Genomic DNA, 54706 nt, shown 5'->3' on the forward strand with positions numbered 1-54706 from the left:
CGTCCCTTCCGATGGACGGCGCGGCCGAGCGCCGTCAGCAGAACGGCCGTGGCGAAGCAGGCCACGGCGAGAAGCAGCAGGTCGTTGGCGTCCCAGGGCAGGAACCGCAACGCGCCGCCATAGGTACCGAACCCAAAGTCGATGGGTCCGCCAACAGCGACCTGAATCGCGAGATATTGCTGGATCTCCTCCTCGCTCGGCCCACCCAACCCGGTGAACGGCGGCAGGGCGGCGGCCACAGCGAGCAGAGCCAGCAGCGCAGCGCCCAGCCGCGACGCCCACCGCCTGCGGCGCAGCACCACGACGGGCACCACCAGCAGCGCGGCCACGACCGCACCGACGACGACGTTCGCGGGCTTGGGCACAATGACCGCGGGTGCCAACGGCATCAGGGTCGCCAGAGCGCATAAAACAGGCACGGAGATTTTCGACGACACCAGCGACGCATGTATCGCCCGCGATGCGCTCATGTCAAACCACACCTCGGGATGGAGCGCTACTCCTGCGACGATTTCCACGTGAGGCGCCTCGGCGAAGTTTGCTCAGGGATCAGCCCCGCTGCTCGGTGAGCCAGGGTGAGGAACGAACCCTGGATCGTCGGTCGCCCTCAAGCACGTACGGCGTCCAGCCATGCAGTGGCGATCGTGAGGGCTGTATCTGTGTGGCGGCGTGGCAACCCCAGCTGGAGCGTTCGGTTGGTACAGCGCGGCAGGCGTGCGGTGCCCGGCCCGGTGTTCCGCCGCCGTTCGGGACCGGCCCGCAGGCCGCAGGCCTAGACGGAGAGCGGACAGAGGGGTCGGAGAGCGGCGGTACGCCGCGTCACCGCCTTGATGACTATGGAAACCTCTGGGCTACTCGCTTCCCGCGGCCGTGTTCTTCTGGGGTCCAACGGCTCGCAGAGAAGGATCACGATGAACAGGGATGCCCGTCGGTATACATGACCCTGACCCCGATGCTTACCTTCCTCTGGCCCGCGCGGGTGTTCCACCGGGACCGGCCGCCGCTGCGCGCCGGGGGTTTCGATCGGGATCCGTGGGCGCTATCGCAGTTGGTCGCGGCGGCGGGTCAGGTAGGCGGTCTCGGCGGTGTTGCCCGCCAGTTCGATGGCTTTGTCGTAGGCCGCGCGCGACTGCTGACTGCGGCCCAGCCGGCGCAGCAGGTCGGCGCGGGTGGCGTGGTAGGGGTGATAGCCGGCCAACCTGTGCTCGAGACGGTCAACGGCCGCCAGTGCCACCTGCGGGCCGTCGAGCTCGGCGACTGCGATGGCCCGGTTGAGAGCGATGATCGGCGAGGGGTCGAGGCGGACGAGCTGGTCGTAGAGGGCGAGGATCTGCGACCAGTCGGTGTCGCGCATGTCGCGGGCGGAGGTGTGCACGGCGTTGATCGCGGCGAGGATCTGGTAGCTGCCCGGAGCGACCCCGGCGACGGCAGCGGCCAGGCGCTCGCGCACCAGCCGGTGACCCTCGGCGATCAGCGCCGTGTCCCAGGCCCCTCGGTCCTGCTCGTCGAGGGGGACCAGTTCGCCGGCGGCTGAGACCCGGGCGGTGCGGCGGGCCTCGGTGAGCAGCATCAGCGCCAGCAGCCCGGCCACCTCACCGTCGTCCGGCAGGAGGGTACGGATCAGGCGGGTGAGCCGGATCGCCTCGGCGGTCAGGTCGTGACGTAGGGGATCGGTGCCGGGGCCGGTGGCCAGGTAGCCCTCGTTGAAGACGAGGAACAGGACGGCGAGCACACTGGAGACGCGTGCCGGGAGGTCCTCGGCGGACGGCACGCGATAGGGGATCCGGGCCGCTTTGATCTTGGCCTTCGCGCGGGTGATCCGCTGCCCCATGGCACTCTCGGCCACCAGGAAGGCGCGGGCGATCTCGGGCACGGTCAGACCGCCGACCATGCGCAGCGTCAGCGCCACGCGGGCTTCCATCGCCAGCGCCGGGTGACAGCAGGTGAAGATCAGCCGCAGGCGGTCGTCGTCGATGGCGCCGACAGGCTCGGGCGGGTCGTCGTGGTACGCCATCTGCGCCTCCCTGTGCTTGTCGTCGCGCTTGTTCTCGCGCCGGATCCGGTCGATGGCCCTGCGGTTGGCGGTGGTGGTCAGCCAGGCGCCGGGGTTGGGCGGTACGCCGTCGGCCGGCCACCGCTCGACGGCGGTCGTGAACGCCTCGGCGGCCGCCTCCTCGGCGATGTCGAGGTCACCGAAGCGCCTGGTCAGGGCGGCGACCACCCGCGCCCACTCCTCGTGGTGGGCCCGGGTGACCGCCTCCCGGAGGTCGATCACAGGAACGGCCGCACCTCGATCTTCCGATCGCAGACCTTCGACGCCTCGGCGGCGAGCTTGAGCGCCGCATCCAGATCGGGGGCCTCCCACACCCAGACGCCGGCGAGGTACTCCTTCGACTCCACGAAAGGCCCGTCGCTGAACACCGCCTGCTCGCCCCGGTTGTCGATGACCGTGGCCGCGGCGGTGTCCGCGAGTCCGCCCGCGAAAACCCAGTAGCCCTCGGCGATCAGTCGTTCGTTGAACGCGCTGATGGCGGGCTGCCTGTCCGTGCTGCCGGGATTGCTCTTGTCATCGATCACGGAAACCAGGTACTGCATCTGAAGATCATCTCCTGTGGTGTCAAGACAGCGTGGTTCGGTGGTCAGTGACTTCAGGCCGTTGCATACTGCGGGCGCCCGGCCGGCCGGTAGACCTGGGTCGTCACGCCCTTCGAGTCAACTCGCGACTCGACCAGGTCGAGCGCAAGATCCGGGCCGGTCTCCGGGAACAGTCTCGCGCCCTGGCCGACGACCACCGGGACGGTGATCAGAGTCATCTCGTCGACCAGATCGTTCTCCAGCAGCCACCGGGTCAGGGCGCCACTGCCGTGCACCTGCAGCTCGCCCCCGGGCTTGGCCTTCAGCTCACTGATGGCCGCCGCGAGGTCACCGCGGAGAACGGTCGTGTCCGCCCAACGCGGCGCGGTGAGCGTGGCCGAGGCAACGTACTTGGGGGCCTTGTTCAAGGCCACGCCGATGGGATGTGTACGCATCTGGTCGATTGATCCCCAGGAGCCGGCGAACAGCTCGTAGGTGCGCCGGCCGAACAGGAACGCGTCTGCGCGTTGGTAGGTCTGCGTGATGAACGTCCTTGTCTCGTCGTCGCCCTTCCCCAGGGCCCATCCGCCGCGCTCGAATCCGTTCCTGCGGTCATCGGACGCGGCGCCGTTTCCCTGCATCACTCCATCGATGGTGACCTGAGTCATGGTCGTCAGCTTCACGATCGCGATTCCCGTCCCTTGGCGCCGCCCCTCGTGGGCGGCCTCACCCCTGCTACGAACACCACCGCCCCGATCCGACACCCCCTCCCGGATTTCTTTCAAGAACTTTCCGAGACGCCGGTCGTCAGCGATCCAGCAACGCGACGGGTTCGAGGCGACCGCCCTCCCCCTGCTCATGCGGGCCCAGTGCGGACAAGCTCTTGGGGCAGCAGGCGGCCGACAAGCTGCTCGCGGGAGAGGAGTGGCGCGGCCTCGATGACCACGTGTTCACAACCGGGTGGGGCGACCCCATCCATCCCGATACGATCAAGAGCGTCCGTTCTCCAGATCGTCTTCCATGACCGGACTGTAGCGGCGGCGTACGACAACTCACGGTGCAGTTCCAGTGCGTGATCATATAGCCGACGGTTGAACAGCGGGTCGACGTTCCTGGCTGCGTTAGGCCCCTGACCTCTGGGTACGATTCTCGCTCGCCCGCCACCAGGGGAGACCATCCCGCGTATATCTCGCGATGCCAGGCACGATTGAGAACCCAACAGATGACAGATCAGTATCTATGCCCCATTAGTAACACCTGCCAAGATTTGTTGGAGCAGATCGATCAGGCGATAGGGGACTGTACGGTCTTCGGCTCTGTCTCTCTTTCTACTGGACAGACCCCCGAAGGTCCCGTAGCGCAGTAGAGGGCTGGGCACTGTAGCGAGAGGCTTCTGACGGATCGCATGCTCGTAGCCGGTGCAGGCGTCTTGGAACCCCGAGCTGGGGCTGCCCGCGGGATTCCGTCAGCTGCTCTGCGGAGCAGTGCACATGATCGGGCCTGTGGCGCCTTCGGCCAGTTGCTCAGTGTACGAGCTGATCTTGTGGGTGACGATGTCGAGAGACTCGGTGAGCTGTTCGATCTGCGCGGTGACCTCACCCTGGTGTTGCCGCAGGAGGGTCAGTAGGTGCTCTTCGTTGCCCGCACCCCGCCTCACGAGGTCCGCGTACTGGCGGATGGCGGGCAGCGGCATGCCGGAGGCGCGCAGGTTGACGCAGAGGTGGAGCCACTCCACGTCCCTGTCGCTGTAGACGCGTCGGCCTCCGGGGCCCCGCCGTACGGGCGCGACCAGTACGCCCTCACGCTCGTAGAAGCGCAACGCGTGGACGCTCAGGCCAGTGCGTTCGGCGACCTGTCCAATGCTCAGGCCTGGGTTCGTTTCCGGCATGAGGTCAAGGTTAGGGCTTGATCTAGAGTCGGCTCTAGCTCGTAGTCTCCGACGCACGCCCATCCCGCCCAATGCGCTGCGGGGTTGTCTCCGGCGTTTCCGCAGCTAACGCCTGACATGGATAGGCAGCAGGAGAGGATCTCTCATGAAATACCGCACGATCGGCGGCGATCCGAAGACTCGCCGTGAAGTCAGTGTGCTGAGTCTTGGCGCGATGCTGTTCGGCACCGCCACGGACGAGGCGACGTCGTACGCCATCCTCGACCGCTTCGTCGAGGCCGGCGGCACCTTCATCGACACCGCCAATAATTACGCTTACTGGGTCAATGGCACTCAGGGAGGTGAAAGCGAAGCGCTGCTTGGCCGCTGGCGACGCAGCCGCAACATCACCGACGAGATTGTCATCGCCACCAAGCTCGGAGGGCGGCCCAACGCTCCGGCGACCGGCCTCACGCACGACCTTGAGGGCTTGTCCGCTCAGGTGATCCGGGAATCCTCGGAGCGGAGCAGGGAACGGCTCGGCGTGGACAAGCTGGACCTGCTGTACGCACACGTGTACCTCGAGGGGTCCAAGGTGCCGCTGGAGGAAACCGTCGAGGCTTTCGCAGGTTTGGTCGAGGACGGCGCTGTGGGTCTCCTCGGGGCGAGCAACCATTGGGCGTGGCAACTCGAGCGGGCCAGGAACCTGTCAGCCGCGGCAAGGCTCCCCGGCTATGAGGTCCTGCAGTATCACCACTCCTACCTGCGACCGCGCACCGATCTGCCGACCCTGCGGTCCAAGGACGGCAACCTCGGCGTGGTCAGCGGAAACCTGCTCAGCTACCTGCGAGCCGAGCCCGGGCTCACGCTGGTCGCCTACTCGCCCTTGCTGGGCGGCGGCTACGTACGTGACGACAAGCCCCTCGATACCGCGTTCGACCACCCGGGCACGCCTCGGCGCCTTGCGGCGCTGCGGGAAGTGGCGAAAGAGACGGGTTCGACCGTCAACCTGGTGGTGCTCGCCTGGCTGATGGGCGGCGAGATTCCGGTGATCCCGCTGGTCGGCGCTTCCTCCGTCGAGCAGCTGGAGGAGAGCCTGGCCGCGGTGGACTTGGAGCTGACAGCGGAACAACGGGCGAAACTCGACGCCGCGTACTGATGCGTGAGCGCATCGTCACGGTCCACCGCGAGGACATGGACAAGCGTTTCCCGGGTCTCCAACAGGCGGCGCTCTCGGGCGATTGAACATCGGCCACGTTGGCGGGACGGTCAGAATGAGGACACGTACGGCGAGTGCGGTGTCGCAACGGGGCGCGGCCACCGATACGGGAGGCAAAGAGCGACCTGCGCACGCGTGACGGTTAACTCGGCGGCGTTACTGTACAACGCTGCTGTACGGTCACGAAAAAGGCCCTCCGGGATGATCCCAGAGGGCCTTTGACCTGCTGTGCGGCCGGAGGTACTCGAAACCCCAACCTTCTGATCCGTAGATCCCCAAACGATCTTCGTCGGCGTTCGGGCTCGTTCGCCGTGCAGTTCGGCGGCACTCTCGTCGTCCGCATGCGTTCGCCTCGGTTCGAGATCGTTCCCCCCGATGGCTCCCAAGGTGGCTCCCGCAGCCCGCGGATTACAAAGAAGTCGATTCGATCAAGGTGTGTGGCTATGACCTTGGCGTCCGGCCCATCCGGAGAGAGTTCGGTTGTAACACCGGAGACGCCTTCCAGGTGTTCAGTGGCCGGGCCGCCTGGCGACCAGCACCTCGGTCGCCAGCTTCTGTTCCCACCGGCCTGCGGGGTTGTCGGCGAGCAGCGCTCGTCGCAGCGTCTTGATGAAGGCGGGCAGACGATCGCCGAGCCTGGCGGGTGAGCTGTAGGAGTAGGAGAGCTGGAGCCCGATCAGCCCGTCTACGTCCCAGGTCAGCCGTCGGCTGAATACGCGGGATTCCAGGTTGCTGAAGGGTGAGGCGGCCAGCATGTCGTGGTGGTGCTCGGTGGTGGCGTGGAAGGAGTTGGCGGCGGTGTGGATGTCGAGGCCGAATTCCTCGCATATCCGTCTCTCGATCGGCTGCCAGGGTTGCAGGTCCGGCTGCCATGGCTTTCCCCGCTGCCTCGCCGGGCCGACAAGAGCCACCACGCCGCCGGGTGGCAGCAGCTCGTCCAGCTCCGTCAGTACGGACCTGCGGTCCATCCAGTGAAATGACCGACCCATCACCACGTGCTCGAACGGCGGCAACGCCTGCAGAGCGGTCGAATTGCCAGGCAGCCAGGCGATATTGGTGACGCCCTGGGCCAGCCGCCTACCCGCGGCGAGCATTTCCCGCGCCGGGTCCACAGCGAGCACCGCCGTCACCCGCTGCGCCAGCGGAATCGCAATTGTCCCGGGGCCGCAGCCGAGATCCAGCACCCGGCTGTCCGCGCCGAACGCGTCCGCCAGGTAGCCGATTGTTGCCTGACCGTAGCCGGGGCGGTGTCTGGCGTAGTACGGTGCAGCCCCGCCAAATAAGTCCTCCATAGACGAGCTCCAGAACTCGGATTTGAGCGAATGACCTTTAGATCTTGCTCGTTCGGGGATAGCAGGGAAAGCCACCTCTTAGGCTTCTCTGAACGCTTTCTGTGTTTGTGCTGGTAGAGACGGGCTCAGTACATCCCATCTGCGAGAGCATGCATTCTGGCTACAAGGAGGACGTGGTGACCCACTTGACTCCGGAATCGGTGCTCACCGTCGATGACGGATCACGCGTGTGTGTAGGCGCGCAGATGCACGACGGACGACCGCTGCTCGGTGAGCCGTGCTGAGGAACGAAGCACGGATCGTCGATCGCCCCTGACCAGCTACGGCGGCCAACCAAGCTGGGGCGATCGTAAGGGCTGCATCTGTGCGGCGGTGCGGCAACCCCGGTCGGAGCGTTCGGTCAGTACGGCGGGGCCGGCGTGCGGTGCCCGGCCCGGTGTCCCGCCGCCGTCCGGGACCGGCCCCCAGGCCGCACGCCCGGACGGCGGGCGGGCGGAGGGCCGGGGGTACGGCGGCGCGCCGCGCCGCCGCTTGATCCTCATGAGAACAATTCGGCAATGTAAGCGATGTGGCCGACTTCCTTGAGGTTCGTGTGACCGTGCCTGATCGGGACGAGGCGGAGCGGATCTGCTCGGCTGTCATCGCTCGGCGTCTGGCAGCCGCGGTGCAAGTGGTCGCTCCCATCACGTCTGTGTACTGGTGGCGCGGGGAGATCAACCGGGCTGATGAGTGGCTGTTGTACATGACCACCACGGCCAAGCGGTTCGACGAGCTGGCGGCGTGTGTTCGGGAGCTTCACTCCTACGAGGTGCCGCAGATTGTGGCCGTACCTCTGGTGAACGGCACGGCTGACTACCTGGAGTGGATCAGGCGGGAGACGAGCCCAGAGCGTGACGCTTAGAAAGCAGGTCCCCGAGCAGCTCGCGAGCACCATGGTCCCGCTGGCTGGCCAAGGTCTTCTCAATGGAGCCGAGGTGCTGAAGGCCCCACGTCGATTCCGTGCGCTGGGCTGATTCGAGGGCGCGGCGTGCGTAGGTGACGCCTGCCGTGCTGTCGCCGATCTGGAACTGCGCCTGTGCCACGTCGGTGTGGATGATGGCGGTGCGCTTCTGATCGATGGAACCCAACGTCCGTTGGGTAGCGCTCACCACATGGGCCTCGTCGCCGAGGCGTACGTGAGTGGAGAGCTGGAACGCGGCCATACGGCCCTCGTCGAGGAAGCGGGTCCAGGCGCGTTCCCGGTGCGGGCGGGCTCGGTGGAATGCTTCCTCGGCCTGGCGCAACCGCTCGACCGCCTGTCGGTCCCCGAGTTTCGCGAGCTGCTCGGCTTCCAGACAGAGCAGCCATGCGCGGGTCGCGTCGTCGCCCTGCTCGGGGAGGAACTGCTGCGCTTGCCGTACAGCGTCCAGGGCAGGCCGGCCTTTGAGGGCGTACGCCTTGTAGGCAGGAATTTCCAGTACCTTCTGGATCCCGACGGGTTCGACCCTGACGACCACGCTTCGGGCACTGTCTGAGCGATCAGGTCACGGTCGCACATCTCGGTTTCTCGGAGGCTTCTAAGCGCTCATGGCGAAGTGCCGGTTCAACTCCCCTCCTGGTCAGCCGGACGTCCCAACAGTCTGTAGAGGACAGCGCCGCTGACTATGCAACGGGACCGAGGTCGCCGTTGAGGACGGTCACGGTGATCGGGGGGCGGTTCCAGAGGGAGAGGAGATCGTTGGCGAGGGCGACGATCGGGAGCGGGTGCTGATTGCCGTGCACCTGGATGGCAGCAGCCGACAGGCCGTGCGGGACGGCTCCGGCGTCGAGGAGGACGCGCCACTCTTCCGGCCCGAGCTCCAGGAACTCCAGTCCCGTCAGCTTGGTAATCTCCAGCGGGTCGACGAGTGTGCCGGGGTAGGCGGTGAGCGTCCGTAGGCGCGGCAGTCCGGTGACGGGGGCGAGGCTGAGCGGCTCACCGTCCCAGACGCCTATGCACAGGACCTCCAGGCTCGGGTGCGCGGCGGCCTGAATGCTGGTCAGTGCATTGATGTTGACCCTGGCGATCACCGGCGACTCCTCGCCACGACGGCTGAAGTGCTGGACCGTAGGTCGGTTCACCACCAGCTGGGTGAGGGACTCGGCGAGGAGGTCGGCGCCGATCTCGTGGTCGAGCACGATGATCTGTCCTACGTGTCCGTCTGGGCCCGGTGTCAGGTCGACCGCGATGCGGTCACCGCCGCCGCTGGCGCCGAAAGCGATCCAGCCGGGCGAGCCGACCACCCCCTGCACCGTGGCGTTGGGCAGGGTTCCCGCCGCCTCCGTCGCCGCGAACCGCCACAGGTACGGACGCGACGCAGCGTCGGCGATGTACAGGTCATCCAGTGGGAAGAGCTCGCAGCCGACCGCTTCGATGACCCGGTCTGCTGCCGCGTAGTTGTCGCCCCAGTCCTGCCGCTGCCCCCGAGTGACCCGATAGAGCGCCTTGAGTTCGTCGGGCAGCGCAACGCCGAGGCGCGCTTCCGTGGCGGCGATTTCCGCTTCCGTGGCGCCGGTGGCGCCGGGCATTCGCTCGCGGAGCGTCCGCTCCAGCAACGCCAGGTCCACCGATGGAGCCTGCACCGCCCCGAGCACCGGATCGGGAGAGCGTCGCCAAGGCTGAGGGACAGAGCCGTCAACGAGGATGAGTGAACCGGGATACGGCCCGATGCCCTCCTCCACGGCGGAGCTGGTTGTGAACAGGTGGAGCACCGCCCGCCCGGTAGGCGAGACCTCTGCGGCGAACGAGATGGCGTCGAGGCCGGCGTCTAGGAGCGCGTTCTGCACTCGCTCCACAGCATCGAGGTCGTCGCGCATGCCATCTGCTTGGAGGGCTCGGCCGGGCGTCGGAAATCGTGGCAGCAGCGGCAGACTCCATGCGTTGTGGCCGATCTGCCCAGCCACGTGGCCGCCCGAGGCTCCAAGGCTCTCCACGTTGTCCACATGTAGAAGCCGCAGCAGGGGCTCCCATGTCATGAAGTCATGGATCGAGGGCAACGGGGACCTCCGGTCGTTCCACAGATCGTGGTGAAGGTGCTTATCGCGATCACCACCGTATGAGGGCACGGTTGTCTCCGACGAACCGATTGCCGCGGCCTCTGTAGGCGAGGATTAACGCTGATCTTCTTCCCGCACGGCTGCTACAGCACCGGTGAGGTCGAGCCGGTCAAGGACTTCGAGGCTTTGACGAACGGCCGGTTCGTCCAGGCGCGGGACAAGCAGACGGGCGAACTCGTCTGGCAGATCCCCGTCATGGACGCCGACCCCTCGCTCAAGGCCGCTCAGAAGACGGTGGCGGTCAAGACCCTCGCTCCGGTCCAGCCGGTACCCCCGGCTCCCGTCGCGGGGCTTCCGTTCACGCCGGTCGAGTTCGACGCGCTCACCATCACGCCGTACGTCAACGGCTCCGGGCGATCACGAAGGACGTCTACGGTCACTTCCTGGAGGGTGACAAGCGTGCGGCGACGGAGGCAATTTCCGGCGCTCTTCTGGGGAGTCTCCGCCCGGTGGCTCCCGTGGTGGCTCCCGAAGACGCCGAAGAAACCGGATGATCTCCGGAACGGCGAAGGCCCGTCCCAGGATTTCCCTGGTGACGGGCCTTTCTGCGTTGTGCGGCCGGAGGTACTCGAAACCCCAACCTTCTGATCCGTAGTCAGATGCTCTATCCATTGAGCTACGGCCGCTCGCTGCGTAAGCAAGCATAGCGGGTTTCTGCGAGTGCCTCGAACCGGAGACGGCATTCGGGGGATCGTTGGTCTGATCTTGGGGTGGCGCCTGAGCGGGAGTAGGGCTCTGACCTGGACGGATGCTGATGGAGGCCGTACGGAAACGTGGTGGCGTGGGTCAGGCGTCCAGGTGCTTCATGAGGCGTTCGACCAGGTGGGTCAGGTCGGTGAGGGCGCGGTGGAGGGACTCGTAATGCGCCCAAGCCGCACTGGTGGCGCAGGCGAAGTGGTCGCTCTCCTGGCGCCGGATGCCGACGATCTCGACGTTCAGCGCCGTGAAGCCGTCGTTGACCTCCCTGTGCAGCGCGTCCCGATCGTTCTCGTGGCGGGTGCAGTTGTGTGCCGGGATCACGTGCCGGCGTCGGCTGCGAGCCCTGCGGCGGGTGGTCCTGGCGCCGTGGGGGACGTCCACTTCGAGGGCTGCCATACGGAGTTTCAGCTCGCGAATCTCCGCCTCTATGTTCACGTACTCCTACCTTCGCGATGTCTGGGAGAGACTCCAACCACTGTCAGTGAGGACATCGTCGCAAAGAGTCGACGGTCGCGCGAAACGGCGGCGGACTTCGGGGTGAGGTTTATCCACCAAGGTGCAAGAGCCGCCGCGAGCCTGTGGACACATCGAACGGTGTATCCACAGGCAGACCTCAGCACGAGGAAACCGTCGGCCCGCGATGATGGGATGACCTCATGAACCGGGTCATGCTGTGGGCCGGGCCGGGCGTCGTCATGGGGCTGGTCCTGATCGAGAGCGGCACCTACATCCAGCGCGGGGTCCCTGCCTGGCTGCTCGCGGTGCCGTTGGCGATCGCCTGCGCGGGTGTGCTGGTGCGGCAGCGCGCCTTCCGTACGGCAGGGGCAGGCCGTCGCACGGCCGGGGGTCGATGCCGGCGGCTTGACGCCTCGCGAGCGGGAGGTGCCGGCCTGCATCGGTCGCGGGTTGTCCAACGCGGAGATCGCCGAAGAGCTCGACATGGCCGAGGCGACGACGAAGACGCACGTCAGCCGCGCGATGGACAAGCTGGGGTTGAAGAACCGGGTACAGGCCGCGATCCATTACTCGGAGGGCCGGTAGAGCCTGTTGCTGGGAGGGGCTGCGGACCGCGATCCACTACCGCAGGGCCTGTAGGGCGCGACGTACTACTCGGAGGGTCTGAGGGCGAAGGGGCCCTCAGCTCGGGAGGTCCCTCAGGACTTCTCGCCTCAGGAGGTCCCTCCGGGTTCCTCGCCTCGGGAGACTTCCACGGGGCTTCTCAGCTGGGGTCCCTACGGGCTTCTCGGCTCGGGGCGTACCTCCGGGCTTCTCGCCTTGGGAGGCTTTCCCGGGCTCCTCGGTTCGGGAGGGTGTCCGTGAGTCCGAGGAGCGCGGGGCCTTACGCCGATGCGGCCTGGTCGGCGGGGACGTACAGGTAGAGGGGCTCGGCGACGCAGGCGGCGCGCTTCTCTCCCTCGATCTCGATGGTCATCTTCAGGGTCGCCAGGTAGCCGGCGGGGGTGCCCTTGACGTCGGCGAGCTCGCCCACCGCCCTGACGCGCGCGCCCACGGGCACCGGCCGCGGGAAGCGGACCTTGTTGAGCCCGAAGTTGACGGCCATCGCGATGTTGTCGACGTGGACCATCGAGAACATGAACGTCGGCAGCAGCGAGAGCGTCAGGTAGCCGTGGGCGATCGTGCCGCCGAACGGCCCCTCCTTGGCCCGGTCGACCTCGACGTGGATCCACTGGTGGTCGTCGGTGGCGTCGGCGAACAGGTTGACCTGCTCCTGGGTGACGGTACGCCACTCGGTGGGGCCGAACGTCTCGCCGACGGCAGCCTTGAGCTCGTGAACATTCGCGAAAGTCCGCATGGGCGGAAACGCTATTGCGCGGGTGGGACGGGTGCCAAGTTCGGGCCGTGTGGCGCGCCCCGCCGCCGGATCGGGGGCGATGAGCAGCGCGTCGTACGGAATCCCCGGCGCGTACGGGGGAGCGGGCCCGTTGCGAAGATCTTTACTCGAAAGCATCGCATAGGTGTTCGAGTCCGCGCTACAGTCTTGTGCAGTGACTCGAACAAGGGTTCGGCCTGGTGGAGGAGGTGTGTGTCCGGTGACGGTGCTGGCGACCGCCCCTGCTCGGACACGCCGTAGCGCTTTCTTCGCGAATCTAGGACAGCCCCTATATCCGGCAATAGAGTCACAGAGCGTGGACCCTGTGCGCAATCCTTACGCCCCGGGCGCCGGGCAGCGTCCGCCGGAGCTCGCCGGGCGTGATCGTGAGCTGCAGCAGTTCGAGGTCGTGCTGGAACGGGTGGCCCGCGGGCGTCCCGAGCGCAGCATGGTCGTGACCGGGCTGCGCGGCGTCGGCAAGACCGTCCTGCTCAACACCTTCAAATCCATGGCCATGCAGCGGCTGTGGGGCACGGGCAAGATCGAGGCCCGTCCCGACCAGTCGATCAGGCGCCCGGTGGCCGCGGCGCTTCACATGGCGATCCGCGAGCTGGCCCCCCGCCATCGCGCGCCCGAGCGCATCGAGGAGTTCCTCGGGGTGCTCAAGGCGTTCGCCATGCGCGATCCCGGCGCCGCCAAGGGCACCTCCCACTGGTCGCCCGGCATCGAGGTGCCCGCCAGCCGCGGGCGCGCCGACTCCGGTGACCTCGAGATCGACCTCACCGAGCTGTTCGTCGACGCCGCCGGGGTCGCCACCGACCTGGCCGTCGGCATCGCCCTGTTCATCGACGAGATGCAGGACGTCCCGCCCGCCGACGTCTCCGCGCTCTGCGCCGCCTGCCACGAGCTGTCGCAGACGGGCGGGCCGCTGGTCGTGGTCGGCGCGGGGCTGCCGCACCTGCCGAGCGTGCTGTCGGCGAGCAAGAGCTACTCCGAGCGGCTCTTCCGGTACGCCCGCATCGACAAGCTCGACCGCGAGGCCGCCGATCTGGCGCTGATCCTGCCGGCGCGCGAGGAGCAGGTCGAGTTCACCCAGGACGCGCTCGACGCGCTCTACGACGCGGCCGACGGCTACCCCTACTTCGTGCAGGCGTACGGGAAGGTCGCCTGGGACCTCGCGCCGCGCAGCCCGATCACCCTCGACGACGTCAAGGTCTCCGCGCCGGAGGCCGAGCAGGAGCTGGCGGTCGGCTTCTTCGGCAGCCGCTACGAGCGGGCCACCCCCGCTGAACGCGACTACATGCATGCCATGGCCCAGATCGGCGACGAGCCGGTCCCGACCTCCGAGGTGGCCGACGCCCTCGGGCGCAAGCCGTCCAGCCTCTCGCCGGCGCGTGACAGCCTCATCAAGAAAGGGCTCATCTACAGCGCCGAGCGCGGCCTGATCGCGTTCACGGTGCCGCATTTCGGCAGGTTCCTGCGCGCTCAGCCCATCTGAGCGGCGCCCCTAGACCTCTATTGGGCTGTCTAGTGGGGAAGCTAGACAGCCCAATAGAGTCATATCGGCCTGACCGTCGAGGGAAATATCGGCCTGTCTAGCGTCAGGCCGATACAGACGTATATTCCGGCAGAGGCTCGCTGCCGGCCCCGCCGACCACCGCCACCCGCACCGCGGGACGCAGCCCGCTCAGGTAGACGGCGAAGACGACGTCGTCATCGTCATGGTTGCGGAAGGCGAAGAACCGCCAGCACAGCTCGCGCCAGCTGTCGTACGGCTCGGTGGTCGCCAGCTCGGCCCGGTGCGCGCGCCAGGTGCCGCTCGACCGCAGTCGCGCCAGCGTCACCGACTCGGCCGGTCCCGGACGCTGCTCGCAGGGCGCGCGGTACCGCAGCCGGTCGAGCAGCTCCTCGAGCTCGGGCGACAGCACGGCGATCAGCGCAACCCCGGCCGCCATGAACCACGACGGATGCGTGGCCGCCACCAAGCCCGGCACCGGAGCCCACACCGACATCAGGGCGAACCCGGTCAGGACGACCGTCCGTATGACCGAACGCATGCCGACCGGCGCCGAACTCACCTCGCCGAAGCAGCCGCAGCCCGCGTCCGGTCGCCGCCGGCGCAGCTCGAGCAGCACGTACGTGGACATCGCGAAGAACGCGACCGTACCCCAGCGGAAGACCGGATGGGTCGTGAGCAGAAGGCCGGCCGCCAGCGCCACCTCGACCAGCCCGCACGCGAGCAGCGCCGGGCGCTGCATGCGACCCGGCACCAGCACGGCCGGCCCGAGGCGGGACAGCGCGCCGGGCTCGTGCCCGGACACGACGGTGGACGCCTTGGCGACCGTGCCGAGGACGAGCAGCACGATCAGGAACGGCAGCTGCGAAGCCAACACGCACGTCACCCCAATCCGATCTGAGCATTGAAGCATCCCTTGACCAGGTCGCCGCCGAGCTCCACGAAAGAGGACGGTGACAGCTCCGCGATCCGGCCGCGCGGAGAGGTGTCGCATTCGACGCAACGGTCGCAGAACCGTCCCGCCAGACAGCCGCACGCCAGCACCGGGACGTTGGCCGCGCGTCCGGAGCACACGTTCTGCACCTGCAGCAGCGACCCCATGGCGAGGTACGGCAGCCCGGTGCAGGAGACGCCCGCCTGCGCGCAGCCGGCGTCCGCGCGTTCCAGCATGGGGTAGGCCGCGCCGCGCTCGTCCTCGTCGAACGCGTCCGACCAGGTCACGGTGCCCGCGATGCGTGACTGCTGCCCGGCGTACGCCGGCGGCGGTGACGGCACAGAACGCGCCGGGTAGGCGGGCTGGGAGGTCGCCGGCAGCAGGGCGACGCTCGCGCCGTCGCGGCGGACGCCGATCGCGTCGAACAGGTATCCGGGCTCGAACTGGGGATGGCGCACCTGCAGCCGTCCGGACGCCCGGTAGGGGATGACGACCGTACGGTGGCCCCGGTGCGGACCGCAGTCGAGCTGGACGGTCAGGTCCTTGCGGCCCTCGATCGACAGGATCGTGCCGGTGAGGCGCGTGGCGTCGGCCCAGATGCGTTCGACCACCCGGCCGTCGCGCAGGGTCCGCATGATCACCGTGGCGCCCACGGGCAGGTCGGCCGGTGCGGTGTCGGCGCCGTGCCAGGCGGTGGCCCACGGCGCGATCACCAGCCGCTCGCGGTTGCCGTCAGGGGTCTCGATGGTCATCAGGTGCGGGCTGATGTCGAGGATCTCGCCGGTGACCGCGCGGAGCGGCTCGCCGTCGCCGGGCTCAGGGCCGGGAATGCCGGGTTCGCGGCCGAATGCGGCGGCAGCGAGCACCCGGCGGCGCTCAACGCTCGGAGACCCCATCTGCCCCTCCCTCGTCGGATACCAGATTCACACGACATGGGGGCGTGCCACCCGCTAGCGGCGCAGAGGAGAGCAAAATACGCATCCTTAGGGAAGGGAGTTCACTCCCGGCGGCGTACAAACCGCCACCGACCTTGACAGACCTTTGTCGTCGGCGGGCCGAAACCTGGATTGTGGTTCAGGGCCAAAAGGGCATCTAGCTGCGATTCTGGCCACGATGCATCAGACCACCAGTGGGGAAGACGAGTTCCGCGAGTACGTGCTGGCTCGCGGTCCCGCCCTGCTGCGCGCCGCGCACCAGCTCACCGGCCACCCGCTGGACGCCGAGGACCTGCTGCAGAACGCCCTCGCCAAGACGTACCTGGCGTGGGGACGCATCGAGGACCGCAACGCCCTGGACGGGTACGTACGGCGGGCCATGGTCAACATCAACATCTCGCAGTGGCGGCGGCGCAAGCTGGAGGAGTACCCGTCCGACGAACTTCCCGAGGTCGTCACCCATCACGAGACGGTGACGTCCGACGTGCACGAGGAGCTGGAACGGGCGCTGCAGGAGCTGCCCGAGCGCATGCGGGCCGCGATCGTCCTGCGGTACTACGAGGACATGACCGAGCCGGAGATCGCGAAGACGCTCGGGATCAGTGTCGGCACGGTGAAGAGCACGGTGTCGCGGGCGATGGCCAAGCTCAGGAGCGCGCTGGGGCTTCCTCGTTAGCCCCAGCGGTGGCGCACGGACGGACGACCTGGCGGATCTTGCGCAGGCTGTTGAGGAACTGCTCCAGCTCCGGACCCTCCAGCAGGCCGGTGAAGCAGTCGTCGATGTCCTTGAGGTGCTGCGGCAGCACGGTCTCGAGCCGTTCGAGCCCGGTGGGGGTGAGGGTCGCGTACGACGCCCGGCGATCGGTCGAGCAGGCCTCCCTGGTCGCGAGGTTCTCGCGTTCGAGCCGGTCGACGACCCTGGTCACGCCGCTCGTCGACAGCCCGGTCTGGGCGGCGAGGTCGCTCATCCGCAGTCGGTGTCCGGAGGAGCGCGCCAGGCGCATGAGGCACTCGAAGTCGATCTCCGACAAGCCTGCGGCGCTCATTACGGGGTTGAACCTGTCCATCAGGCCGGCGTGCACCTCGGTCAGCAGACCGATGGCCGTGAGCCGGGAGTCGTCGAAGTTCGCCACGTGGAACACCATACCTGATGATTAGTTGACGCGAGGAATATTCCTTGTGTAGACATTTGTTGCCGCAGACATCCACGCTGGAACTGCTTCCCTGAGGAGAACCCAATGAGCACCCGTACCTGGGAGTCCCTGACCATCCCGGCCGCCGGCACCTACAACATCGACGCCGCGCACACGCACATCGGCTTCGTGGCCAAGCACATGATGGTCACCAAGGTGCGCGGCAACTTCGGCAAGTTCAGCGGTTCCATCACCGTCGGCGAGACGCCGCTCGAGTCGAGCGCGGAGCTCACCATCGACGCCGCGAGCATCGAGACCGGCATGATCGACCGGGACAACCACCTGCGCAGCGACGACTTCCTGTCCGTCGAGAAGTTCCCGGCGATCACCTTCAGGAGCACGCGCGTCGTCGGCCACTCGGGCAGCGACTTCACCGTCCTCGGCGACCTGACCATCCGCGAGGTCACCAAGCAGGTCGAGCTCAAGGTCGAGTACGGCGGCGTCGGCAACAACCCGTGGGGCGTCCAGGTGTGGGGCTTCTCGATCACCACCGAGATCGACCGTGAGGCGTTCGGCCTTACCTGGAACCAGGCGCTGGAGACGGGTGGCGTCCTGGTGGGCAAGAAGATCAAGATTGAGATCGAGGGCGAGGCCAACCCGGCCGCCTGAGTTATCCACAGGCTCGGAGGCCCGTCCGAGCTGGACGGGCTTCGTCCACAGCCGGTTACCCACAGGCTGTTGATAACCTTTGGTGAAGGCGGCGAGCCGAATCGCTTTGCCGCCTTGCCGGAAGGCCGGTACGCTGTCCTGAGCCACGACGGCACCAGGAGGATTCGCCTAGTCAGGTCTATGGCGCCGCACTGCTAATGCGGTTTGGGTTTACCGCCCATCCGGGGTTCAAATCCCCGATCCTCCGCAGGTAGAAAGGCCCTTTCCCGAGAACCGGGGAAGGGCCTTTCTGATCTCTGCGGGCGTCTGGGTTGCAGTTCGGGTTGCAGTTGTCCTCAGGACGATCCCCAGAGCCTGGCTCCCATGCGTTCGCTCGCGTCCTTCATCTGGAGGGTTGCCACATGGGTGTAGCGCTCTGTGGTGGTGACCCGGGTGTGGCCGAGGATCTCCTGTACGACTCGGATGTGGATGCCCTGCTCTATCAGCAGGGTCGCCGCTGTGTGCCTGGCGTCATGGACCCTCGCGTCTCGGACGCCGGCCTGCTTGAGGATGGCCTTCCACTGCTTCCAGTCCTCCGTACGCTCGATCGGGCCGCCGTACTTCGTCGTGAAGACCAAATCGTGATCGGTCCACCTGCCCCCGGCCCTCAGCCGTTCGGCGGCCTGGACCTTCTTGTGCGTGCGTAGCAGGGCCAGGAGTGCCGGAGGGCATTGCAGAGTGAGCTTGCCCTTGCCCTTGCGTGGTCGAAAGACGAGGCCCCCGCCGGTGCGCTTCGGACACTTGTCAGCGTGGCTCGCGCAGTCTTTCAGACACGGACGCTTGCAGCATCGGTGGGCGCGCTTCCTGCAGGTTGGCTGGCAGTCGCTTTCATGCCGGTGTTCTGTGCAGTTCTTCTTGCACGCCTTGCGGTGCCACTTCTCTCCACAGGCGTGCGGATCGTCGCAGCCGTGCTGCCATTCAGACCGCTGGATCTGAAACCACGCCCGTTCGCTGGCTCACAAGTTCTGGAAGGGCTCGGCGTAGACGAACTCGCCGCGCATCTCGGGCGTGTAGTTCGTGAGAGTACGGACCTGGAAGTGTGGTCCCCATGAAGCGTCCGGCGGGATGATTCCATACTCCTCGGCGGGGCGGAAACCGAAGCGCGGGTAGTAGTCGCGGTGGCCGAGAAGCACGACCAGCGGTTCGCCGAGGGCTTCGGCAGCTCCAAGGACCGCGTGCATGAGGGCGTGGCCGACGCCGCGCCGTTGGAAGGCCGGGAGCACTCCGAGCGGCCCGAGGCCGAGCACCGGATACGAGCCGGCCGACGCCCTGCTGCAGACGACGTGCCCGGCGACCATCCCGCTGGGATCCGTCGCAACCAGGGACAGTTCAGGGATCCACCCCTCGCACGCGCGCAGCGCGTCGACCAGTCGGGCTTCCGCATGTCCGGGCGAGTCCGCCGCGCGGGCGAAGGCGGCGGCGTGAAGGTCGCGGATGTATGGGATATCGGCTGGAGATTCACGACGTATCAGCACTTCGCCAGATTTTCTGCGCGGGGTCCGGCCTGTCAATCAAATTAAACGGAGCGCACCCAGAGGAATCAGGCAGGTGTTGTCTCTGCTGCTTATGCTCCGACATGGCCCTCCGCGATGGCGGCGCGCGGCCCGTCTGCGCTGGAGGCAGCCCTCGCCGGAATCAGCGTCGTCGTCCTCCTGCCCGCCGACGAGACGACGGCGCAGGCCATGGAGCGCCTTCGCCGCCAGCCCGGCGGCATTCTTCGCGCGATTGGTTGACGCGGCCGAGCACGGTGGCCCTTGGCAGCCAAACCCGCGAACTGGCACCCCCTCCCGAGACCCGCAGCAGCGTAATGCGGTAGCTGACGCGAGTCCGGTGGCAGCCGAAGGGTCAGGGCGGCGGGGGGACACCAGGGCCGCGAAGTGGCCCCACAGCGGGCCGAGCTCCTGCAGCTGACCAAGCGTGTGCACGCGATCGACAAGTCGGCCCCGGTCGCCGGCAAGCTGGTGAGCCGTACCGTCCAACGGGCGATCGAACGCGAGGCTCGACCGGGAGAGGAAACCACCACCACCTGAGCCGGTGCGGACATCGACGCGCCGAGGTCGAAGCCGCTGACCTTGGTTGTCTTCCAGGTGTGGTCACCTGTCCTCTGACAGCCGTTGCCGGGCCGACGCCCGCAGCTGCGTCTGCATCATCGGCGAAGGTACAACGAACCGCCTGTGGCTCGGATAATGCGATCATGGAATCCGTCGATGAGTGGGATCGACACTTGGGCTGGACGTTCGAGTTGATTTCGGATGATCCGGTTCGGCGTAAGCGGGCGCGCAGTCGGCTGAGCGTCACTCAAGATCGCCGTAGTGGGGCTTTACATGCCTTCAACGAGGTGTGGCGAGAAAGGGTTGTCGGCCACGGATCAGGCGGCCAGCCGATACATCGCAGAGCGGCAGATGACACTGCCGGATGCTTTGTGGGAGTTCATTCCCCCTTGGTCCTACGCCGATTGGGCCGGACTGAAGTATGTCCTGCTCTATCTCGAGTGGGAGGCCCAGTACCCGGACGAGTGGATGGCCTCAGCTAAAAGCTGGGGGACGAAACACGGTCTGTTGCACGATCTGGCCAGGGCCGTGCCATCTCTGGCGACCGAGGTGATTGATCAGCTGGTTGACTTGATCGGCCTTGCCGTACGGCGTGAACACCGGTGTGAAGACGTGGGATATGCCGTTCTGGCGAGGGCGGTCGGTGGATCGCGGTTACGTCGCCTCCTGCTGGAACTCTCCGATGATCCTGATGAGGGTTTCCGCTCGCGGGCCCGGTACCTCCTGTGGTTGTTGGACCACCCTGAGGCGCCCAAGCCCAAAGTAGGTCAGTGGAAGGCGTGGTTGAGAAGCCAGAAAGCGGAGCCGAACCTGGCGCCTGAGCACGACCCGTACGGGCGGGGCCAGGAGGCGGCGGTGGTGAAGGCCGGGCCGCTGTCGACTTACGTGGGGCGGCGGCCGGGCGCTTGCGAGTCAGCATGCCGGAACCGCTGGGCCGTACGGCGAGCATGCCGGCACGGCGACCAACGCGCTCCAGCGGCTCATGTCGCGCCTCGACGACGGCCGGGTGGTTGAGCAGGGCCGCGCGCACCCGACCCGGCTGGTTGCACGGGGGCGGTGATTATGGTTGGCGATCATGAGTGAGATCAGGCTGCGGGACTGGCTGCCGCAGGATGCGCCGTTCGTGCTGGAGGCGTTCGCGGCACAGGACATGAGTGCTCAAGCGGCGGGCCCGATCACGACGACGCAGGACGCGTTGCGGTGGATCGATCAGTGGTCAGGGCTGGAGAACGGGCATGCGTTCGCGATCGTCGCCGGAGACAGGGTCTGCGGCAACGTGGCGGTGACCGGGATCGACCGGCATGACAACGGTTGGGTGTCGTACTGGACGGCCCCACGGGTCAGGGGCAAAGGCGTCGCGTCCGCGGGGCTTCGGCTGCTGACCGAGTGGGCCTTCGCCGAACGCGGCCTGTTCCGGCTGGAGTTGGGGCATCGCGTCAACAACCCGGCCTCCTGCCGCGTGGCAACCTCGGCGGGGTTCCTCGTCGAAGGGCTGGAGCGGGCGAAACTGCGCTACGACGGAGTCCGCTACGACGTCGAGTTGCATGCACGTCTGGCCACGGACTGAGTTCGCGCCGCGACGTTGACGCCGCCTCGCCTCGCCGCGCCGGTCGCCGCCGCGCCGCTCCGGTCGCCAGCTCGTCCGCGCCCGCTGGACAGTGAGCTGGGCGAACGCGCACAGCTGAGACGCCAAGGCCCGCCGCTCCGCCGGCGGGCCTTCGTACGTTCCTGACACCTCCGCCCCTCGACCGTCCTTGCGGTCGGACATCTGGACGGTGCTGCCCGTCAGCAGGGGGCACTCCGCTGCTGGAGTCCAGCAGCACCCAGCGGCGTGGACGACTCTTTAGTTAAGCGAATATAATCGTTGTATGCCTATAACTGATCGGTCCGCCTCCGCCGCGGTGGCGCCGGCCGGGCTCAGCCCGCGGCGGCGGATGCTCATCCTGGCCATCTGCTGCATGAGCCTGTTCATCGTCGGCCTGGACAACACGATCGTGAACATCGCGCTGCCCGCCATCCGGCGCGACCTGAACGCCTCCGTCTCCGGCCTGCAGTGGATCATCGACGCCTACACGGTGGTGCTGGCCAGTCTGCTCATGCTTTCCGGCTCGACCGGTGACAGGATCGGGCGGCGCCGGACGTTCCAAACAGGGCTGATGCTGTTCACGCTGGGCTCGCTCATGTGCTCGCTGGCCCCCAGCCTGGGCTGGCTGATCGCGGCGCGGGCGCTGCAGGCGGTGGGCGGGTCGATGCTCAACCCGGTCGCCATGTCGATCATCACGAACACCTTCACCGAGCCGCGCGAGCGGGCCAGGGCGATCGGCGTGTGGGGCGGCGTGAGCGGCGTCAGCATGGCGCTGGGCCCGCTGGTGGGCGGCGCGCTGGTCGGCACGGTCGGCTGGCAGTCGATCTTCTGGATCAACATCCCGGTGGGTGTGGCCGCGTTCGTCCTGTGCGCGCGGTTCGTGCCCGAGTCGCGCGCGCCGCGCCCGCGCCGGGTGGACCCGGTCGGTCAGGTGCTCGTCATCGTGCTGCTGGCGACCCTGACGTTCGGGCTGATCGAGGCGCCGGGGGCCGGCTGGGGCTCGCCGCGCACGCTGGCCTGCTTCGCGGTGGCGGCGCTCGCGCTGGCCGGTCTTGTTCGCTACGAGCTGCGTACCGATGAGCCGCTGATCGAGCTGCGCTTCTTCCGCAGCGTGCCGTTCGCGGGCGCCACCGTGGCCGCCGTGTGCGGGTTCGCCGCGCTCGGCGGCTTCCTGTTCGTCAACACCCTCTATTTGCAGGACGTGCTGGGCCTGTCCGCTCTGCACGCCGGCCTCTACACGTTGCCCATGGCCGTGCTGACCGTGCTCTGCTCGCCGCTGGCCGGCCGGATCGTGGCGGGCGCCGGGACCCGGGTGCCGCTGCTGGTGGCCGGCTTCTCGATCGGGGCCAGCGGCCTGATCATGACCGGCCTGGCGGCGGACACGTCGATCTGGCGGTTGGTGGCCGCGTACATGCTGTTCGGGCTCGGCTTCGGCATGCTGAACGCGCCGATCACCAACACCGCCGTGTCGGGCATGCCGCGCGCGCAGGCCGGGGTGGCGGCGGCGGTGACCTCGACCAGCCGGCAGATCGGGCAGACGCTCGGCGTCGCGGTCATCGGCGCGCTGGTCACCTCGGCGGTGGCCGGGCCGTTCGCCACCGGCTTCCCCGCCGCCAGCCACGTCGGCTGGTGGATCATCACAGGATGCGGCCTGGCGATCGTCCTGCTCGCTATCCTGACCACCACCGGCTGGGCCCGCCGCAGCGCCGCGCGCACCGCCGAACGGCTGGCCCACGCGCAGGAGGGAACATGAGCGACACCAACGAGCAGCAGGAGACGGTGGCCCGGGTCTGGGCCGCCATGTCCGACCTGGTCCTGCGGCAGGAGAACCGCCGCAAGGAGGTGGCCGACACGCTCGGCATGAGCTTCTTCCGCGTCAAGGCGCTGCGCCGGCTGCTGGTCGGGCCGATGACCATGCGGGAGCTGACGGCCGAGCTGTCCACCGACAAGCCGTACACCACGCTGATGGTGGACGACCTGGAGCAGCGCGGCTACGTCACCCGCAGCGTCTCCCCGGACGACCGTCGCATCAAGATCGTCGCGCTGACCCCGCCGGGCACGGCGGTCGCCGAGCAGGCCCAGCGCATCCTGGCCCGCCCGCCGCGCTCCCTGCTGGCCCTCGACCCAGAAGACCTGGCCACGCTCGACCGCATCATGGCCGGGCTCAGCACCCCGGAGGAGCAGGCCGCGGGCCGGCCGTGAGCTACAGGTCGAGCGCCGCGTCGGCGTCGAGCGGGAGGACGGGCCGCTTACCGCCGCTTCGCGAAGTCCCCTCTGACAGCCGCTGCCGGGTCGATTCCCACGCTTTCCAGTGGCATGCGGTCATGTGCGCGGTCTGATCTAGGCTGCTGAGCATGGCCAAGATTCATCCGGGGGCGACTCTGACGCCGCACTTCCGGGATTTCCTGCCCGAATGGGTGGCGCGGCAGCCGTGGTACCTGGGGGAGAGCGTTCCTTCCCTGGCTCCGGTGGGGTACTTCCGGTTCGAGGATCCTGCCGGCGAGGTCGGTGTCGAGACGCATCTCGTGAGCGACGGCTCGGCGCTGTATCAGGTCCCTATGACGTACCGTGGCGCTCCCATCAACGGCGGTACGGAGCAGGCGCTCATCGCAACGGCCGAGCACAGCGTGCTGGGAACCCGGTGGATCTACGACGGGGAGAAGGACCCGATCTGGGCCGGCGAAGTGCTGCGTCTGATCCACGCCGAAGGGGTTTCGGAACCGAGCGGTAAAAGGGGTGTGGGTGAGGCTCAGGCCCGAGGGCGTCGCGTAACGCAGGACGATCTGACTGACGTAAGGATCGAGTTGCGGCGGGTGCTGGTCACGGGTGATCTTCCCGACGAACCCGGCACCATCGGCCTGATGATGGGAACCTGGCGTCCGAACGGCTCTGATGCGCCCGCCGAAACCGGCTGCCTCGCCACAGTCCGCAGCGACCCAGAGCCGCAGTAGGCTTCCGAGCCCCCGCCATGACGGTGGGGGTTCGGCGTTTCCGACGACGCCGAGGTCGCCGGCACCTGGGCGAACAAGCCGACCCGTCGTACCTTGCGAGTCACACGGAAAGAGGTTCGTCGCGATGAGTGCGCAGTACGCGTGGTCTGAACGCCTTCCTGCAGTGGCTGAGGGGCTCGAACGCTCGGCGGTCAGTCCGCTGGGCGATCTGCATCCTCCGGCCGCTGAAGCGGAGGTCTGCCGGCTTGAGGAGAGGCTGGGTCTGGAGCTGCCGCACAGTTATCGGCAGTTTCTGCTGTTCGCCGACGGGTGGGGCAGTGATGATGATTGCTGTCTGCTGCGCGTCCACGAGGTCGGGTGGCTGCGTGATGTCGATCCCATGATCGCGGAGATCTGGTCAGGGCCCAAGCCCGAGGACGCGTGGAGTGTGCCTGACGAGCTCTACTTCGTCTACGGGCAGGAGCAGGACTCCATCCATTACCGAAGGGAGTACGTGCCCGACACCCTTCTGGCCGGGTACTGGGACGACGGGGTGGCTCTGCTCAATCCGCACGTCCGTACGGCTGAAGGCGAGTGGGAGGCCTGGTATCTCGCGCCGTGGAAACCCGGCGCCACGCGGTACCGGTCTTTCTGGGATCTTGCGATGGACGAGTTGGAGTTGCGGTTCAGGGGTTCTGCTGGTCGTGGCGGGACTGGTTCTTCTCCTGGATGACGGCGTGGGCGTCGGCGATCGGGCCGAGGTGGGTGAGTTTGTCGGGGTTGACGAGGGAGCGGATGGTGTGGATGCGTCCGTCCAGGATGTCGAGTGTCCAGACGATGACGATGCGGCCGTCGCGGTCGCGGATGATCGCGCCTGGCTGGCCGTTCACCTCGTGCGGCTCCAGCACCGCGCCGATCCGGGCGAACGGCGGGATGGCGACGGACAGCACCCGGGCGACCCTCGCGTCGCCGAAGAGGGGAGCGTGCTCCCGATCTTTTTCGGTGTCAAGGTGACGATCATCGAGCCCGGCGGCTTCGCCACCCGGGACGGCAACAACCCCGACCCGCTCGCCAACGGCCACCTGGCCGACCTCGACCCCGCGTACGACGGTCTGCGTCAGCGGCTCGGGGGGATGGCGGGGAAGATGCCCGCGGGCGACCCGGCCGCCGCGGCGCAGGCCCTGCTCAAGCTCGTGGACACCGACAACCCGCCGCTGCGGCTGCTGTTCGGCAAGGGCTTCCACCCGCTGATCGAGCGGGCGTACGCCGACCGGCTCAAGACCTGGTCCGACTGGCAGGACCTCTCGGCCGAGGCGCACGGCGACCTCGAAACTCGTAGTTGAGGCGCCGCGCGACCGGCGAGTGGGTCGCCCGCGCGACCCGCTCGGATCGGGCTGTCACATGGCAGGCGGACGGCGTGTGCGTGTCGTGCCTGCGGTTCTCCACCTGACCGTCATGTCATGCCGGCGGGATCGGTCATCGGGTACGGGACAGACACAGCACGTCGGCCTGCTCATCCGGGTCTTCGCTGGTCCATTGGCTGACCGTGGACTCGTTCTGGGCGCACAGTGCGTTGTCCGGCGAATCCAGCTCCGCACGGGTGGCGACGGTCCTCTTGGTGACCTTCCAGGCGGCGGTCGCGTCGGCACACGGGACCACCTGGTAGCCCGTGGCGTCGCCGCCGGCGCAGTCGTTCACTTGCGCGGTTCGGTAGAAGTCGTTTCCCGAGGAACTGATCGCGGCGGCTTCGGATTCGTCTTTGGCGAGTTGCTCTGCTGTCGCGGTATCGGTCCAGGCCAGGCAGTAAACGGTCGTCCGGCCATTGGTCTTCGTTCCTGAGTAGGCGGTGGTCGTCTCGCCTTCGGCGCAGATGTCGCTCTGCTCCATTCTGGCGTTGTAGGCGGCCATGTTGATGTAGGTAGAGACGTGCGTGATTTTTCGGATCGCATTCTCGTCTGTACAGGCGACAATTTTGTGCTCGCTGTTCAGGCAGTCTCCGGGTTCGGCGTCGTCGGGCATGCCGTTCTGGTCCTGCATCTCAGCCGAGACGACGGTGTCCGTGGCTTGGCGAAGTGCCGTGCCGGAGGCGTACAGATATCCTCCGACCAGAACGACAATGCCAAAGGCGATGAGTGCGATCCCTGGGGGGCGAAGCCATATACGGCGGGACACTCGGAGGGCTCCTCTCGCCATTCAGCCACGGTTTCATGCAGTTCAACGCGCAGCCTCGCAGAAAACGTCGAAACCACTATGCCGTACCGCTTCTGTAACACGGAAGGGCGATTATTTCGGGTTCCAGGAGCGGGTGCAGAGGACGAGGCGGTAGCCGTCAGGGTCGGTGACGGTGACGCCGTGGACGTCCCAGTAGGGGTTGTGGGCGGGAACGCGGGTGCCTCCCGCGGACAGGAGCCGGTCGAGCAGGGTCTGGTCGACGGGGCCGGCCAGGTAGAGGACGAGGAGGTCCTCGACGGTGGGGGTGGGCTCCAACGGGGCGTCGGGGTCGTGGGTGAGTTCGAGGTGCCAGGCGCCGTCCGCGGGCCCGACCATGAGGAGGTCGTGCTCGCCGGGGACGTGTTCGGTGGTGCGCCACAGAACCTTCAGGCCCAGCCCTTGGACGTAGAAGGTCTCGGCGGCGGCCAGGTCGCGGGAGGGGCGCGCGATGCGGATGCGGACGGAGGCGTCGATCATCGGCGCTCGTCCGTTCCCGCGAGCTTGGCGGTGGCGATGGCGACGCGGTTCCAGGTGTTGATGGCGAAGATGACGGCGAGTACGTGGGCCAGCTCGGCCTCGTCGAACTGGGCGGCGGCTTCGGCGTAGACCTCGTCGGGGACGCCCGCGTCGGCGATCAGGGTGACCGCTTCGGTCAGTGACAGCGCGGCCTGTTCCCTGGGGGAGAAGAAGTGCTTTGCCTCGCGCCAGACGGCGATCATGTGGAGGCGAAGATCGTCCTCACCCGCCTTGCGGGCGTCGCTGACGTGCATGTGCAGGCAGTAGGCGCAGCCGTTGAGCTGGGAGGAGCGGATCTGGATCAGCTCGACCAGGGCGGGGTCCAGGCCGTCGCGGGCGGCGGCGTCGAAGCCGATCAGGGATCTGAACGCCTTCGGGGCGCCGGCGGCGAAGTTGAGCCGGGGTGCGGTGGTGATCGTCATGCGCACTAATCTATGGAGCCCATAGACCGCTCAGGAGGTGCATTCCGCTGTCGGAATCTTGGGCCAATTCCGCGCAGCGCATCAGTTCTGACCTGCATCTCGAGCTGGACGGGTCCGGATCGCGGCGAGGGGCTCTCGGGCGGGCGCTGCGGGAGGCGATCCAGGACGGGCGGCTCGCCCCGGGGGTACGGCTGCCCTCTTACCGGTCACTCGCGGCCGACCTCGGGATCGCCAGGAACACGGTCGCCGCCACCTACGCCGAACTGGTCGCCGAGGGCTGGCTGACCGCGCGGCAGGGCTCGGGAACCCGGGTCGCCGAACGCGCGGCTCCCGCCAGGACGGCGCGGGTGCCGAAGAAGCCGCGGGCCGTGGCCTCCGCCCCGGTGCACAACCTGTCGCAGGGGCAGCCGGACGCGTCGTCGTTCCCACGGAACGCCTGGTCTGCCTCGACCCGCCGGGCTCTCGCGGCCGCGCCGAACGACGCGTTCGGGCCGGGTGATCCCCAGGGACGGATCGAGCTGCGCACCGCGCTCGTCGACTATCTGGCCCGTGTCCGCGGGGTGCGGGCCGTCCAGGAACGCATCGTGATCTGCGCTGGTTTCGCCGACGCGCTACGCCTGCTGTTCGGTGGTGGCGTGCTGCGCGGCACGCCGGCCGTCGAAGCTTATGGGCTGGCGTTCCACCGTGCCCTGCTGGCCGCCGACGGGGTCCGTACGGTGCCGCTCGGCCTGGACGACCGCGGCACCAGAACCGAGGATCTGGCCGGTCAACGTGGCGTCCGCTCGGTGCTGCTCACCCCCGCACACCAGTTCCCCATCGGTGGTCCGCTCACCCCGGCACGTCGCAACGCCGCCGTCGACTGGGCGCGCGAGCGCGGCGGCGTCGTGATCGAGGACGACTACGACGGCGAGTTCAGGTACGACAGGGAACCGGTGGGCGCGGTCCAGGCGCTCGATCCCGAGCACGTCGTGTACGTCGGCTCGACGAGCAAGAGCATCTCGCCCGCCCTCCGGCTCGGCTGGATGGTGCTCCCCGAACGCCTGGTCGATCCCGTTCTGGCGGTGAAGGGCCGGCGGGAACGCTGGACCAGCGTCGTCGACCAGCTCACGTTCGCCGACCTGATCGTCTCCGGCGCCTATGACCGGCACATCCGCCGGATGCGCCAGCGTTACCGCGAACGCCGCAACCGTCTGGTGCGGGCCCTCGCCGACCAGGCTCCGCACATCGAGGTGGCAGGCATCGCCGCGGGCCTGCACGCCGTCCTGCGCCTGCCGGCCGGCACCGAGGCCGCCACCTTGAAGGCCGCCGCCTGGCGTGGCGTGTCCCTCGACGGCTTGGCCGGCTTCCGTCACCCCGACAGCCCCGTCCACCTTGAGGGCCTCGTCGTCGGGTACGCGACTCCGTCCGACCACGCCTATGCCGCCGCCCTCGCCGCCCTCTGCGAGATCCTTCCTCCGAGCTCTTAGTGAGGTCCGCGGGGGCGGGAAGCCGCGAGGGCGGTGAGAGCGATACCTGAGACGGGGATGCCGGTGGCCGACCGGAGTCCGTCCGTGACGGCGCCCGGGGAGGACGGATGGCCCGCTTTGGCGACGGTGACGAGCAGGGCCAGGCCCATGGCGCCACCGACCTGCTGGGCGGTGCAGGCGACCCCGGAGGCGATGCCCTGGTCAGTAGGAGCGGCGCTCCGGGTACGCGGCGCTGCCCGGCGTGTGTTGCTGCAGGAAGGTTCGGGCCACCGTTTGGGGTTGGGCGGCGTTGGGGCTGAGCCAGAAGCCCAGGTGGTCCTCGTTGTCCATCCAATGGTGGCGGGCGCCGGGGATTCGGGCGGCCGCGTTCTGGCCGTCCTCGAACGGTACGTCGCCGTCCTGCCTGCCGTGGATCACCAGCGTCGGGGCCTTGATCTGGTCCAGTGGTGGGGCGCCGCGCCGCGCCTGGGCGGTGTCGTTGTCGGTGCCCGGCCAGCGCTGCTCGTACGGGAACGTGGTTTCGAACATCGCCTCGAAGAACGTCCGTACTCGGGGTGTGTTCATGATGGACGAGAGCCGGGCGGACCGCTGTTCCTCGTCGAAGGTGCTGGTCTCGTCCAAGGTGGACGAGACGATGGTCTCGAACGAGAGCATCTTCGTCAGCCGGGTGAGCTTCTGCACGACGGTGTTCAGGAACGTGCGGCGCAGGGACGAGCTCGGCTCGCCGGGGGGCAGTTGCTTGCTCACCCCGCCGATGGAGACCAGTGCCCAGACGCGGTCCGGATGGCGGGCCGCGAAGGTGTAGGCCACCGGGCTGCCGGCCGAGACGGCGAGGACGCCGACCCGGTCGATGCCGAGCTCGTCCAGCAGGGCGGCGAGGAGGTCGGCCTGTTCCTCGTTGGTCCGGCCGCTGGTCAGGGGTGTGCCGAGGAAGCCGGGACGTGAAGGGCTCAGGAGGCGGAAGCCGTCCTGCTGCAGCCAGCTCGCGAACAGGCGTCCCTGGTCGGCTCCGCCCAGCCCGGGATGGACGGACAGTACGACCGGGCCCGTCGTGCCGTACATGTCGTACTCGATGGGGCCGCGCGCGGTCTGCGCGGTCCGCAGGTCGATCTGGACGCCGGGGAGGAGCTCACGGCGTGGCCCGGTGTCGATGCCGCCGTCCCAGACGAGCAGGCCGGCGAGCGCCACGAGCGGGATGCCGACCGCTACGGCGAGCACCATGCTGATGATCTTGATGACTCGACGTTTCCTCATGCCGGTCATGCTCGTCCGGATGACGGCGGGGGTCGTCGTGCGGGCGGAGTCTCTTGGAGCTACCGCACCGGGCCGAGCGGGCTGCGACGCCGGTAGTAGACGACGGTCAGGCCTCGGCGGTGACCGTGAGGAAGATACCGAAGTGGCGGCCCGTCATGCCCTTCTCCCTGGTCAGCCCGAACGCGTACCGGTCGACGGTGGTCTCGGCCCGCGCCCGCAGCACGCCGTCCTCGACGGTGAGGGAGGTCAGCGTCAGGACGGTCGGACGGGTCACGCCACGGACCGTCAGCGTGCCGTGCACGCGCGCCGCGTCGGCCGACAGCTCGACCCGCTCCCCGCGGTAGACGATCTTCGGATGGGCGGCCGCGTCGAGGTACACGTCCGACTTGACCTTGTGGTCGCGCACCGCGATGCCGGTGGCGAAACTGTCCGCGCGGACGACCGCGTCGATCGTGGAGTCGGTGGCGGGCTCGGCGATCCGCACCTCGCCGTGGTCGAGCGCGAACGACCCGGCGACGGGAAACAGGCCGAACATGTGCCGGGTGGTGAACCGGATCTTCGTGGCTTCGGGGACGATCCGGTACACGCCCGGCGTGGCGTTCATGGAGGACGTCATGAAGATCACGCTACGGACCAGAACAAACCGCCACCAGCCGGTTGGCTGCCGCTACGAGGGTGTACGTAGATACACCCCGAGTGGACGAAATAACGGTGTATAGCCGACCATGGGGCGATGTCGCTCCGCGAGGCTGATGTGTTCGAGAGTTGCAGGGGGCGTCTGGAGGCGATCGCCTACCGGCTGCTGGGGTCGGCAGGGGACGCGGAGGACGCGGTGCAGGACGCGTACCTGCGCTGGCACGCGGCCGACCGCGAACGGATCGAGACGCCAGAGGCGTGGCTGACGAAGGTGCTCACCAACCTCTGCCTCAACCGGCTCACCTCGGCGCGGGCCAGGCGGGAGACGTACGTCGGGCAGTGGCTGCCCGAGCCGGTGCTGGACGGCGACCGCATGCTCGGCCCCGCCGACACCTTCGAGCAGCGCGAGTCGGTGTCGATGGCGATGCTCACCCTGATGGAGCGGCTGTCGCCCAACGAGCGCGTCGTGTACGTGCTGCGCGAGGCGTTCGGGTACGCCCACCGCGAGATCGCGGAGATCCTCGACCTCACCGAGTCGAACTGCCAGCAGATCCACCGGCGCGCCAAGCAGCATCTCGCCGCCGAACGACGCCGTACGGAGGTCGACGCGGCCGCCGCGCGGAAGATCGTGGAGGAGTTCCTCGCCGCGGCCCTCAGCGGCGACACCCAGCCGCTGATCAGGCTGCTCGCGGACGACGCCGTCAGCGTGGCCGACGGCGGCGGGAAGGTCGTCGCCCGCCGCACGCCGATCCTCGGAGCGCTGGACATCGCCATGTACCTGCGCGGCATGTTCCGGCCGAGCGACGCCAAGCGGGCCATCGTGGGCGGCGATCCGGTCTTCCACGCCGCCGTCGTCAACGGTGGTCCCGCCGTGCTGGTGGCGGTCGGTGAGCAGGTCGTCGGCGTGCTCTGCCTCGACGCGACGGCCGACGGCCTCGCCGCGGTCCACGTGCAGGTCAACCCCGACAAGCTGGAGCGCATCACGCGCCAGTGGACGGCCGCCGGGCCTCATCGCCCGATCCCCACCACATGGTGATGCACATCACACAAGGCACCTGTCAGGGATCGTCTGCCTACCCGGTTCATGAGGTGACAGCAACCTGACGGGAGGCACGCCATGAAACACCGCATCGTGGTCCTGGGGGCCGGGTACGCCGGAGCCATCGCCGCCGGTCGTCTCGCCAAGCGCCTGCACCGCGACGACGTCTCGATCACGCTGGTGAACGCCGGCACGGAGTTCGTCGAACGGGTGCGCCTGCACCAGCTCGCGAGCGGGCAGGACCTGCGGCCGCGTCCGCTGCGCGACCTGTTCGCGGGCACCGGTGTCGAGCTCAGGACCGCGCGGGTCGCCGCCGTCGACGTCGAGCGCAACACCGTCGACCTCGGCGACGAGACGCTCGGGTACGACACCCTCGTGTACGCCCTCGGGAGCACCGCCGCCGACCAGGGCGTCCCCGGTGTCGCGGAGTACGCCTACGACGTGGCGGGGAAGCAGTCCGCCCTCCGGCTCAGGGCGCGGCTCGGCGAGCTGGACGCCGGTGGCACCGTGCTGGTCGTGGGCGGCGGCCTGACCGGCATCGAGGCCGCCACCGAGATCGCCGAGGCCCGTCCGGACCTCAAGGTCGCCCTCGCCGCCGGCGGCCGCGTCGGCGGCTGGCTCAGCGACAAGGCCCAGCGGCACCTGCGCGGCGCCCTCGACCGGCTCGGCGTCACGGTCCACGACCACGCCGACATCGCGCGCGTCGAGGCGGACGGCGTCGTCACCGGCGCAGGAACGGAGATCGAGGCCCAGGTGACCGTGTGGACCGCCGGTTTCACCGTCCACCCGATCGCCGCCGCCACCACCCTGGAGGTGTCGGAGAGCGGCCGGATCGTCGTCGACGGCAGCATGCGCTCGGTCTCGCACCCCGACGTGTACGCCGTCGGCGACGCCGCGCTCGCCGAAGGAGCGGGCGGCGGGCAGCTGCGGATGTCGTGCGCGTCGGCCGGCCCGATGGCGTGGATGGCGGCCGACGCGATCGCCGCGCGCCTGACCGGCCGCGAGGTGCGCGAGACCACGATCGGCTACACCTTCCAGTGCATCAGCCTCGGCCGTCGTGACGGCATCATCCAGCGGGTCACCCCGGACGACCAGGTCACCTCGAGCGTCGTCACCGGCAGGACCGCCGCCCGGATCAAGGAGCTCGTCTGCGCGGGCGGCTTCTGGGGCGTCACCCAGCCGACCATGATGCTGCCGAGCCGCCGCCGCCACGTCGCGGTACCCGGGAGCAGCCCCGCCCGAGGATGAGGATTTAACGCGGTTGTCACAGAGGCGCGGGCAACCCGGTCTGTCCTGTGAGTAAGGTCGCCTGTGTGGTTTATGTCTTTTTGGGGGATCTGTGGTGAATGAGAGTTCTTCTCCGATCGAGCGTTTCATGGTGGCTCAGCAGGGCCTGGGGCAGCTGAGGGCCTGGGCGGCAGGCGCTCAGGCGCTCTCCCTGCTCGCCGTCGCGTACGAGCGAGGCTGGCTGAGCTTCCTCGCCGAGCCGCGCGAACTCGACGAGCTCGCGACCTTCTCCGGCCTGCCGACCGACCGTACGGAAGGAGTCGTGGCCGCGCTGGAGGCCCACGGCGTCGTCGAGCGGCATGTCGGACGGATCGCCCTGAGCCCGGCCTTCGAGGCGCTGGTCGCCGACGACGCGTGGCTGTACCTCGGCGACCGGCTCGGCGAGGCGGCGACGATGACCCGGCTGGTCCGCGCCGCCGTCGAGGACGCCGACGGGGTGACGCTCGGCGACGCCGACGCGCTCGCCATCGCCAGGGCCGCCGGCGGACGTCCCACGCCGGTCTCCCGGGCGGTCTACGAGCGGCTCTACGACCAGATCCCGGAGTTCGCCGACACCATCCGCGAGGGACTCCTGCTCGACGTGGGCTGCGGGATCGCCGCGGGGGCGCTGACCACGGCGACCATGTACCCGAAGGTGCGCTCGGTGGAGCTCGAGATCGTGCCCGCCGTGGCGGCCGAGGCGCGGGCGCGGGCCGAGGCGCTCGGGGTGGCCGACCGCGTCGACGTCCGCTGCATGGACGCCCGCAAGTTCGACGAGCGGGACGCCTTCGACGCGGCCCTGTGGGCGCAGCCGTTCTTCGCCGAGTCGGCCAGGCCCGAGACGCTCGCCATGATCCGGCGGGCGCTCAAGCCCGGCGCGATCCTGATCATCCAGGAGATGGACCGTGAGCCGGCGGACGACGCCGAGCGTCCGGCCTTCGCCGTCCGCAAGCTGGTGTACGAGAACCTCGGCGCCCGGTTCGCGTCGACCGCCGAGCAGCTCATCGAGGAGGCGGAGGCGGTCGGGTTCGAGCTCGACCGGCTGGCCGTCACCGACTTCGGCCGGATCGTGATCATGCGCCGGCCCGCCGACGGCTGAGGCTCACGACATCGGGGCGACCACGTCCGGCAGGAGGGTGAACGCCGGCACGTGACGCGGGCGGAGCTGCGCGAAGTCGCGGTGGTCGAGCGTCGCGATGTGGGTGACCGCCAGCCGCTCGGCGATCGCGGCGACGGACACGTCGGCGGGGTCGAGCCCCTTGTGCAGGTGGGCGAGTTCGGCCATGCGGTGCACGTCCTGAGGGATCAGGTTCACCAGCTCGAACTCGTCGGTCACCTGGTCGAGGAACTCGGCGTGGACCGCCGCCCCCAGGTGCCGGCTGATGATCCAGCCGGCCTCGATCAGCACCGTGGACGGCAGGAGCAGCGGCCCCTCCAGCGTCCTCAGCAGCCGTACGCAGGTGACGTGATGCTGGTCGTCGCGGTCGACCACCGCGACCAACGGCCCTGTATCAAGAAGAACAGCGGTCACACTGGTCGATTGAACCGCTCGGCGAGCAGATCTTCGACCCGTTCGGAAAGATGGCCGTCGCCGGACGCGCCGATCCCGGCGAGCGCCAGGCGCCGCCGTACCGGAGGCTCGTCGTCGTGCGCGGCGGCGAGCAACTCCGTCTCGGCCCGCCGCAGCAGGCGGCGGGCCTGTTCGGGCGACAACCGGTCAACCAGCCGGTGCAGCTCCTCGTGCGCGGAGGTCATGGTCGAGCAGTGTACGGCCGCCGCCGCGCCACGAGCACGGCGATCAGCAGGTACGGCAGCGTGAGCAGCGCGAACAGCACCCCATGGGTGGCGTACGGCGAGGCCGCCCCGTAGGTCGCGTACACGCCGAGCGTCACCACGTTGGCGCCGATGCCGCCGAGCGAGGTCACGGTCGCCCGCGCCGGACCGGTGATCCGCTCCTGGAGCCGCACGTCGGCCAGTACCCCGGCGAGCTGGAAGGCCCCGAACGCGAGGGCGATCAGCACGAACCCCGCCGGATGCCCGGCGAGCGCTCCCGCGACCATGGCCGCCGCCGCGAGCCCGAGCATCAGCCCGTACGCGCGCGCCGGCAGGCGCTGGGCGGCGTCCCCGAGCAGGCCGCCCGCGGTGACGCCGAGCCAGACCAGCAGCACCACCAGCGGGACGGCGGTCTTCGCCACCCCCGTCTCCAGGGCGAGGTAAGGGATGTACTCCTCCAGCGCTCCCCAGATCGCCGTCACGAACGCCACGAGCAGCACCGCGTTCAGCACGCCGCGGTCCGCACGGGCCAGCGCGACGCCCTCCCTGAGGATCGTCAGGTAACGCCCTTCGCCCGCGGCGGCGGGCGTCCTGTGCTCGGGCAGCGTCAGCGCGACGCAGGCGCACGCCACGCTCGCGACGACGGTGGCGACGCCCACGGCCGGGTAGCCGCCGGCCGCGAGGACGGGAGCGGCGAGCCCGATGGCGGCCGCGTCGGCGACGAGGCCGAGTGAGGTGGCCCGGCCCATGACGCCCGCGTACCGGTGGGCCTGGCCGCGCCGTTCCAGCTCCTCGTAGGCGAGCGCCTCGTACGAGCCTGAGACGAGCGCGCCCTCGGCGCCCCACAGTACGAACCCCAGGGCGAAGGCCCAGTAGGACGGGAAAGCGACCCAGAGCGCGAAGCCGAGGCCGGCCAGCAGCGGGCCGAGGACGAGCAGCAACCGGCGGGAGACCGTGTCGGCCCACGCGCCGGAGGGGACCTCCAGCACCATGCCGGTCACGGCCCAGATCACGAACAGGGAGGAGGTCTCGGCGACCGAGAGCCCGGTGTCGTGGAACAGCAGCGTGTACACCGGGTAGATCAGCATGAATTCGCCCACGAAGGCGTAGGCGTAGAGCGACGCGACAAGCATGAGGCCTTCCAGCGGGGGACGGGACGGTGGGCTCCGAGTGCGCGTCGTCTCGGAGGTGCGCGCGTCCCGCGCGGGCCTCGGGTGATGGATCAATGTCGCCAGGTCATACCAGCGAGTCTAGAACGTGACGTCGCCCAGGCGCTCGTGAAAAGGACGGCGTTCCAGCGCTTCCAGCGTCCGTTCCAGCATCTGCTGCAGCGGCACGGGCAGCTCGTCGTCCAGCTCGTTCATGGCCCGCCTGGTGGCCTCCCACTCGGCCTCGATCAGGGGCAGTGCCGCGCGGGCCTTGTCGGTGAGGTGGACGATGCGATGGCGGGCGTCGGCGCCCGGCTCCAAACTGACGAACCCGCTGCGCCGCATCTGGACCACGGTCTGGCTCGCCGCCGAATGCGTCACGCCGATGGCCCGCGCGAGGTCGCGGATCGACATCGGGCCGTCCGCCACGAGGGTGCGGACGACGGGGGAGAAGCGCGGCCGGTATTCGGGCAGGCCGTGCCGCACGTAGACGTCGGCGATCGCGTCGTCCATCAACTCGTGGACGTGGCGCATCAGCGTCCCCAGACCGATCATGGGGGCCAATGTAGTGGCTGCGCCCGGCGCGGGCCTGGCGCAGGCAGGACGAGCACGCCGCCCGACCGGTGGAGACGGGGAAGGCCTACCCGCGCCGCGTCAGGCGCCGGCGCACCACAGGCTAGACGGGCCGGTCGTCGTCGCGGTCGAACGACTCCAGCACGCGTTCGACCGCGTCGCCCACGGGGCGCAACACCTGCGAGAACGCGTTGACCAGCGGACCGAAGATCTCACTGACCTCGGTCAGCAGGTTGGGACTCTTGTGTTCGGGAGGCGCCCAGCGCATGGCGTCCGCGCTCAGTGTCTCCCACTCGTCCACGACACCGTCGATGGCGTCGAGCACGTGGTCAGGATCGCTTGGCATGACCGTTCTCCGTGGATGATGGAGGGGTCGATTACCTTTCCACGGTACGTCAGGCCGGGACGGACACCCCAACGCCACCTCGGGTGGTGGCGCCGTACCGCTGCTTGTCGGCCTCCAGATCGAGCGGGCGGATACGCGTACGGCCGGCGATCACCTCGTCCGTGAGCAGCGCGGCCGGCACCAGCCACGACACCTCGAACTCCAGCCCGTCGGGGTCGTGCGCGTAGAGCGCCTTGGTGGTGCTGTGGTCGGACGCGCCGACCAGTGCGCCGAGCTCGGTCAGCTTGGCGGCGACGCGCTCCAGCTCCTCCAGGGTGTCGACCTCCCACGCCAGGTGGTAGAGGCCGACGGAGGTGCGGCCCGCCTCCGAGCGGGTCGCGTCCGCGCCGACCTGGAACAGGCCGAGGTCGTGGTCGTTCGCCGAGCCCGCGGCCTGGAGGAAGGCGGCGCCCGGCATGCTCATGACGACCTCGAAGCCGAGAGCCTCCCGGTAGAACGCGACGCTCTGCTCCACGTCACGGACGTACAGCACCGCGTGGTTGAGTCGCTGGACAGGCATGTTTGCCCCTTTCGACGGAATCCCCACCGTCAACTATATGAGCGTTCAACTACCCGGGAGGTTTTGCCCGGCGTCCGGAACACGCGGGAGCGGGGAGGGGGCGAACTGTCGGCCGCAGGCCGTACCGTTCTGCCGGTACCCGACCAAGGAGAGGCCGATGCACGACACCGAAGAGGCGCTGTTCCGGGCGGTTCACGGCATCGCGGGCAGGTTCGCCGGTCAGCCCGTGCCCGTGGTGATGGAGGCGTTGTTGCGCCAGCTGCCCAAGGCCCCGGGCCTCGAGGTGACGGAGCTCCGCAAGATCGCCGAGGAGATCAGCGTGGGGCGCGACCCCTCGGGCCTGTGACGGTCTGATCGCCGACGAGGGCCGGGGCCGATCCGATGTGGCACCGGCTCTCGGAACAGCGCGCGCTTCCGGTTAGCATTTCTGACATTCCGCCCACGCACGCGCTGGACCACTTGTTAGGAGTACGTCGGTGACGCTGGTCGCTGGGGTCGATTCCTCCACGCAGAGTTGCAAGGTCGTCATCCGGGAAGCAGAGACCGGCGCGCTGGTGCGTCAGGGCCGCGCCTCGCACCCCGACGGCACCGAAGTGCACCCGTCCCATTGGTGGACCGCGCTGCTGCGGGCCCTCGACGAGGCCGGCGGCCTCGACGACGTCGCCGCCGTGAGCGTCGCCGGCCAGCAGCACGGCATGGTGTGCCTCGACGAGTCCGGCGAGGTCGTCCGCGAGGCGCTGCTGTGGAACGACACCCGTTCCGCGGCCGCCGCCGAACAGCTGGTCGCCGAGCTGGGCGGCCCGCAGGCGTGGGCCGACGCGGTCGGATCCGTCCCGGTCGCCTCGTTCACCGTGACCAAGCTGCGCTGGCTGGCCGAGCACGAGCCCGACAACGCGCGGCGCACGGCCGCCGTGTGCCTGCCGCACGACTGGCTCACCTGGCGGCTCATGGGCGCGCTGGCGTCCGGGGTTCCGTTCGGGGTCGAGGCGTGGCAGGACGCGCCCCGTCCGCCCCTCGACCAGCTCGTCACCGACCGGGGCGACGCCTCAGGCACCGGCTACTGGTCGCCCGCGACCGGCGCCTACCGTACCGACCTGCTCAAGGCCGCCTTCGGGGCCGTTCCGCTGCTGCCCCGGGTGCTCGGTCCGGCCGAGGAGGCCGGTACGGCCGTGGCCGGCGGTCCCGGCGCGGTGCTCATCGCGCCCGGTACGGGCGACAACATGGCCGCCGCGCTCGGGGTGGGGGCGCGGCCGGGCGACGTCGTCGTTTCGCTGGGCACGTCCGGCACGGTGTTCGCGGTGGCGGGCGCGCCGAGCGCCGACGCCACCGGCGCCGTCGCGGGGTTCGCCGACGCCACCGGACGGTTCCTGCCGCTGGTGTGCACGCTCAACGCGGCCCGCGTCCTCGACGCCGCCGCCCGGATGGCGGGGGTCGGGCTCGACGAGCTGAGCGACCTGGCGCTGCGCGCGCCCGCCGGGGCCGACGGGCTGACGCTGGTGCCGTACCTGGAGGGGGAGCGCACGCCCAACCGTCCGACCGCGTCGGGCTCTCTGCACGGGCTCACCTTGGCGACCTCGACCCCGGCCCACCTGGCGCGGGCGGCCGTCGAGGGCATGCTGTGCGGCCTCGCCGACGCGCTCGACGCGCTCGACCTGCGGCCCGAGCGGGTGCTGCTGATCGGCGGCGCGGCCCGCTCGGAGGCGGTCCGCCGCATCGCCCCGACGATCTTCGGCGTCCCCATCACGGTGCCCCCACCCGGCGAGTACGTCGCCGACGGCGCCGCCTACCAGGCAGCCACCCTGGTGACGACCCCGGATCGGCGCTCGGAGGAGACGGAGACCTACGAGGCCGAGGCGATCCCCGAGATCCGCACCCGCTACACCCGCGCCACCGCACACATCCTCGACTGACCCGAGAGCCTAGGCTGCCGTGCGGCTGCTGAAGGCCGCGGTCACTCGTGCGCCGAGTGCTGCCGGCAGCATGGGGACGGCGGCGCACAGTACTTCGGCGGCCGGGGCGAACGCGGTCGCCTGTTTGATCGCGATCTGGGCCGCGCGGCCCTGGATCGCGTACGAGGCGTGCCCGAAGGCCGTGGCGAGGGCCGGGGCCAGGTCGGGGGCCTGGCCTGGCGTGTGGCGTACCTCGTCCTCCAGCCAGCGCAGGCCCGTGCGGGCCAGCTCGGTCTCCGCCCGGAACGTGAGCGCCTCGATCGCCTCGGCGGCCTCGCCGTCGTCGTACGGGCCGCACCGGCGCACCTGCGCCAGCGCCAGGGCGGCGACCGTGCCTGGGGCGGCGGGAAGCAGCCGCAGGTAGTCGCGCCGACGCGCGGCACTCTCCTCCGGTGAGGGGTCGATCATGTCGTGCAGCCGGACGAAGAACCGCAGATCAGGCGCTTCCCCACCGCGCAGGAAGCGGCGGAGACAGTGGTCGAGCAGCTCGCCCCGCGAGACGCGCCCGCGCCGGGGAGCGCCGGCAGGCGGCACCGCGGGCCCGCCCCCTACGGCGACGCCGGCGGCGAGCAGCCGCTGGAACAGGGCGAGCCACGGCGTGGGCGCGGGTTCGCACCGCTCGTCGCGCAGCTCGCGCCCGGCTCCCTCCGCCTCGAAGATCCGCGGCAGCATCGGGCCGAGCAGCGGGTCGGGGCTGACCGGCCCGGCCGCGAGCCAGGCGGCGACGAGCGGATCGTGCTCGGGCGGGGGAGCGCCGCACGCCCGCAGCAGCGCGAGCGCGAGCGGGGCGAGACGGTCGTCCGCCGTACGGATCTTCACGGCCAGCCGCGTCGCCACGTCTGCCTGGAAAGCGACAGGACGGGCGGCCAGCACACGGACCACGTGGGCCGGGTCGTACGCCCCCCAGCGAGCGGTGAACTCGCGGCGGCCCAGCCAGGCGGTCACGGCGGCGGGACTCGGCAGCGTCGCGGCGCCCGCGATCTGCAGCACCTCTCCCAGCCCGCCGATCCGGTCTCTTTCCCACCCGGACCAGGGGAGATCGTCGTCATCCCCGAAGTCCGGTCGAAGGCTCGCGCGCGCCTGCTTGCGGAACTCCGGCAGCCGCCGGGCGATCTCGGCCCGTTCGGCGTCGGTCAGCGAGAGCGCACGGCGGGCGAGACCGCCGGGCCGGCGCGCTTCGATGAGCTCCCGCACCGCACACCAGGCCGCCTCGGGGTCGCCCACCTTCGGTTCACCAGTCATGCGCCGCAGCGTAAAGATCGCCTCCGACAAACCCCGCCCTCACGAACACCGGCGGGCGTCCACGTCGCCACCGGACCGGACGTACGGGCGGATGTCCCTTTTGAGGGAAGGTGGGGGCCGAGCGGCGACCACCCGGCGCGGGCCGGTTTCGCCGCGTGCGCCGTGTTCGCCGTGGAAGGGCGTACGGGTGGGTGTTCGCGGGTGGGGGTGTGAGGTCAGGGTTGGGTCAGGGGTTTGTCGGGGGTGGGGCCGGATGTCCCGCAGGGGTCGTGGCGGGAAAGTGGTCTTATGACCGCAGTGAAGAGGCTCTATCCCCTGGTTGCATGCGCCTCGATTGTGTGCTCGGTGGTCGGGGTGATGGTGGCGCAGGTCGGGGCGGGTGCTCAGCTTGATCCCATGAGTGTCACGGTCAGTGAGTACGCCCTCTCTCGCGATGGGGGCGTCACGCAGGTGGCCATCGCGGTGCTGGCGGTCGGGTCGCTGGCGTTGCTGGCGGGGTTGCGGGCCGCGGGGGCGCCCGTACGGGGGATGCCGGAGCGGTTGCTGTTGGTGTGGTCGGGGGCGCTCGCGGTGGCCGCGATGGTCCCGACCACACCTCTCGGCCACGACCCGGACGTGGCCGCGCAGATCCACCGGTACGCCTCGGTAGCGGCCTTCGTGAGCCTGCCCGCCGCGGGCGCGCTGCTGGTGCCGAGGCTGGGCGCGGACGCCGTCTGGAAGCCGGTGGCCAGGGTCGTCGAGTGGGTGGCGCTGGCCGGCGGGTTCGGGCTGCTGGCGATCACGTACGTGGCCCTGCCCGGCGACCGGGTGCTGATCGGGCTCGTCGAACGGCTGCTGCTCGGCGCCGAGGTGGCGCTGCTCGCGGTGCTCGCCGCCTGGCTGGTCAGGGTGACGTGGAAGCCACACGCGGCACTAGCCGCAAATTTCCCGACATATCACAGATTTATCGCTAGTCGATCTTAGAACCACTAGTTTCGGTGCTATTCTCTCCCGCGATCTTCTATCCGGGAGCAGGTGTCATGGCATCGGGCAGATCCATCAGATTCAAGATCTCGACGCTGCTCGTCATCCCCTTGATCTCCCTGGTGGCTCTCTGGGGCTTCGCCGCGAGCACCACGCTCGGGGACGCGCTCAACCTGCTCACGACCCAGAGGATCTGGACCGACGTGATCGACACGTCCGCCCGCCTCGTCACCGACCTCCAGGCCGAGCGCCTGGCCTCGGCCGAGCAACTCGCGGGCGTCGGCGTCGGCGACGACCTCGAAAGGCTGGCCAAGGCCCGCGCGAAGGTCGACGACAGCGGCAAGGAGATGCGGCAGCGAGCCCTGTCGAAGGACACCGCCTCGGCGCTCACCCCCGACATGCACGCCCAGCTCCAGGTGCTGTTCGAAGCGGTCGACCGGTTACCCGACATCAGGGCCAAGGTGGACGACCACCGGCTGGCCCCAGGAGCCCTCGTCAACGAGTACGCCAAGATCACCGACGAGGTCCACCTGCTGTACGCCCGGCTGACCATGGGCACCGACATCGAGACGTCGCTGCAGGCACAGGGCCTCATCGCGGCCGACGAGGTACGCGAGCTGCTCGCCCGCGAGCACGCCCTGGTCCTCGCCTCGAACGGCCGGGCGAACATGCGCGACACCCACCTGCTGGCGGGCATCGACGGCTCCCGGACGTACCTGTTCCCGAAGGCGCTGGCCAACCTGGACACCGAGCTGCGCGCCCCCTTCGAGAAGCTGTACTACTCCTCCCGCTACGTCACCATGGAGAACCTCCTGGAGGGCTTCATCGGCGGCCGGCCCATGGACGTCGACCTCTGGCGTGGCATCGCCGAGCAGGTGCAGACGGAGTTCCGCGAGGCCGTCTACGGCACGGGGCAGAAGCTGCTCGCCAGGATGGAACCGGCGGGCGTGGGCATCGTCGTACGGGCGATCGTGGCCGGCCTGATAGGCCTGATCGCGGTGGTGTTCTCCATCGTCGTCTCCATCCGGGTGGGCCGCCGGCTCGCCGGCGAGCTGGGGACGCTGCGGCGTACCGCGCTGGAGCTGGCGGAGATCCGGCTGCCCGACGTCGTGGCGAAGCTCCGCAAGGGCGACGAGGTCGACATCGCGGCCGAGGCCCCGCCCATCCGGGTGGGCGCGAAACCGACCGGCGAGGTCGCGGATCTCGCGGCCGCGTTCGACAGCGTGCAGAGCACGGCCGTGGACGCGGCCGTCGAGCAGGCGAGGCTGCGCGAGGGCGTCGCGGAGGCGCTGCGCAACCTGGCCCGCCGCAGCCAGTCGCTGCTGCAGCGCCAGCTCAAGCTGCTCGACGAGATGCAGCACCAGACCGAGGAGCCGGAGGCGCTGGAACGGCTGTTCAAGCTCGACCACCTCACCACGCGCATGCGCCGCCACGCCGAGGGCCTGGTGCTGCTGTCGGGCGGCCAGGCGGGCCGCAGGTGGCGCGGTGTCATCCCGGTCGAGGACGTGCTGAGCGGCGCCGCGGCCCAGGTGGAGGAGTACACCAGGGTCCGCGTCTACCCGATGCCCGAGTGCGGCGTCCCCGGCGGCGCGGTCGCCGACCTCATGCACCTGTTCGCCGAGCTGATCGAGAACGCCGCGTCGTTCTCGTCCCCCGACAACGAGGTCTCCGTACGCGGCGAGATGGTCGGACGGGGCTTCGCCGTCGAGATCGAGGACCGCGGCCTCGGCATGGACGACGACGCGTTCGACGCCGTGAACGCGCGGCTGGCCAGCCCGCCGGAGTTCGACCCCGCGCAGACCGAGCGGCTCGGCTTCTCGGTGGTCGGCATGCTCGCCGCCCGGCACGGCGTCAAGGTGACGCTCAAGCCCTCACCGTACGGCGGCGTCACGGCGGTCGTGCTCGTCCCGGCCGAGCTGGTGGAGCCCATGGCGCCGCCCACGCAGCCGTTGGAGCTGCAGTCGGTGTCGGTGTCGGTGGTGCGTACCGACACCGAGACCACCGGGCCGGGCGGGCTGCCGCGCCGGGTCAGGACGAGCAGGCGCGGCGCCGTCACGCAGGAGCACGCCGTGCCGCATCAGGCGCAGCCGGAGCCGATCGGACTGCCCCGCCGCGAACGGCGGACGCCGCCGCAGCGGCTGACGCGGGCGCCCGACCCGGGGGAGTCGGCGGCGCCGCCCGAGGAACGTTCGCCCGAGCAGGCCCGGGCGCTGCTGTCCTCGCTCCAGTCGGGCTGGCAGCGTGGACGGCAGGAAGGCGACCAGGATGGGGGATCTGAATCGTGAGTCGCGAGCACGAGTGGGTTGACGAGGAGGCGGGGCCCGTCGTGCGGCCGTACGCGGTCGCACGCGGGCGTACGAGGCCGGTCTCCGCGGAGGTCGATCTGCTGGCGACCGTCGTCTCGACGGGTTCGCCCGTCCCCGCGAAGGCCGAGCTGAGTGCTCAGCACCGGCGGCTGCTGAACCAGCTGACCGGCAAGGCCAGGCCCGTGGCAGAGATCGCCTCGGACCTGGGCCTGCCCGTCGGTGTCGTCCGGGTGCTGCTGGGCGACCTGCTGGAGCACGCCTTGGTGACGGTGCGCCCGCCGCGCGACAAGGCCGCCGCACCGTCGGAGAGCCTGCTCCGTGAGGTGATCAACGGCCTGCGCGCGCTGTAGCTAGTTGGCCGAGGCCAGCGTCCGCAGCGAGTGCTCGACCAGCGCGATCATGACCTCCTTGGCCGACGAGCGGCGGCGGACGTCGCAGAGCATGACGGGCACGTCGTCGTCGAGGTCGAGCGCGATGCGGACGTCCTCGATGCTGTGCGCGTCGGCGTCGTCGAAGCAGTTGACGGCGACGACGAACGGCGTGCCGCGCTGCTCGAAGTAGTCGATGGAGGGGAAGCAGTCGGTGAGCCGCCGGGTGTCGGCGATCACGACCGCGCCGAGCGCGCCGTAGGACAGCTCGTCCCACATGAACCAGAACCGCTCCTGGCCGGGCGTGCCGAACAGGTAGACGACGAGCCCTTCGCGGATGGTGATGCGGCCGAAGTCCATCGCCACGGTCGTGGTGGTCTTGGACTCCACGCCGTCGAGATCGTCGATGCCGACCCCGCGATCGGAGAGCACCTCCTCCGTCCGCAGCGGCTTGATCTCGCTGATCGAGCCGACGAGGGTGGTCTTGCCGACGCCGAACCCGCCCGCGATCAGAATCTTGAGCGCGACAGGGTCCTCAGAGAGCACGGAGTCCATTGATCACTTCCTTGAGAATGCGCTCATTCGACCGCGCCCCGCCTGCTGCGGGCGACGTCACCGAGATGAGGCCGTGGTCACGCATGTCGCCGAGCAGCACCCGGACGACGCCGATGGGCAGGTCGAGCTCGGCGACCAGGTCGGCCACCGAGATCGGGTTGCGCGCTGCCCGCAGTATGTGTTGCTGTTCGGGACCGCTGTCGTCCGGCGGGTCGCCGATCGTACGCACGGTCGCCACGAGGTCGAACGCGTCACCTGAGGAGCGCGTTCGGCCGCGGATGAGAGCATAGGGCCGCACCACCGGCCCCGCCTCCTCATCGAACCACTGCGGGCGATCACTCATGACGCGCCGGCGCGTGGATTGGTGGTGATGTGCTGGCCCACGCGCTTGACCAGCATCGCCATCTCGTACGCGATCTGTCCGACGTCGACGCTCGCGTCGGCGATCACCGCCAGGCACGTGCCCTGGCCGGCCGCGGTGACGAACAGGAACGCCGTCTCCATCTCCACGATGGTCTGGCGCACCTCGCCGCCGCCGAAGTGGCGGCCGGTGCCGCGGGCCAGGCTCTGGAAGCCGGACGCCACGGCCGACAGGTGTTCGGCGTCCTCGCGGCTCAATCCCTTCGAATGACCGACGGCCAGGCCGTCGGTCGACAGGATGACCGCCTGGCGTACGGCGGCGACCCGGGTGACCAGGTCGTCCAGCAGCCAGTTCAGCTCACCGGTGTTCTTGGCCGGCACAGTCATGCGTCGTCCCCCTTGCTCATGGGCTCCTCTTCAGAGGCTTCTTCTCTGGCGCGTTGGGCTCCCCGCTGGAACGCGGAGAACAGGTCGCGTACCTCGTCGGGAGAGCGTTCGGCCTGCTGGTCGGGCTGCGGCTCGGGTTGCGTCTCCTTGAGCTGCGGCGCGAGGTTGGCCTGGCGCACCCGCCTGGGAAGGCCGGCGTGGGTGCCCGACGCGACGACCGCGAGCGCCTTCTTGCGGGTACGGCTCTGCAACGCCGCCCTGCCGTCGTCGGTCTCCGGCTCCGGCGGCTCGGCCACGATGGCGCGCGGCACCAGCATGATGGCCAGCGTCCCGCCGAAGGGCGAGCGGCGCAGCCGCACCTTGATGCCGTGCCGCCTGGCGAGCGTGGCCACCACGAAGAGGCCGAGCCGGTCGCTGTCGGCGAGGTCGAACTCGGGCGGCTCGGCCAGCAGCGCGTTGATCTGGCCGTACTCGGCGGCCGACAGGCCGAGGCCCTTGTCCTCGACCTCGATGGCGTAGCCGTTGGTCACCCGGTCGCCGCGGACCTGCACGGGGCTGTCGGGCGGCGAGTAGATCGTGGCGTTCTCGACGAGTTCGGCCACCAGGTGGGTGACGTCGGCCGCGGCGGAGCCGTCGACGGCGCCGGGCGGCATGGCGGCGACGTTCACCCGCGTGTAGTCCTCGACCTCGGCGACCGCCGCCCGGACGATGTCGATCACCGGCACCGGCTTGCGCCAGGCGCGTCCCGGCGCGGCCCCGGAGAGCACGATGAGGCTCTCGGCGTGCCGCCGCATGCGGGTGGTCAGGTGGTCGAGGCGGAAGAGCTCTTCCAGGCGGTCAGGATCGTGCGTACGCCGCTGCATGCCGTCGAGCAGGCCGAGCTGCCGGTGCAGCAGGCCCTGCTTGCGGCGGGCGAGGTTGAGGAAGACCTGGCCGACGCCGTGCCGCAGCGCGGCCTGGCCGACGGCGGCGCGTACGGCGGTGCGCTGCACGGAGCCGATGGCCCTGGCCACGTCGGTGATCTCAGCGGAACCGCTCACCTTGATCGCCTTGGCCTCCTTCCGCACGTCGACGTCCTCGCCCTTGCGCAGCCGCGCCATGATCCCTGGCAGGCGCAGCTGCGCCAGCTCCACCGCGGCGGAACGCAGCTCGGCCAGCTCTCCGCCGAGTCGTCGTCCGAAGCGTACCGAGATGATGATCGACGCGAGGACGGCGAGCAACCCGAGCCCGCCCGCGAGGCCGATTCTGAGCACGGTGCCGGTGGCGGCGTCGGACGCGCGGCCGGCCAGGGTGTCCGAGGCGTCGGTGCCGAGCTTGTCGAGGCGGGAGACGAGGTCTTCGACGGTGCGGTTCCAGGCGTCCGGGTCGGACGGCGGCGTGCCGGTCCTGACGACGCGCGTCTCCAGGGCGGCGTACGTGAGGAACAGCTCGGACGCGAAGACCTGCTCGTACGGCCTGCGCAGCGTCACGTCGAGGCCGGCGATGCCGCGGGAGTGCAGGAACTTCCTGGAGGCGGCGTACTCGGTGAAGGAGGCGGTCTCGGGCTCGCTCAGCCGGCGGGAGTCGCGCGCGCCGACGACGAGGGCGTGCTCGCGGGAGATGTACTCCTTGGCCTGGCCCATGGCCTGCAGAGCCGACGCCTGCTGGTAGAGCGTCAGATCGGAGACGGGCACGAGGTCGTCGTGGAGGAGGAAGAGGGTGTCAAGGAGGCGGTTGTAGGCGTACAGGCCGGACAGGCGGGGGCCGGTGCCCGCGTCGATGGCGGCCCTGATCGTGGGGAGGCCGTCGAGGGCGGTGCGGAGGTTGGAGAGGGCGGCGCGCAGCTCGTCGCCGGCGGCGTCGCCGGCTTCGGTGACCGCCCGCTGGAACTCGGCGACCGACTGGTCGGTGCGGGAGCGCTGGCTGCCGAGCACCTCGGTGAGGTCACGGCTGGCGAGTGCCTGCGCGGTGCGGAGTCTTTCTGCCTGCAGCTGTGATCCGAGGTCGGTGGAGGTGACGCCGATCGTCTCGTAGAGGGTGGTGGCGCGGAAGAGCGACTGCCCGTCGCCCATGGTGAGGTTGAGGACGAAACCCCAGAGCGCGCTCAGAGACAGGAGAGGTAGCAGCAGTAACAGGAAGATCTGGAACCGAATTGACCGGTTTCGCGAGCCCATGTCCCAACCTCGAGTCGGGGGCATTTCCACACCTTGTGTAAATACACCTCCGGAAGATCGCACAGGAGACTAGCACCGATGAAGTGTCTGGCGCAGTGGTAGCACAACGTTCATTACTGTGACTATTGGTACGAGACGTCGCGTCGGCGCCCTCGGGCGAGGATTACGGCGAGCCAGACCAGCGCGATCAGCGAGTTCAGGACGAGCCCCGCCCAGTGCAGCACGGTGTAGACGTGCACCTGCCACGGCGACACGTCGGGCACCATGCCGATGCGCAGCTCCGCGAACTGCCAGGGCCGCCCGGTCAGCACGAGCGTGATCGCGATCGCGATGGCGCTCATCGAGTCCCACAGCGCGTGCAGCAGCGAGACGCCCAGGTAGGTGAGCAGGACCGGCAGGGTGAGCCGGCCACGCGCGCCGAACAGCACGCCGCCCGCGATGGCCGTCCACAGGCCGTGCCCGACCGGGGTGAGGATGCCGCGCAGCACCTCGGTCTCGACGAGCTGGGTCAGCGACAGGCCGTGCGTCGTGAACAGGGCGTTGAAGGCGTACCCGGCGCTCTCGAAGGAGGCGAAGCCGAAGCCGACGGTGGCGCCGAGCACGACGCCGTCGCGCACCTTGTCCCTCGCCGCCCTGCGGGCGACGAAGATCAGGGCGGCCAGCTTGACGGCCTCCTCGATGAGGCCGACCAGGACGTACATGACGACGGACGGCCGCACCAACCAGCTCTCCAGCAGCGAGGCGCCGAGCACGCCCAGCACGCCGCCCACGATAAAGGCGACGAACATCCGCTCGACCGTCACGTCGCGCGAGCGGCCGTGCGCGTACGCCCAGACCACGAACGTCACCGGCACGAGGAAGCTGCCGAGCAGCACCACGGTCGGCACCAGGTTGGAGTTGGACGTCCAGGCGGTGACGACCACGCTGGCCACCCACAGGACGAACCCGACGACGAACACCCGCAGCCAGGGCGGCCTCAGCTTCACGCGAGCTCCTTCACGGCCCGCTCTGCGGCCACGGCGGCGGCGTCGTCGCGAGCCCCGGGCGCCGCGTCGGAACCGGCGACGGCGATCCTGCCGAACGCCCCGCGCAGCGCGTCCGCGGGGAACGGCCCGTCGGGGTAGTGAGGGTGCCACGGCCGGCAGAACTCGGGCGGGTACGCGTGCCCCCACCGGTCGATCCTGATCTCCGTGACGTCCCTGGCCGGGTCGAACCCGACGGGCCCGAGCAGCCGGGCGAGCTGGTCGCGGATCGACTCCTCCAGCACCTCGTACGGCGTCCCCGCGAGCTCCCGCCGACCGGCCGCCGAGCCGGCGTCCGGGCCGAGTTCGGAGCGGCACGGCGTGGCCACCAGTCGCACGGAGTCCGGGGGCGCGAACTCGGTCGCGCACCAGTAGGCGCCGGTCCAGCGCACCCGCTCGACGCCGAGCCGCCGCCAGGCGAGCGGGTCGCGCAGCCGTACGGTGGCGTGCAGCGCCGGCACCCTGACCGCCTGCCGCAGCGCCTGCCGGACCTCCTCGGGCAGGCCGGGCACGAGGTACGGCACGACGGCGCTCCAGCACGCCAGGATGACGGCCCCGGCATCGACCGTGGCGACCCGGTGCCCGTCGTGGTAGCCGACGACGGCCGAGCGGGCGCCGTCGCGGACGAGGACGACCGGGCTCGACAGGCGCAGCCGCGCCCGCTCGTCGAGCCGCGGTTCCTGGCTCGCCACCGGCCCGTGCCAGTTCCGCCGTACGGTGGGCGAGTTGTAGCGGGACGGCTTGTCGCGGTCGAGCCCCAGCCCGGCGAAGCCCGGGTAGCCGGTGCCCCAGGCGTCGACGGCCCCGAACGCGCGCGCGTCGTAGCCCCACTCGCGGCTCGGCGTGGTGCGCAGGAACCGCTCCACGTCGGGATGCGTCCCGCACACCTCCAGCAGGAACCGCGAGTACGTCAGCTCCGCGAGGCGCTCCTGCTTGCCCTCCGCCGTCAGCCCGGGGAACCAGTCGGGCGGGTCGTCGCGCAGCAGGCGCAGGTCGCGCCGGGCGGCCTCGGCGACGGGGAGCCGGTCGGCCCAGCCGGGGCCGGTGGTCGTGACGAGGGTGTCGGCGCCGAAGGTCTCGGCGTCGCACATCACGGCGTCCGGCGGCCCCGAGGGGCCGGGCGGCGGCCCGGTGAGCGCGTCGTGGTTGTCGAGCACGAGCACCCGTGCGGCCGGGCTGCGCCGCAGCCACGCGTTGGCGGCGCTCACCCCGCCGCGCCCGCCGCCCACCACGACGAGGTCGTAGCTCTCGCCGGTGGGCTCAGGTTCGCCCGCGTGCGTCCAGAAGCGGCCGTCCCGCAGCGCGTGCGGGACGCTGAGGGCCTCGGCGGTGTCGCCGCCCACGGTGACGCTGGGAGGGGCCGCCTGCGCCGTGCCCGGCTTCGCGATGGTTGTCCCGAGAGCGCCGCCGAGGACGCCCACCGCGATGCCGTCGAAGAGATCGCGCCGGGAAATGGGGCGATCCAGCCCGAGATCGTGCGGAGACCAGCTCATGGCGCGATCATCAGCAGCCCGGGTGAAAAGCCCCACGGGGGCGCGCAGCGTTTCGAGAACTTTTTGCGCGACCTGTTACGGCGAATGCCCCTTTGCCGCGAGTGGCGGACGGGTGCGCGACGGGGAATGTCCGTGACGCCTGTCAGGGTTTCGGTCAGGGCGTTCTTCGCAGCAGGTCACAAAGGCGGGAGCGGGAACAACGTCAAACAGGAAATCGCTCCTAAAGCCCCTTAATCCCGCGAATAGCGTCGTTGCCCAGGCCGTTACTCTCCGTGTCCTCTAGCGTTCTGCACAATGCCGCCAGAGTGAAATGGAGAGGCCATGCGCAAGGCTGTTTCCGGCGTGTTTCTGACCGCGCTCGTGATCACCGGATGTTCCTCCGGGGAAGAGCAGAAGGCGCCCGCGGCCGGACAGGCCCCGGCGTCCGCCGAGACCGACAAGCTGCGTGCCGCCCTGCTTCCCGTGCCCACGGGCATGAAGGTCGCCTACGGCCCCGAGGTGGGGGCGTTCGGCACGCTGAAGTCGACCCAGCAGGGGCTCGAAGCCCTGCGCCAGGCCAAGGCCGAGCGTCCGGAGTGCGCGGGGGCCGCCCAGCTCGACGCCGCCGTGCCCGCGGTCGCGAAGGCGCCCGCCGCGGTGATCGCCTTCGCCGCCGACAGCGGCTCGATCACCCAGGCCGTGGTGTCGCTCCCGTCGCCCGCCTTCCCCAAGGCGCTGCCCGAGCAGTGCACCCGCTACACCGCCGACGTCGCCGGCAAGAAGGTGACGTACCGGACGAAAGCCCTGAAGATGCCCGCCAAGGGCGACCAGTCGCACGCCTACCTGACGACCGCCACCGGCGACAAGGACACCACCGCCCAGATCGGCTCGGTCATGATCAGGCGCGGCACGATGGTCATGAGCATGCTCGTGGTCGGCAGGCAGGTGAAGCCGCAGGGCATCTTCGAGCTCGCCCGCCTCGCCGACGAGACCATGGCCAAGGCGTCCGCCTGACGCCTCAGATGAGGACGTGGTCGTCGGGGCGTCCGACGAAGGCGAACTGCGCGTTCCTGGTCAGCTTGATGTGGTCGGCCTGCCAGGTGTGCATCGAGGTGTCGGCGCTGCGCCAGTAGACGAAGTTGAACCGGTCCGTCGAGTAGATCTTGACGCGGTCCTCCTTCAGCCGTCGTACGAGGTGGGTGTCCTCGCCCCGGGTGATGTCGGCGAAGCGGTACGAGCGGAACATGTCGGCCTTGCCGAGGAACGAGCCGCCCTGCACGAGCCAGGAGTAGCGGTGCTCCAGGCCGGGCAGGCGCAGCATCGTGGTGTTGCTGCCCTCGAAGTACGCGTAGTGCGCGCCCTTGCCGACGAGTTCGGCGTCGGTGTAGTCGAACGCCCTGGCCAGGTCCGACAGGTAGTGCTCGCCGTAGAGGTTGTCGTCGTCCATCTTGGCGATCAGCTCGCCCTCGGCGGCGTCGATGCCGAGGTTCATGCAGGCGCCGAGCGACAGTTCGGCGGCGGCGGGCAGCACCACGACGTCGACGATGCCCGCCATGCGGGCCTTGTCGGCGACCACGACGGGGTCGATGTCGAGGCCGTGCAGCACCATGATGAGCTGCAGCGGGCGGTGGCGCTGCTTGGCCACCGACGAGATCGCGTGCTCGATCTGCGCGGCGCGGTTCGTGGGCAGCACGACGGAGATCGACCGGGTGCGCGGCTCCACCCGGTGGCCGAGGTTCTGCAGGATCTGGTCGACCCGGTGCGAGAACAGGTGCTTGTCGAACACCTCGCGCATCGCGAGGTGGCCCATCCTGGCCCGCAGCTCGGGGCTGTTGATCAGGTGCAGCACCTGGTTGTACGACTCGATCGGCTCGCGCGCGATCGGGACGAGGTCGCCGAACGTCTCCTCGACGGCCCGCGACCATCCCGACACGACGGGGGTGGCGCAGGCCGACAGCTCGAAGACGCGCCGCGCGCACATGGTCGGCGAGTCGAGCACGGAGTTGACGTTGAGGAAGACCTTGTACATCCGGTACGCGGCCAGCATCTGGTCGTAGGGCAGCTCGCCCACGATGTGCGGCCGGTACTTCTCCGGCCAGGCGTACTTCTCGTCGACCTCGCCGTTGCGGGCGAAGATGTGCAGCCCGAGCTCCCTGACGGGGTCGATGACCGTCTCCATCTGCTCGCGGCGCTCGGGGTGCTTGTCGCGGAAGTACATCCCGGCGAAGACCACGTCGTGCAGACGGCCCTTGTTCTGCTGGATCGGGTTGTGGACGCGGGGCTGGGCGGCGAACTGCAGCACGTCCACCCGGTCGTGTCCGAGAATTTCCCGATATTTCGGCACCATGTCACCGTCGCAGGTGAACACGTAGTCGAACAGCTTGGCCGTGTCGATGAAGAAGTCGAAGTTCGGCGGGTCCTCCTTGTTCCAGAAGACCGTCGGGATGCCCTCCCGCTTGCACCAGGCCACCAGCTCGCGCAGCGGCTCCTTCGGGGCGTTGGTGCCGGTCATCTGGTAGCGCCAGCGGCCCTGGTTGCCGTGCCAGGCCGACTCGCAGAACAGCAGGTCGGGACGCTTCTCGGCGAAGATCTCCGGCCAGTCCTTCAGCCCGAACTCGATCTGGTCCCACTCGTAGCGGAACGCCATCCTGGAGAAGTCGTCGAGGATCACCGCGACCTTCAGGTCGGGCCGGTTCACCGGCCCGGAAGGCCACTTCACGGCCGGCACCTCGACCGGCGGCGGCCGGTGGTTGGCCAGCTCGGTGGCCTCGCTGACCGGCACGGGCGGCTTGGGCGCCCGCTGCCTCGACCGGACCGCCTTGACGATCTTCCCCGGGCTCTTGGAGCCCAGGGCCTCGCCCAGCTTGAAGGTCCGCTTCGCCTGCGTGGCCTCCAGCTTCCAGGTCGCGTACGCGGCCTTGGCCTCGGCGATCTCCAGACGTCGCCGTAGCTCCCGCACCTCCGACTCGAACCGCTCGACGAGCTTGCGCTCCTCTGGCAGCCAGTTGACGGGACCGAGCCGCTGGTAGGTGGGCTCTTCGGGGGTTTCGGCCATCGTGGTACGCCTATCGCTCAGCGGAGGTTTGTCATAGTACGGCGGATTGCGCCGCTATTCCTGGCGTTCGGCTTGAGAGGCAGGGGCGAGATTGTCGCCCTCCAGCCACGCGGAGATCACCTTCGCGATGCGCGGGCCCGCCTTGCCGTCCCACAGCACCGGCAGCTCGCCGGCCGGGGTGGCGGCGCCGTCGGCCAGCGCCTTGTCCGCCGCCGCTGGCAGCGAAGCGGGCGTGACCAGGCGGTTCGTGCCGTGGGTGATGGTGATCGGCCGCTCGGTGTTGGGCCGGACGGTCAGGCAGGGGACGCCCAGCATGGTGGTCTCCTCCTGGACGCCGCCGGAGTCGGTGACGACCAGCGCGGCGCCGCGGACGAGGGAGAGGAAGTCGACGTAGCCGAGCGGGTCGACGACCTTGACCGTCTCGCCGTCGACCAGGCCCGCCTCCGCCAGCCGCGCCTTGCCGCGCGGGTGGATCGGCACCACGACCGGCACCCGCCGAGACACCTCGAGCACCGCGTCCACGAGCTCCTTGGCGGCCTCGGCGGAGTCGACGTTGGCGGGCCGGTGCAGCGTCGCGACGGCGTAGCGGGCGGGCAGGCCGAGCCGCTCCACCACGGGGGCCGGGTCGAGCGACGGCAGCGCCGAGAAGAGGCTGTCGATCATGGGGTTGCCCACGAGGTGGATCTTGTCCGCGGGCACGCCCTCGGAGGCCAGGTAGGCGAGCGCCTCGGGCGAGGTCGCGAACAGCAGGTCGGCCAGCGCGTCCGTGACGACCCGGTTGACCTCCTCCGGCATGCCCCGGTCGTACGAGCGCAGGCCGGCCTCGACGTGGGCGGTCGGGATGCCGAGCTTGGCGCAGACGAGGATGGCGGCCAGCGTCGAGTTGACGTCGCCGTACACGACGACGAGGTCGGGCTCGTGGCTCTGGACGACCTCCTCCAGGCCCACGAGCAGTGCCGCGGTCTGCTTGGCGTGGCTGCCGGAGCCGACGCCGAGGTTCGCGACGGGCTCGGGCAGGCCGAGGTCGGCGAAGAACACGTCGGACATCAGCGCGTCGTAGTGCTGACCGGTGTGAATGATGCCCTGCCGCACGCCGAGTTCACCGAGTGCCCGCACCACCGGGGCCGCTTTCACGAAATTGGGACGAGCACCCAAAACGTGCAGGACCAGGGGGTTCTCCCTCATTGACCTCGCCTTTCATAGCGGAAGGGAAAAAACGTTGCCTATGGTACGGTCACCGCGTGGCATCCGACGCCAGTCGTCAAGACTCCTCCAAAGCCCCCGGCAAGGTTTCCGCGAAGTCCGCCCGCGCCGGC

General features: G+C 69.4%; 62 protein-coding genes and 2 tRNA genes (1 of these 64 cut by a window edge). 27 read left to right on the plus strand and 37 right to left on the minus strand.

The window, feature by feature from the left end:
- The 5 genes from BLR04_RS35410 to BLR04_RS35430 form a co-directional block, all read right to left on the minus strand.
- A partial coding sequence (locus BLR04_RS35410) for a hypothetical protein (RefSeq protein WP_143022354.1) occupies nt 1–518 on the minus strand: 518 nt, incomplete at its 3' end.
- 521 nt (nt 519–1039) lie between these two features.
- Nucleotides 1040–2275 carry an RNA polymerase sigma factor gene (locus BLR04_RS35415; RefSeq protein WP_090773548.1) on the minus strand — a complete coding sequence of 412 codons (1236 nt, stop codon included), beginning with the start codon at nt 2273–2275 and terminating at the stop codon, nt 1040–1042.
- On the minus strand, nt 2272–2595 hold the full coding sequence (locus BLR04_RS35420; protein ID WP_090773549.1) for a YciI family protein: 324 nt from the start codon (nt 2593–2595) through the stop codon (nt 2272–2274). The genes BLR04_RS35415 and BLR04_RS35420 overlap by 4 nt, the downstream gene beginning before the upstream one ends.
- Before the next feature lie 53 nt (nt 2596–2648).
- Complete coding sequence (locus tag BLR04_RS35425) at nt 2649–3257, minus strand: dihydrofolate reductase family protein (RefSeq protein WP_090773550.1); 609 nt, start codon at nt 3255–3257, stop codon at nt 2649–2651.
- 782 nt (nt 3258–4039) lie between these two features.
- Complete coding sequence (locus BLR04_RS35430) at nt 4040–4462, minus strand: MerR family transcriptional regulator (protein WP_090773551.1); 423 nt, start codon at nt 4460–4462, stop codon at nt 4040–4042.
- Nucleotides 4463–4607: 145 nt separating this feature from the next.
- Here BLR04_RS35430 and BLR04_RS35435 point away from each other — a divergent pair, with 145 nt between their 5' ends.
- Nucleotides 4608–5600: an aldo/keto reductase gene (locus BLR04_RS35435; RefSeq protein ID WP_090773552.1), complete on the plus strand. Its 993-nt coding sequence runs from the start codon at nt 4608–4610 to the stop codon at nt 5598–5600.
- 569 nt (nt 5601–6169) lie between these two features.
- Here BLR04_RS35435 and BLR04_RS35440 read toward each other — a convergent pair.
- A complete protein-coding gene (locus tag BLR04_RS35440) occupies nt 6170–6952 on the minus strand; it encodes a class I SAM-dependent methyltransferase (RefSeq protein ID WP_090773553.1) in 783 nt (260 codons plus the stop codon).
- Nucleotides 6953–7520: 568 nt separating this feature from the next.
- Between BLR04_RS35440 and cutA the strand changes: the two genes are divergently transcribed.
- Nucleotides 7521–7853, plus strand: coding sequence for a divalent-cation tolerance protein CutA (gene cutA / locus BLR04_RS35445; protein WP_090773554.1), 333 nt, complete (start codon nt 7521–7523; stop codon nt 7851–7853).
- Here cutA and BLR04_RS35450 read toward each other — a convergent pair.
- Both BLR04_RS35450 and BLR04_RS35455 read right to left on the minus strand, forming a co-directional pair.
- Nucleotides 7819–8448, minus strand: a complete 630-nt coding sequence (locus BLR04_RS35450) for an NsdA family TPR-like regulatory protein (protein ID WP_090773555.1) — start codon at nt 8446–8448, stop codon at nt 7819–7821. The two genes, cutA and BLR04_RS35450, sit on opposite strands and share 35 nt — an antisense overlap.
- Before the next feature lie 145 nt (nt 8449–8593).
- Nucleotides 8594–9787, minus strand: a complete 1194-nt coding sequence (locus BLR04_RS35455; RefSeq protein WP_218129296.1) for an SMI1/KNR4 family protein — start codon at nt 9785–9787, stop codon at nt 8594–8596.
- Nucleotides 9788–10153: 366 nt separating this feature from the next.
- Here BLR04_RS35455 and BLR04_RS42110 point away from each other — a divergent pair, with 366 nt between their 5' ends.
- On the plus strand, nt 10154–10615 hold the full coding sequence (locus BLR04_RS42110; protein ID WP_245740890.1) for a hypothetical protein: 462 nt from the start codon (nt 10154–10156) through the stop codon (nt 10613–10615).
- Here BLR04_RS42110 and BLR04_RS35465 read toward each other — a convergent pair.
- Nucleotides 10581–10653 (minus strand) — tRNA-Arg (locus BLR04_RS35465). The two genes, BLR04_RS42110 and BLR04_RS35465, sit on opposite strands and share 35 nt — an antisense overlap.
- A gap of 160 nt (nt 10654–10813) precedes the next feature.
- The gene (locus BLR04_RS35470) at nt 10814–11161 is read right to left on the minus strand and encodes a hypothetical protein (RefSeq protein ID WP_143022355.1); all 348 of its coding nucleotides are present in this window, start codon (nt 11159–11161) and stop codon (nt 10814–10816) included.
- A gap of 426 nt (nt 11162–11587) precedes the next feature.
- Between BLR04_RS35470 and BLR04_RS35475 the strand changes: the two genes are divergently transcribed.
- Entirely contained in the window at nt 11588–11767 is a 180-nt protein-coding gene (locus tag BLR04_RS35475) for a response regulator transcription factor (protein ID WP_425413468.1), read from the plus strand.
- A gap of 298 nt (nt 11768–12065) precedes the next feature.
- Here BLR04_RS35475 and BLR04_RS35480 read toward each other — a convergent pair whose 3' ends face one another.
- Entirely contained in the window at nt 12066–12539 is a 474-nt protein-coding gene (locus BLR04_RS35480; protein ID WP_090773558.1) for a MaoC family dehydratase, read from the minus strand.
- A gap of 334 nt (nt 12540–12873) precedes the next feature.
- Between BLR04_RS35480 and BLR04_RS35485 the strand changes: the two genes are divergently transcribed.
- Nucleotides 12874–14055 carry an ATP-binding protein gene (locus BLR04_RS35485; RefSeq protein WP_090773559.1) on the plus strand — a complete coding sequence of 394 codons (1182 nt, stop codon included), beginning with the start codon at nt 12874–12876 and terminating at the stop codon, nt 14053–14055.
- A gap of 103 nt (nt 14056–14158) precedes the next feature.
- On the opposite strand, the gene BLR04_RS35490 is transcribed toward BLR04_RS35485, so the two are convergent.
- Nucleotides 14159–14950: a MauE/DoxX family redox-associated membrane protein gene (locus BLR04_RS35490; protein WP_245740892.1), complete on the minus strand. Its 792-nt coding sequence runs from the start codon at nt 14948–14950 to the stop codon at nt 14159–14161.
- A gap of 5 nt (nt 14951–14955) precedes the next feature.
- Nucleotides 14956–15903 (minus strand): hypothetical protein, encoded by a 948-nt coding sequence (locus BLR04_RS35495; protein ID WP_090773561.1) that lies wholly within the window; start codon nt 15901–15903, stop codon nt 14956–14958.
- Between the two features lie 217 nt (nt 15904–16120).
- On the opposite strand from BLR04_RS35495, the gene BLR04_RS35500 reads away from it, so the two are divergent.
- Entirely contained in the window at nt 16121–16618 is a 498-nt protein-coding gene (locus BLR04_RS35500; RefSeq protein WP_090773562.1) for a SigE family RNA polymerase sigma factor, read from the plus strand.
- Here the strand turns inward: BLR04_RS35500 and BLR04_RS35505 are convergent.
- On the minus strand, nt 16590–17075 hold the full coding sequence (locus tag BLR04_RS35505) for a MarR family winged helix-turn-helix transcriptional regulator (RefSeq protein WP_245740893.1): 486 nt from the start codon (nt 17073–17075) through the stop codon (nt 16590–16592). The two genes, BLR04_RS35500 and BLR04_RS35505, sit on opposite strands and share 29 nt — an antisense overlap.
- A gap of 105 nt (nt 17076–17180) precedes the next feature.
- Here BLR04_RS35505 and BLR04_RS35510 point away from each other — a divergent pair, with 105 nt between their 5' ends.
- Both BLR04_RS35510 and BLR04_RS35515 read left to right on the plus strand, forming a co-directional pair.
- Complete coding sequence (locus tag BLR04_RS35510) at nt 17181–17744, plus strand: YceI family protein (RefSeq protein WP_090773564.1); 564 nt, start codon at nt 17181–17183, stop codon at nt 17742–17744.
- Nucleotides 17745–17901: 157 nt separating this feature from the next.
- Nucleotides 17902–17991 (plus strand) — tRNA-Ser (locus BLR04_RS35515).
- An 88-nt stretch (nt 17992–18079) separates the two neighbouring features.
- Here the strand turns inward: BLR04_RS35515 and BLR04_RS42640 are convergent.
- Together BLR04_RS42640 and BLR04_RS35525 are read right to left on the minus strand one after the other, a co-directional pair.
- A complete protein-coding gene (locus BLR04_RS42640) occupies nt 18080–18715 on the minus strand; it encodes a tyrosine-type recombinase/integrase (RefSeq protein WP_090773565.1) in 636 nt (211 codons plus the stop codon).
- A 24-nt stretch (nt 18716–18739) separates the two neighbouring features.
- Complete coding sequence (locus BLR04_RS35525) at nt 18740–19258, minus strand: GNAT family N-acetyltransferase (protein WP_090773566.1); 519 nt, start codon at nt 19256–19258, stop codon at nt 18740–18742.
- 114 nt (nt 19259–19372) lie between these two features.
- Between BLR04_RS35525 and BLR04_RS41060 the strand changes: the two genes are divergently transcribed.
- The 7 genes from BLR04_RS41060 to BLR04_RS35550 all read left to right on the plus strand — a co-directional run bounded on the left by BLR04_RS41060 (nt 19373) and on the right by BLR04_RS35550 (nt 25082).
- Nucleotides 19373–19516, plus strand: coding sequence for a hypothetical protein (locus BLR04_RS41060; RefSeq protein WP_176903443.1), 144 nt, complete (start codon nt 19373–19375; stop codon nt 19514–19516).
- 144 nt (nt 19517–19660) lie between these two features.
- Nucleotides 19661–19813: a hypothetical protein gene (locus BLR04_RS41065; RefSeq protein WP_176903444.1), complete on the plus strand. Its 153-nt coding sequence runs from the start codon at nt 19661–19663 to the stop codon at nt 19811–19813.
- Between the two features lie 1096 nt (nt 19814–20909).
- Complete coding sequence (locus tag BLR04_RS35530; protein ID WP_090773607.1) at nt 20910–21401, plus strand: GNAT family N-acetyltransferase; 492 nt, start codon at nt 20910–20912, stop codon at nt 21399–21401.
- A gap of 301 nt (nt 21402–21702) precedes the next feature.
- Nucleotides 21703–23172 (plus strand): MFS transporter, encoded by a 1470-nt coding sequence (locus BLR04_RS35535; protein WP_245740895.1) that lies wholly within the window; start codon nt 21703–21705, stop codon nt 23170–23172.
- Entirely contained in the window at nt 23169–23621 is a 453-nt protein-coding gene (locus tag BLR04_RS35540; RefSeq protein WP_090773567.1) for a MarR family winged helix-turn-helix transcriptional regulator, read from the plus strand. Before BLR04_RS35535 ends, BLR04_RS35540 begins: the two co-directional genes overlap by 4 nt.
- A gap of 152 nt (nt 23622–23773) precedes the next feature.
- Nucleotides 23774–24370, plus strand: coding sequence for a maltokinase N-terminal cap-like domain-containing protein (locus BLR04_RS35545; protein ID WP_090773568.1), 597 nt, complete (start codon nt 23774–23776; stop codon nt 24368–24370).
- Nucleotides 24371–24494: 124 nt separating this feature from the next.
- On the plus strand, nt 24495–25082 hold the full coding sequence (locus BLR04_RS35550; RefSeq protein WP_143022356.1) for an SMI1/KNR4 family protein: 588 nt from the start codon (nt 24495–24497) through the stop codon (nt 25080–25082).
- Here the strand turns inward: BLR04_RS35550 and BLR04_RS35555 are convergent.
- Nucleotides 25036–25299: a hypothetical protein gene (locus BLR04_RS35555; protein WP_090773570.1), complete on the minus strand. Its 264-nt coding sequence runs from the start codon at nt 25297–25299 to the stop codon at nt 25036–25038. The genes BLR04_RS35550 and BLR04_RS35555 overlap by 47 nt on opposite strands.
- Before the next feature lie 33 nt (nt 25300–25332).
- Between BLR04_RS35555 and BLR04_RS35560 the strand changes: the two genes are divergently transcribed.
- Nucleotides 25333–25692, plus strand: a complete 360-nt coding sequence (locus BLR04_RS35560; RefSeq protein WP_218129297.1) for an SDR family oxidoreductase — start codon at nt 25333–25335, stop codon at nt 25690–25692.
- Between the two features lie 133 nt (nt 25693–25825).
- Here the strand turns inward: BLR04_RS35560 and BLR04_RS35565 are convergent, their stop codons facing one another.
- The 3 genes from BLR04_RS35565 to BLR04_RS35575 form a co-directional block, all read right to left on the minus strand.
- Entirely contained in the window at nt 25826–26521 is a 696-nt protein-coding gene (locus tag BLR04_RS35565; RefSeq protein WP_090773571.1) for an LppU/SCO3897 family protein, read from the minus strand.
- Nucleotides 26522–26632: 111 nt separating this feature from the next.
- The gene (locus BLR04_RS35570) at nt 26633–27037 is read right to left on the minus strand and encodes a VOC family protein (RefSeq protein ID WP_090773572.1); all 405 of its coding nucleotides are present in this window, start codon (nt 27035–27037) and stop codon (nt 26633–26635) included.
- The gene (locus BLR04_RS35575) at nt 27034–27498 is read right to left on the minus strand and encodes a carboxymuconolactone decarboxylase family protein (RefSeq protein WP_090773573.1); all 465 of its coding nucleotides are present in this window, start codon (nt 27496–27498) and stop codon (nt 27034–27036) included. Before BLR04_RS35575 ends, BLR04_RS35570 begins: the two co-directional genes overlap by 4 nt.
- A 146-nt stretch (nt 27499–27644) precedes the next feature.
- Between BLR04_RS35575 and pdxR the strand changes: the two genes are divergently transcribed.
- A complete protein-coding gene (gene pdxR, locus BLR04_RS35580) occupies nt 27645–28964 on the plus strand; it encodes a MocR-like pyridoxine biosynthesis transcription factor PdxR (RefSeq protein WP_281191812.1) in 1320 nt (439 codons plus the stop codon).
- 201 nt (nt 28965–29165) lie between these two features.
- Here the strand turns inward: pdxR and BLR04_RS35585 are convergent, their stop codons facing one another.
- Nucleotides 29166–30218 (minus strand): alpha/beta fold hydrolase, encoded by a 1053-nt coding sequence (locus BLR04_RS35585; protein ID WP_176903445.1) that lies wholly within the window; start codon nt 30216–30218, stop codon nt 29166–29168.
- A 106-nt stretch (nt 30219–30324) separates the two neighbouring features.
- Nucleotides 30325–30834 carry a YceI family protein gene (locus BLR04_RS35590; RefSeq protein ID WP_090773576.1) on the minus strand — a complete coding sequence of 170 codons (510 nt, stop codon included), beginning with the start codon at nt 30832–30834 and terminating at the stop codon, nt 30325–30327.
- Between the two features lie 117 nt (nt 30835–30951).
- On the opposite strand from BLR04_RS35590, the gene BLR04_RS35595 reads away from it, so the two are divergent.
- The 3 genes from BLR04_RS35595 (at nt 30952) to BLR04_RS35605 (ending at nt 34258) form a co-directional block, all read left to right on the plus strand.
- On the plus strand, nt 30952–31890 hold the full coding sequence (locus BLR04_RS35595) for an RNA polymerase sigma-70 factor (protein WP_090773577.1): 939 nt from the start codon (nt 30952–30954) through the stop codon (nt 31888–31890).
- 81 nt (nt 31891–31971) lie between these two features.
- Nucleotides 31972–33141: an NAD(P)/FAD-dependent oxidoreductase gene (locus tag BLR04_RS35600; protein ID WP_090773578.1), complete on the plus strand. Its 1170-nt coding sequence runs from the start codon at nt 31972–31974 to the stop codon at nt 33139–33141.
- Between the two features lie 127 nt (nt 33142–33268).
- Nucleotides 33269–34258, plus strand: a complete 990-nt coding sequence (locus tag BLR04_RS35605; protein WP_090773579.1) for an SAM-dependent methyltransferase — start codon at nt 33269–33271, stop codon at nt 34256–34258.
- Between the two features lie 3 nt (nt 34259–34261).
- Here BLR04_RS35605 and BLR04_RS35610 read toward each other — a convergent pair whose 3' ends face one another.
- From BLR04_RS35610 to BLR04_RS35635, 6 genes are all read right to left on the minus strand, one after another.
- On the minus strand, nt 34262–34690 hold the full coding sequence (locus BLR04_RS35610) for a type II toxin-antitoxin system VapC family toxin (RefSeq protein WP_090773580.1): 429 nt from the start codon (nt 34688–34690) through the stop codon (nt 34262–34264).
- Complete coding sequence (locus BLR04_RS35615) at nt 34687–34914, minus strand: hypothetical protein (RefSeq protein ID WP_090773581.1); 228 nt, start codon at nt 34912–34914, stop codon at nt 34687–34689. The genes BLR04_RS35610 and BLR04_RS35615 overlap by 4 nt, the downstream gene beginning before the upstream one ends.
- Nucleotides 34911–36065: an MFS transporter gene (locus BLR04_RS35620; protein ID WP_090773582.1), complete on the minus strand. Its 1155-nt coding sequence runs from the start codon at nt 36063–36065 to the stop codon at nt 34911–34913. The genes BLR04_RS35615 and BLR04_RS35620 overlap by 4 nt, the downstream gene beginning before the upstream one ends.
- 117 nt (nt 36066–36182) lie before the next feature.
- On the minus strand, nt 36183–36635 hold the full coding sequence (locus tag BLR04_RS35625) for a MarR family winged helix-turn-helix transcriptional regulator (protein ID WP_090773583.1): 453 nt from the start codon (nt 36633–36635) through the stop codon (nt 36183–36185).
- A gap of 121 nt (nt 36636–36756) precedes the next feature.
- Nucleotides 36757–36999 carry a hypothetical protein gene (locus BLR04_RS35630; protein WP_143022357.1) on the minus strand — a complete coding sequence of 81 codons (243 nt, stop codon included), beginning with the start codon at nt 36997–36999 and terminating at the stop codon, nt 36757–36759.
- A 49-nt stretch (nt 37000–37048) separates the two neighbouring features.
- Nucleotides 37049–37558 carry a VOC family protein gene (locus BLR04_RS35635; RefSeq protein WP_090773585.1) on the minus strand — a complete coding sequence of 170 codons (510 nt, stop codon included), beginning with the start codon at nt 37556–37558 and terminating at the stop codon, nt 37049–37051.
- A 157-nt stretch (nt 37559–37715) separates the two neighbouring features.
- On the opposite strand from BLR04_RS35635, the gene BLR04_RS35640 reads away from it, so the two are divergent.
- Nucleotides 37716–37904 carry a hypothetical protein gene (locus BLR04_RS35640; RefSeq protein ID WP_090773586.1) on the plus strand — a complete coding sequence of 63 codons (189 nt, stop codon included), beginning with the start codon at nt 37716–37718 and terminating at the stop codon, nt 37902–37904.
- A 130-nt stretch (nt 37905–38034) separates the two neighbouring features.
- Nucleotides 38035–39468, plus strand: coding sequence for a xylulokinase (locus BLR04_RS35645; protein ID WP_090773587.1), 1434 nt, complete (start codon nt 38035–38037; stop codon nt 39466–39468).
- A gap of 9 nt (nt 39469–39477) precedes the next feature.
- On the opposite strand, the gene BLR04_RS35650 is transcribed toward BLR04_RS35645, so the two are convergent.
- Nucleotides 39478–40749: a hypothetical protein gene (locus tag BLR04_RS35650; protein WP_143022358.1), complete on the minus strand. Its 1272-nt coding sequence runs from the start codon at nt 40747–40749 to the stop codon at nt 39478–39480.
- A 288-nt stretch (nt 40750–41037) separates the two neighbouring features.
- Between BLR04_RS35650 and BLR04_RS35655 the strand changes: the two genes are divergently transcribed.
- Genes BLR04_RS35655 through BLR04_RS35665 form a run of 3 tightly spaced genes read left to right on the plus strand, consistent with a single transcriptional unit; the run spans nt 41038 to nt 44368 of the window.
- On the plus strand, nt 41038–41712 hold the full coding sequence (locus BLR04_RS35655; protein ID WP_090773589.1) for a DUF998 domain-containing protein: 675 nt from the start codon (nt 41038–41040) through the stop codon (nt 41710–41712).
- 56 nt (nt 41713–41768) lie between these two features.
- Nucleotides 41769–43997 carry a sensor histidine kinase gene (locus tag BLR04_RS35660; protein WP_090773590.1) on the plus strand — a complete coding sequence of 743 codons (2229 nt, stop codon included), beginning with the start codon at nt 41769–41771 and terminating at the stop codon, nt 43995–43997.
- Nucleotides 43994–44368, plus strand: coding sequence for a DUF742 domain-containing protein (locus tag BLR04_RS35665; RefSeq protein ID WP_090773591.1), 375 nt, complete (start codon nt 43994–43996; stop codon nt 44366–44368). Before BLR04_RS35660 ends, BLR04_RS35665 begins: the two co-directional genes overlap by 4 nt.
- On the opposite strand, the gene BLR04_RS35670 is transcribed toward BLR04_RS35665, so the two are convergent.
- The 6 genes from BLR04_RS35670 to BLR04_RS35695 all read right to left on the minus strand — a co-directional run bounded on the left by BLR04_RS35670 (nt 44369) and on the right by BLR04_RS35695 (nt 50356).
- A complete protein-coding gene (locus BLR04_RS35670; RefSeq protein ID WP_090773592.1) occupies nt 44369–44941 on the minus strand; it encodes a GTP-binding protein in 573 nt (190 codons plus the stop codon).
- Nucleotides 44922–45284, minus strand: a complete 363-nt coding sequence (locus BLR04_RS35675) for a DUF742 domain-containing protein (protein WP_090773593.1) — start codon at nt 45282–45284, stop codon at nt 44922–44924. The genes BLR04_RS35670 and BLR04_RS35675 overlap by 20 nt, the downstream gene beginning before the upstream one ends.
- Complete coding sequence (locus BLR04_RS35680; protein WP_090773594.1) at nt 45281–45688, minus strand: roadblock/LC7 domain-containing protein; 408 nt, start codon at nt 45686–45688, stop codon at nt 45281–45283. Before BLR04_RS35680 ends, BLR04_RS35675 begins: the two co-directional genes overlap by 4 nt.
- Entirely contained in the window at nt 45685–47841 is a 2157-nt protein-coding gene (locus BLR04_RS35685; protein ID WP_176903446.1) for a sensor histidine kinase, read from the minus strand. The genes BLR04_RS35680 and BLR04_RS35685 overlap by 4 nt, the downstream gene beginning before the upstream one ends.
- A 122-nt stretch (nt 47842–47963) precedes the next feature.
- Nucleotides 47964–48827 (minus strand): PrsW family intramembrane metalloprotease, encoded by an 864-nt coding sequence (locus BLR04_RS35690; RefSeq protein ID WP_090773596.1) that lies wholly within the window; start codon nt 48825–48827, stop codon nt 47964–47966.
- On the minus strand, nt 48824–50356 hold the full coding sequence (locus BLR04_RS35695; RefSeq protein ID WP_245740898.1) for an FAD-dependent oxidoreductase: 1533 nt from the start codon (nt 50354–50356) through the stop codon (nt 48824–48826). The genes BLR04_RS35690 and BLR04_RS35695 overlap by 4 nt, the downstream gene beginning before the upstream one ends.
- A gap of 321 nt (nt 50357–50677) precedes the next feature.
- On the opposite strand from BLR04_RS35695, the gene BLR04_RS35700 reads away from it, so the two are divergent.
- Entirely contained in the window at nt 50678–51349 is a 672-nt protein-coding gene (locus BLR04_RS35700; RefSeq protein ID WP_090773597.1) for a hypothetical protein, read from the plus strand.
- Between the two features lie 4 nt (nt 51350–51353).
- On the opposite strand, the gene BLR04_RS35705 is transcribed toward BLR04_RS35700, so the two are convergent.
- Together BLR04_RS35705 and wecB are read right to left on the minus strand one after the other, a co-directional pair.
- Nucleotides 51354–53390 (minus strand): glycosyltransferase family protein, encoded by a 2037-nt coding sequence (locus BLR04_RS35705; protein ID WP_090773598.1) that lies wholly within the window; start codon nt 53388–53390, stop codon nt 51354–51356.
- Between the two features lie 54 nt (nt 53391–53444).
- A complete protein-coding gene (wecB, locus tag BLR04_RS35710; RefSeq protein ID WP_090773599.1) occupies nt 53445–54575 on the minus strand; it encodes a non-hydrolyzing UDP-N-acetylglucosamine 2-epimerase in 1131 nt (376 codons plus the stop codon).
- A 56-nt stretch (nt 54576–54631) separates the two neighbouring features.
- On the opposite strand from wecB, the gene BLR04_RS35715 reads away from it, so the two are divergent.
- A protein-coding gene (locus BLR04_RS35715) for a glycosyltransferase family 4 protein (RefSeq protein WP_090773600.1) crosses the window boundary here: on the plus strand, nt 54632–54706 show its start. 1611 nt of this gene lie beyond the right edge of the window; only the first 75 of its 1686 coding nucleotides appear in the window; its start codon is at nt 54632–54634; the stop codon falls past the right edge of the window.

The sequence above is a fragment of the Nonomuraea maritima genome (genome assembly GCF_900100395.1).
Lineage (GTDB): Bacteria > Actinomycetota > Actinomycetes > Streptosporangiales > Streptosporangiaceae > Nonomuraea > Nonomuraea maritima.

Bases quoted from the DNA above. Each gene is read 5' to 3' on its own strand.
- BLR04_RS35420 (WP_090773549.1), bottom strand. From the start codon at position 2,595: ATGCAGTACCTGGTTTCCGTGATCGATGACAAGAGCAATCCCGGCAGC.
- BLR04_RS35430 (WP_090773551.1), bottom strand. From the start codon at position 4,462: ATGCCGGAAACGAACCCAGGCCTGAGCATTGGACAGGTCGCCGAACGC.
- BLR04_RS35435 (WP_090773552.1), top strand. From the start codon at position 4,608: ATGAAATACCGCACGATCGGCGGCGATCCGAAGACTCGCCGTGAAGTC.
- BLR04_RS35440 (WP_090773553.1), bottom strand. From the start codon at position 6,952: ATGGAGGACTTATTTGGCGGGGCTGCACCGTACTACGCCAGACACCGC.
- BLR04_RS35455 (WP_218129296.1), bottom strand. From the start codon at position 9,787: ATGCGCGACGACCTCGATGCTGTGGAGCGAGTGCAGAACGCGCTCCTA.
- BLR04_RS35480 (WP_090773558.1), bottom strand. From the start codon at position 12,539: ATGCGGACTTTCGCGAATGTTCACGAGCTCAAGGCTGCCGTCGGCGAG.
- BLR04_RS35495 (WP_090773561.1), bottom strand. From the start codon at position 15,903: ATGGGGTCTCCGAGCGTTGAGCGCCGCCGGGTGCTCGCTGCCGCCGCA.
- BLR04_RS35500 (WP_090773562.1), top strand. From the start codon at position 16,121: ATGCATCAGACCACCAGTGGGGAAGACGAGTTCCGCGAGTACGTGCTG.
- BLR04_RS35510 (WP_090773564.1), top strand. From the start codon at position 17,181: ATGAGCACCCGTACCTGGGAGTCCCTGACCATCCCGGCCGCCGGCACC.
- BLR04_RS41060 (WP_176903443.1), top strand. From the start codon at position 19,373: ATGGCGGCGCGCGGCCCGTCTGCGCTGGAGGCAGCCCTCGCCGGAATC.
- BLR04_RS35530 (WP_090773607.1), top strand. From the start codon at position 20,910: ATGAGTGAGATCAGGCTGCGGGACTGGCTGCCGCAGGATGCGCCGTTC.
- BLR04_RS35535 (WP_245740895.1), top strand. From the start codon at position 21,703: ATGCCTATAACTGATCGGTCCGCCTCCGCCGCGGTGGCGCCGGCCGGG.
- BLR04_RS35540 (WP_090773567.1), top strand. From the start codon at position 23,169: ATGAGCGACACCAACGAGCAGCAGGAGACGGTGGCCCGGGTCTGGGCC.
- BLR04_RS35545 (WP_090773568.1), top strand. From the start codon at position 23,774: ATGGCCAAGATTCATCCGGGGGCGACTCTGACGCCGCACTTCCGGGAT.
- BLR04_RS35550 (WP_143022356.1), top strand. From the start codon at position 24,495: ATGAGTGCGCAGTACGCGTGGTCTGAACGCCTTCCTGCAGTGGCTGAG.
- BLR04_RS35570 (WP_090773572.1), bottom strand. From the start codon at position 27,037: ATGATCGACGCCTCCGTCCGCATCCGCATCGCGCGCCCCTCCCGCGAC.
- BLR04_RS35575 (WP_090773573.1), bottom strand. From the start codon at position 27,498: ATGACGATCACCACCGCACCCCGGCTCAACTTCGCCGCCGGCGCCCCG.
- BLR04_RS35585 (WP_176903445.1), bottom strand. From the start codon at position 30,218: ATGAGGAAACGTCGAGTCATCAAGATCATCAGCATGGTGCTCGCCGTA.
- BLR04_RS35590 (WP_090773576.1), bottom strand. From the start codon at position 30,834: ATGACGTCCTCCATGAACGCCACGCCGGGCGTGTACCGGATCGTCCCC.
- BLR04_RS35595 (WP_090773577.1), top strand. From the start codon at position 30,952: ATGTCGCTCCGCGAGGCTGATGTGTTCGAGAGTTGCAGGGGGCGTCTG.
- BLR04_RS35600 (WP_090773578.1), top strand. From the start codon at position 31,972: ATGAAACACCGCATCGTGGTCCTGGGGGCCGGGTACGCCGGAGCCATC.
- BLR04_RS35605 (WP_090773579.1), top strand. From the start codon at position 33,269: ATGGTGGCTCAGCAGGGCCTGGGGCAGCTGAGGGCCTGGGCGGCAGGC.
- BLR04_RS35615 (WP_090773581.1), bottom strand. From the start codon at position 34,914: ATGACCTCCGCGCACGAGGAGCTGCACCGGCTGGTTGACCGGTTGTCG.
- BLR04_RS35620 (WP_090773582.1), bottom strand. From the start codon at position 36,065: ATGCTTGTCGCGTCGCTCTACGCCTACGCCTTCGTGGGCGAATTCATG.
- BLR04_RS35625 (WP_090773583.1), bottom strand. From the start codon at position 36,635: ATGATCGGTCTGGGGACGCTGATGCGCCACGTCCACGAGTTGATGGAC.
- BLR04_RS35630 (WP_143022357.1), bottom strand. From the start codon at position 36,999: ATGCCAAGCGATCCTGACCACGTGCTCGACGCCATCGACGGTGTCGTG.
- BLR04_RS35635 (WP_090773585.1), bottom strand. From the start codon at position 37,558: ATGCCTGTCCAGCGACTCAACCACGCGGTGCTGTACGTCCGTGACGTG.
- BLR04_RS35640 (WP_090773586.1), top strand. From the start codon at position 37,716: ATGCACGACACCGAAGAGGCGCTGTTCCGGGCGGTTCACGGCATCGCG.
- BLR04_RS35650 (WP_143022358.1), bottom strand. From the start codon at position 40,749: ATGACTGGTGAACCGAAGGTGGGCGACCCCGAGGCGGCCTGGTGTGCG.
- BLR04_RS35655 (WP_090773589.1), top strand. From the start codon at position 41,038: ATGACCGCAGTGAAGAGGCTCTATCCCCTGGTTGCATGCGCCTCGATT.
- BLR04_RS35660 (WP_090773590.1), top strand. From the start codon at position 41,769: ATGGCATCGGGCAGATCCATCAGATTCAAGATCTCGACGCTGCTCGTC.
- BLR04_RS35670 (WP_090773592.1), bottom strand. From the start codon at position 44,941: ATGGACTCCGTGCTCTCTGAGGACCCTGTCGCGCTCAAGATTCTGATC.
- BLR04_RS35675 (WP_090773593.1), bottom strand. From the start codon at position 45,284: ATGAGTGATCGCCCGCAGTGGTTCGATGAGGAGGCGGGGCCGGTGGTG.
- BLR04_RS35680 (WP_090773594.1), bottom strand. From the start codon at position 45,688: ATGACTGTGCCGGCCAAGAACACCGGTGAGCTGAACTGGCTGCTGGAC.
- BLR04_RS35685 (WP_176903446.1), bottom strand. From the start codon at position 47,841: ATGGGCTCGCGAAACCGGTCAATTCGGTTCCAGATCTTCCTGTTACTG.
- BLR04_RS35695 (WP_245740898.1), bottom strand. From the start codon at position 50,356: ATGAGCTGGTCTCCGCACGATCTCGGGCTGGATCGCCCCATTTCCCGG.
- BLR04_RS35700 (WP_090773597.1), top strand. From the start codon at position 50,678: ATGCGCAAGGCTGTTTCCGGCGTGTTTCTGACCGCGCTCGTGATCACC.
- BLR04_RS35705 (WP_090773598.1), bottom strand. From the start codon at position 53,390: ATGGCCGAAACCCCCGAAGAGCCCACCTACCAGCGGCTCGGTCCCGTC.
- wecB (WP_090773599.1), bottom strand. From the start codon at position 54,575: ATGAGGGAGAACCCCCTGGTCCTGCACGTTTTGGGTGCTCGTCCCAAT.